The sequence below is a fragment of the Marinomonas piezotolerans genome, from assembly GCF_003362755.1.
In the GTDB taxonomy this organism is placed as follows: domain Bacteria; phylum Pseudomonadota; class Gammaproteobacteria; order Pseudomonadales; family Marinomonadaceae; genus Marinomonas; species Marinomonas piezotolerans.
In genome coordinates this window covers 1-57,671 of record NZ_QKRA01000007.1, presented here as the reverse complement: position 1 = coordinate 57,671, position 57,671 = coordinate 1, and the positions used below count along the sequence as shown (strand labels likewise).

58 protein-coding genes, 4 tRNA genes and 1 rRNA gene (1 of these 63 running past the window's edge) are annotated in these 57,671 nt (G+C 44.7%); 16 read left to right on the top strand and 47 right to left on the bottom strand.

The window, feature by feature from the left end:
- Both DN730_RS13990 and DN730_RS13985 read right to left on the bottom strand, forming a co-directional pair.
- Positions 1–651, bottom strand: partial view of a GAK system ATP-grasp enzyme gene (locus DN730_RS13990; protein WP_115468772.1) — the 5' portion only. 249 nt of this gene lie to the left of the window's left edge; only the first 651 of its 900 coding nucleotides appear in the window; it begins with the start codon at positions 649–651; its stop codon lies beyond the left edge, outside the window.
- Positions 644–2,284, bottom strand: a complete 1,641-nt coding sequence (locus DN730_RS13985) for a phosphotransferase family protein (protein ID WP_245957972.1) — start codon at positions 2,282–2,284, stop codon at positions 644–646. The genes DN730_RS13990 and DN730_RS13985 overlap by 8 nt, the downstream gene beginning before the upstream one ends.
- Positions 2,285–2,534: 250 nt before the next feature.
- Here DN730_RS13985 and aroQ point away from each other — a divergent pair, with 250 nt between their 5' ends.
- On the top strand, positions 2,535–2,984 hold the full coding sequence (aroQ, locus tag DN730_RS13980; RefSeq protein ID WP_115468770.1) for a type II 3-dehydroquinate dehydratase: 450 nt from the start codon (positions 2,535–2,537) through the stop codon (positions 2,982–2,984).
- Between the two features lie 2 nt (positions 2,985–2,986).
- Here the strand turns inward: aroQ and pcaQ are convergent, their stop codons facing one another.
- The 4 genes from pcaQ to uvrB form a co-directional block, all read right to left on the bottom strand.
- Complete coding sequence (gene pcaQ, locus DN730_RS13975) at positions 2,987–3,928, bottom strand: pca operon transcription factor PcaQ (RefSeq protein ID WP_115468769.1); 942 nt, start codon at positions 3,926–3,928, stop codon at positions 2,987–2,989.
- A 397-nt stretch (positions 3,929–4,325) separates the two neighbouring features.
- Positions 4,326–4,402: transfer RNA gene (locus DN730_RS13970), tRNA-Val, on the bottom strand.
- 85 nt (positions 4,403–4,487) lie between these two features.
- On the bottom strand, positions 4,488–4,676 hold the full coding sequence (locus DN730_RS13965) for a hypothetical protein (RefSeq protein ID WP_115468768.1): 189 nt from the start codon (positions 4,674–4,676) through the stop codon (positions 4,488–4,490).
- A 9-nt stretch (positions 4,677–4,685) separates the two neighbouring features.
- Complete coding sequence (uvrB, locus tag DN730_RS13960) at positions 4,686–6,722, bottom strand: excinuclease ABC subunit UvrB (protein WP_115468767.1); 2,037 nt, start codon at positions 6,720–6,722, stop codon at positions 4,686–4,688.
- Between the two features lie 186 nt (positions 6,723–6,908).
- Between uvrB and DN730_RS13955 the strand changes: the two genes are divergently transcribed.
- A complete protein-coding gene (locus DN730_RS13955) occupies positions 6,909–7,781 on the top strand; it encodes an MBL fold metallo-hydrolase (protein ID WP_115468766.1) in 873 nt (290 codons plus the stop codon).
- An 8-nt stretch (positions 7,782–7,789) separates the two neighbouring features.
- Entirely contained in the window at positions 7,790–9,517 is a 1,728-nt protein-coding gene (locus DN730_RS13950) for a SulP family inorganic anion transporter (RefSeq protein WP_115468765.1), read from the top strand.
- Positions 9,518–9,542: 25 nt separating this feature from the next.
- Here DN730_RS13950 and DN730_RS13945 read toward each other — a convergent pair whose 3' ends face one another.
- From DN730_RS13945 to ihfB, 5 genes are all read right to left on the bottom strand, one after another.
- Positions 9,543–9,821, bottom strand: coding sequence for a ComEA family DNA-binding protein (locus DN730_RS13945; protein ID WP_115468764.1), 279 nt, complete (start codon positions 9,819–9,821; stop codon positions 9,543–9,545).
- 112 nt (positions 9,822–9,933) lie between these two features.
- Positions 9,934–10,641 carry an orotidine-5'-phosphate decarboxylase gene (pyrF, locus tag DN730_RS13940; RefSeq protein ID WP_115468763.1) on the bottom strand — a complete coding sequence of 236 codons (708 nt, stop codon included), beginning with the start codon at positions 10,639–10,641 and terminating at the stop codon, positions 9,934–9,936.
- A gap of 24 nt (positions 10,642–10,665) precedes the next feature.
- On the bottom strand, positions 10,666–11,838 hold the full coding sequence (gene lapB, locus DN730_RS13935; RefSeq protein ID WP_115468762.1) for a lipopolysaccharide assembly protein LapB: 1,173 nt from the start codon (positions 11,836–11,838) through the stop codon (positions 10,666–10,668).
- A 4-nt stretch (positions 11,839–11,842) separates the two neighbouring features.
- A complete protein-coding gene (locus DN730_RS13930; protein WP_115468761.1) occupies positions 11,843–12,163 on the bottom strand; it encodes a LapA family protein in 321 nt (106 codons plus the stop codon).
- A 65-nt stretch (positions 12,164–12,228) separates the two neighbouring features.
- A complete protein-coding gene (gene ihfB, locus DN730_RS13925; RefSeq protein WP_484177318.1) occupies positions 12,229–12,534 on the bottom strand; it encodes an integration host factor subunit beta in 306 nt (101 codons plus the stop codon).
- Between the two features lie 205 nt (positions 12,535–12,739).
- On the opposite strand from ihfB, the gene ppa reads away from it, so the two are divergent.
- Positions 12,740–13,270, top strand: coding sequence for an inorganic diphosphatase (gene ppa, locus DN730_RS13920; protein ID WP_115468759.1), 531 nt, complete (start codon positions 12,740–12,742; stop codon positions 13,268–13,270).
- 71 nt (positions 13,271–13,341) lie between these two features.
- On the opposite strand, the gene trxB is transcribed toward ppa, so the two are convergent.
- Positions 13,342–14,295, bottom strand: a complete 954-nt coding sequence (gene trxB / locus DN730_RS13915) for a thioredoxin-disulfide reductase (RefSeq protein WP_115468758.1) — start codon at positions 14,293–14,295, stop codon at positions 13,342–13,344.
- 122 nt (positions 14,296–14,417) lie between these two features.
- The gene (locus DN730_RS13910) at positions 14,418–15,170 is read right to left on the bottom strand and encodes a HesA/MoeB/ThiF family protein (RefSeq protein ID WP_115468757.1); all 753 of its coding nucleotides are present in this window, start codon (positions 15,168–15,170) and stop codon (positions 14,418–14,420) included.
- A gap of 70 nt (positions 15,171–15,240) precedes the next feature.
- On the opposite strand from DN730_RS13910, the gene DN730_RS13905 reads away from it, so the two are divergent.
- Positions 15,241–16,539 carry an inosine/guanosine kinase gene (locus DN730_RS13905; RefSeq protein ID WP_115468756.1) on the top strand — a complete coding sequence of 433 codons (1,299 nt, stop codon included), beginning with the start codon at positions 15,241–15,243 and terminating at the stop codon, positions 16,537–16,539.
- A gap of 83 nt (positions 16,540–16,622) precedes the next feature.
- On the opposite strand, the gene DN730_RS13900 is transcribed toward DN730_RS13905, so the two are convergent.
- The 6 genes from DN730_RS13900 to DN730_RS13875 form a co-directional block, all read right to left on the bottom strand.
- Positions 16,623–17,132, bottom strand: coding sequence for a chemotaxis protein CheW (locus tag DN730_RS13900; protein WP_115468755.1), 510 nt, complete (start codon positions 17,130–17,132; stop codon positions 16,623–16,625).
- Positions 17,133–17,237: 105 nt separating this feature from the next.
- Positions 17,238–18,095, bottom strand: a complete 858-nt coding sequence (locus DN730_RS13895; protein WP_115468754.1) for a Tim44 domain-containing protein — start codon at positions 18,093–18,095, stop codon at positions 17,238–17,240.
- A 13-nt stretch (positions 18,096–18,108) separates the two neighbouring features.
- Entirely contained in the window at positions 18,109–19,119 is a 1,011-nt protein-coding gene (locus DN730_RS13890) for a tryptophan--tRNA ligase (RefSeq protein WP_115468753.1), read from the bottom strand.
- A gap of 108 nt (positions 19,120–19,227) precedes the next feature.
- Complete coding sequence (locus DN730_RS13885; RefSeq protein WP_115468752.1) at positions 19,228–19,839, bottom strand: alpha-ketoglutarate-dependent dioxygenase AlkB family protein; 612 nt, start codon at positions 19,837–19,839, stop codon at positions 19,228–19,230.
- Positions 19,840–20,007: 168 nt separating this feature from the next.
- Positions 20,008–20,083 (bottom strand) — tRNA-Ala (locus DN730_RS13880).
- Between the two features lie 42 nt (positions 20,084–20,125).
- Positions 20,126–20,201 (bottom strand) — tRNA-Ala (locus tag DN730_RS13875).
- A 192-nt stretch (positions 20,202–20,393) separates the two neighbouring features.
- On the opposite strand from DN730_RS13875, the gene DN730_RS13870 reads away from it, so the two are divergent.
- Together DN730_RS13870 and DN730_RS13865 are read left to right on the top strand one after the other, a co-directional pair.
- Positions 20,394–21,620 carry an EAL and HDOD domain-containing protein gene (locus DN730_RS13870; RefSeq protein ID WP_115468751.1) on the top strand — a complete coding sequence of 409 codons (1,227 nt, stop codon included), beginning with the start codon at positions 20,394–20,396 and terminating at the stop codon, positions 21,618–21,620.
- Positions 21,621–21,681: 61 nt separating this feature from the next.
- Positions 21,682–21,767 (top strand) — tRNA-Leu (locus tag DN730_RS13865).
- A 42-nt stretch (positions 21,768–21,809) separates the two neighbouring features.
- Here DN730_RS13865 and DN730_RS13860 read toward each other — a convergent pair.
- Positions 21,810–22,235 (bottom strand): acyl-CoA thioesterase, encoded by a 426-nt coding sequence (locus DN730_RS13860; protein ID WP_115468750.1) that lies wholly within the window; start codon positions 22,233–22,235, stop codon positions 21,810–21,812.
- A gap of 190 nt (positions 22,236–22,425) precedes the next feature.
- Between DN730_RS13860 and DN730_RS13855 the strand changes: the two genes are divergently transcribed.
- Positions 22,426–23,568, top strand: coding sequence for a methionine aminotransferase (locus DN730_RS13855; protein WP_115468749.1), 1,143 nt, complete (start codon positions 22,426–22,428; stop codon positions 23,566–23,568).
- A gap of 17 nt (positions 23,569–23,585) precedes the next feature.
- Here the strand turns inward: DN730_RS13855 and DN730_RS13850 are convergent, their stop codons facing one another.
- The 3 genes from DN730_RS13850 to DN730_RS13840 form a co-directional block, all read right to left on the bottom strand.
- Entirely contained in the window at positions 23,586–24,368 is a 783-nt protein-coding gene (locus tag DN730_RS13850) for a precorrin-6A/cobalt-precorrin-6A reductase (protein ID WP_115468748.1), read from the bottom strand.
- Positions 24,369–24,440: 72 nt separating this feature from the next.
- Positions 24,441–25,766 carry a cobyrinic acid a,c-diamide synthase CobB gene (locus DN730_RS13845; protein WP_115468747.1) on the bottom strand — a complete coding sequence of 442 codons (1,326 nt, stop codon included), beginning with the start codon at positions 25,764–25,766 and terminating at the stop codon, positions 24,441–24,443.
- 79 nt (positions 25,767–25,845) lie between these two features.
- Positions 25,846–26,781, bottom strand: coding sequence for a magnesium chelatase ATPase subunit I (locus tag DN730_RS13840; protein WP_115468746.1), 936 nt, complete (start codon positions 26,779–26,781; stop codon positions 25,846–25,848).
- 227 nt (positions 26,782–27,008) lie between these two features.
- On the opposite strand from DN730_RS13840, the gene DN730_RS13835 reads away from it, so the two are divergent.
- Complete coding sequence (locus DN730_RS13835) at positions 27,009–28,802, top strand: ABC transporter ATP-binding protein (RefSeq protein WP_115468893.1); 1,794 nt, start codon at positions 27,009–27,011, stop codon at positions 28,800–28,802.
- Positions 28,803–28,892: 90 nt separating this feature from the next.
- Here DN730_RS13835 and efpL read toward each other — a convergent pair whose 3' ends face one another.
- Positions 28,893–29,465 (bottom strand): elongation factor P-like protein EfpL, encoded by a 573-nt coding sequence (gene efpL, locus DN730_RS13830; protein WP_115468745.1) that lies wholly within the window; start codon positions 29,463–29,465, stop codon positions 28,893–28,895.
- Positions 29,466–29,663: 198 nt separating this feature from the next.
- Here efpL and DN730_RS13825 point away from each other — a divergent pair, with 198 nt between their 5' ends.
- The 4 genes from DN730_RS13825 to DN730_RS13810 all read left to right on the top strand — a co-directional run bounded on the left by DN730_RS13825 (position 29,664) and on the right by DN730_RS13810 (position 32,132).
- Positions 29,664–30,206, top strand: a complete 543-nt coding sequence (locus DN730_RS13825; RefSeq protein WP_115468744.1) for a sigma-70 family RNA polymerase sigma factor — start codon at positions 29,664–29,666, stop codon at positions 30,204–30,206.
- Positions 30,203–30,880 (top strand): anti-sigma factor, encoded by a 678-nt coding sequence (locus DN730_RS13820; RefSeq protein WP_115468743.1) that lies wholly within the window; start codon positions 30,203–30,205, stop codon positions 30,878–30,880. Before DN730_RS13825 ends, DN730_RS13820 begins: the two co-directional genes overlap by 4 nt.
- Positions 30,881–30,971: 91 nt before the next feature.
- Positions 30,972–31,451, top strand: a complete 480-nt coding sequence (msrB, locus tag DN730_RS13815; protein WP_115468742.1) for a peptide-methionine (R)-S-oxide reductase MsrB — start codon at positions 30,972–30,974, stop codon at positions 31,449–31,451.
- Between the two features lie 93 nt (positions 31,452–31,544).
- On the top strand, positions 31,545–32,132 hold the full coding sequence (locus tag DN730_RS13810) for a fasciclin domain-containing protein (RefSeq protein WP_211313886.1): 588 nt from the start codon (positions 31,545–31,547) through the stop codon (positions 32,130–32,132).
- 180 nt (positions 32,133–32,312) lie between these two features.
- On the opposite strand, the gene DN730_RS13805 is transcribed toward DN730_RS13810, so the two are convergent.
- The 3 genes from DN730_RS13805 to tmpT form a co-directional block, all read right to left on the bottom strand.
- Entirely contained in the window at positions 32,313–32,912 is a 600-nt protein-coding gene (locus DN730_RS13805) for a DUF6198 family protein (RefSeq protein WP_115468740.1), read from the bottom strand.
- Between the two features lie 261 nt (positions 32,913–33,173).
- Positions 33,174–35,444 carry a YgiQ family radical SAM protein gene (locus DN730_RS13800; RefSeq protein ID WP_115468739.1) on the bottom strand — a complete coding sequence of 757 codons (2,271 nt, stop codon included), beginning with the start codon at positions 35,442–35,444 and terminating at the stop codon, positions 33,174–33,176.
- A gap of 103 nt (positions 35,445–35,547) precedes the next feature.
- On the bottom strand, positions 35,548–36,186 hold the full coding sequence (gene tmpT, locus DN730_RS13795; protein ID WP_115468738.1) for a thiopurine S-methyltransferase: 639 nt from the start codon (positions 36,184–36,186) through the stop codon (positions 35,548–35,550).
- Between the two features lie 104 nt (positions 36,187–36,290).
- On the opposite strand from tmpT, the gene DN730_RS13790 reads away from it, so the two are divergent.
- On the top strand, positions 36,291–36,473 hold the full coding sequence (locus tag DN730_RS13790; RefSeq protein WP_115468737.1) for a DUF2496 domain-containing protein: 183 nt from the start codon (positions 36,291–36,293) through the stop codon (positions 36,471–36,473).
- On the opposite strand, the gene DN730_RS13785 is transcribed toward DN730_RS13790, so the two are convergent.
- From DN730_RS13785 to iscR, 18 genes are all read right to left on the bottom strand, one after another.
- Positions 36,427–37,551, bottom strand: a complete 1,125-nt coding sequence (locus DN730_RS13785) for an enoyl-CoA hydratase/isomerase family protein (protein WP_115468736.1) — start codon at positions 37,549–37,551, stop codon at positions 36,427–36,429. The genes DN730_RS13790 and DN730_RS13785 overlap by 47 nt on opposite strands.
- Before the next feature lie 167 nt (positions 37,552–37,718).
- Positions 37,719–39,059, bottom strand: a complete 1,341-nt coding sequence (der, locus tag DN730_RS13780) for a ribosome biogenesis GTPase Der (protein ID WP_115468735.1) — start codon at positions 39,057–39,059, stop codon at positions 37,719–37,721.
- 100 nt (positions 39,060–39,159) lie between these two features.
- Entirely contained in the window at positions 39,160–40,290 is a 1,131-nt protein-coding gene (gene bamB / locus DN730_RS13775) for an outer membrane protein assembly factor BamB (protein WP_115468734.1), read from the bottom strand.
- A 1-nt stretch (position 40,291) separates the two neighbouring features.
- Positions 40,292–40,933, bottom strand: a complete 642-nt coding sequence (locus DN730_RS13770; protein WP_115468892.1) for a YfgM family protein — start codon at positions 40,931–40,933, stop codon at positions 40,292–40,294.
- A 21-nt stretch (positions 40,934–40,954) separates the two neighbouring features.
- Positions 40,955–42,253, bottom strand: a complete 1,299-nt coding sequence (hisS, locus tag DN730_RS13765) for a histidine--tRNA ligase (RefSeq protein ID WP_115468733.1) — start codon at positions 42,251–42,253, stop codon at positions 40,955–40,957.
- 10 nt (positions 42,254–42,263) lie between these two features.
- Positions 42,264–43,376: a flavodoxin-dependent (E)-4-hydroxy-3-methylbut-2-enyl-diphosphate synthase gene (gene ispG, locus DN730_RS13760; protein WP_115468732.1), complete on the bottom strand. Its 1,113-nt coding sequence runs from the start codon at positions 43,374–43,376 to the stop codon at positions 42,264–42,266.
- Between the two features lie 9 nt (positions 43,377–43,385).
- On the bottom strand, positions 43,386–44,372 hold the full coding sequence (locus tag DN730_RS13755; RefSeq protein ID WP_115468731.1) for a RodZ domain-containing protein: 987 nt from the start codon (positions 44,370–44,372) through the stop codon (positions 43,386–43,388).
- 313 nt (positions 44,373–44,685) lie between these two features.
- Positions 44,686–45,801: a dual-specificity RNA methyltransferase RlmN gene (gene rlmN, locus DN730_RS13750; protein ID WP_115468730.1), complete on the bottom strand. Its 1,116-nt coding sequence runs from the start codon at positions 45,799–45,801 to the stop codon at positions 44,686–44,688.
- A 152-nt stretch (positions 45,802–45,953) separates the two neighbouring features.
- Complete coding sequence (ndk, locus tag DN730_RS13745; RefSeq protein WP_115468729.1) at positions 45,954–46,361, bottom strand: nucleoside-diphosphate kinase; 408 nt, start codon at positions 46,359–46,361, stop codon at positions 45,954–45,956.
- Positions 46,362–46,515: 154 nt separating this feature from the next.
- Positions 46,516–47,667, bottom strand: a complete 1,152-nt coding sequence (locus tag DN730_RS13740; RefSeq protein ID WP_115468728.1) for an IscS subfamily cysteine desulfurase — start codon at positions 47,665–47,667, stop codon at positions 46,516–46,518.
- Positions 47,668–47,683: 16 nt separating this feature from the next.
- On the bottom strand, positions 47,684–48,109 hold the full coding sequence (locus DN730_RS13735; protein ID WP_115468727.1) for a SufE family protein: 426 nt from the start codon (positions 48,107–48,109) through the stop codon (positions 47,684–47,686).
- Positions 48,110–48,207: 98 nt separating this feature from the next.
- On the bottom strand, positions 48,208–48,738 hold the full coding sequence (gene sufT, locus DN730_RS13730; protein ID WP_115468726.1) for a putative Fe-S cluster assembly protein SufT: 531 nt from the start codon (positions 48,736–48,738) through the stop codon (positions 48,208–48,210).
- Between the two features lie 3 nt (positions 48,739–48,741).
- Entirely contained in the window at positions 48,742–49,092 is a 351-nt protein-coding gene (locus DN730_RS13725; protein ID WP_115468725.1) for a HesB/IscA family protein, read from the bottom strand.
- Positions 49,093–49,100: 8 nt separating this feature from the next.
- Positions 49,101–50,318, bottom strand: a complete 1,218-nt coding sequence (locus DN730_RS13720) for an aminotransferase class V-fold PLP-dependent enzyme (protein ID WP_115468724.1) — start codon at positions 50,316–50,318, stop codon at positions 49,101–49,103.
- A gap of 11 nt (positions 50,319–50,329) precedes the next feature.
- Entirely contained in the window at positions 50,330–51,553 is a 1,224-nt protein-coding gene (gene sufD / locus DN730_RS13715) for a Fe-S cluster assembly protein SufD (protein ID WP_115468723.1), read from the bottom strand.
- A gap of 2 nt (positions 51,554–51,555) precedes the next feature.
- Complete coding sequence (sufC, locus tag DN730_RS13710) at positions 51,556–52,341, bottom strand: Fe-S cluster assembly ATPase SufC (RefSeq protein WP_115468722.1); 786 nt, start codon at positions 52,339–52,341, stop codon at positions 51,556–51,558.
- 19 nt (positions 52,342–52,360) lie between these two features.
- Entirely contained in the window at positions 52,361–53,797 is a 1,437-nt protein-coding gene (sufB, locus tag DN730_RS13705) for a Fe-S cluster assembly protein SufB (protein WP_115468721.1), read from the bottom strand.
- A 54-nt stretch (positions 53,798–53,851) separates the two neighbouring features.
- Complete coding sequence (iscR, locus tag DN730_RS13700) at positions 53,852–54,343, bottom strand: Fe-S cluster assembly transcriptional regulator IscR (RefSeq protein ID WP_115468720.1); 492 nt, start codon at positions 54,341–54,343, stop codon at positions 53,852–53,854.
- A gap of 238 nt (positions 54,344–54,581) precedes the next feature.
- On the opposite strand from iscR, the gene DN730_RS13695 reads away from it, so the two are divergent.
- Positions 54,582–55,139 (top strand): APC family permease, encoded by a 558-nt coding sequence (locus DN730_RS13695; RefSeq protein ID WP_115468719.1) that lies wholly within the window; start codon positions 54,582–54,584, stop codon positions 55,137–55,139.
- 50 nt (positions 55,140–55,189) lie between these two features.
- Here the strand turns inward: DN730_RS13695 and DN730_RS13690 are convergent, their stop codons facing one another.
- The gene (locus tag DN730_RS13690; RefSeq protein ID WP_115468718.1) at positions 55,190–56,077 is read right to left on the bottom strand and encodes a DMT family transporter; all 888 of its coding nucleotides are present in this window, start codon (positions 56,075–56,077) and stop codon (positions 55,190–55,192) included.
- A 109-nt stretch (positions 56,078–56,186) separates the two neighbouring features.
- On the opposite strand from DN730_RS13690, the gene DN730_RS13685 reads away from it, so the two are divergent.
- A complete protein-coding gene (locus DN730_RS13685; RefSeq protein WP_115468717.1) occupies positions 56,187–57,122 on the top strand; it encodes a LysR substrate-binding domain-containing protein in 936 nt (311 codons plus the stop codon).
- Positions 57,123–57,516: 394 nt separating this feature from the next.
- Here the strand turns inward: DN730_RS13685 and rrf are convergent.
- A 5S ribosomal RNA gene (gene rrf, locus DN730_RS13680) occupies positions 57,517–57,631 on the bottom strand.
- Positions 57,632–57,671: the final 40 nt, after the last annotated feature.

Genomic DNA, 57,671 nt, shown 5'->3' with positions numbered 1-57,671 from the left:
CGTAGTATTCCATGAACCATCCCCCGCGACACGCGCGTAGGTGCAGATATACTTACCGCCTAAGAACACCATACCTAGGTCTCGACCATCTAACTCGACAGTTTTTTGCAGGTAAAACAGCCCGTGTTCTTGTTTAAACGCAGCCAGCACTTCCCTTAACTCTGAATCTGGCTGCTGTGCGTTCAATATCTGCATGCCACGCGCCTTGGTCGAGTAAAGCGGCTTTAAAATAACTTCCTTCAGAGCCTTAATCACTGACACAGCGACATCAATGCTTTCCGTGACGCGTGTCTCGGGCATGGGAACGCCTCCACGCTGTAAGGCCAGCGTCCCGCTTAGACGGTTAATCATTTGTCGGATGGTTGTGGAAGGGCTGAAAACGGGCACTCCCATCGCTTCAATATGACTGAGCATGAGTGCGCGATCTTCGGCACTAGGAGCGTATACTTCGCTAATTTTTTTAACGATGACACCGTCAAGTCGACCAAGGTCTAAGCCTTTATGAAGCAATTGCTTGGTGTCCAAGCAAAGCTCAACATCGGCCATATCGATTACTGCTCGAAAGCCTGTCAATGCTTCCAAGCGATCCGCTAACACTTCAGTTGACCATTTCCCGGGGATTCCAATCACCCCGATTTTCAAATTACTCACCAAACAACTCCTCCAATGACAACTGATAGTGCGCCTCTTGTTCCGGCGCCATATTTGCCAACGTTTCCAGCAGATAACGCGACCTAAAGTACATTTTAGACGCTAACTTTGCGTCATATATAAACCGTGTTGAGGTGGCAAAAGACCGCGCTAACCCTGCAGCCAGCCTCAGCTCAAACAACTCATCATTATGTTTTTGCGCAAACTTTCGCGCATAACGCGCTATTTTTTCGATACAGACCATCATCAGTTTACGTGTTTTCTTATCTGGCGCTTGAAGACGGTAAAGCGAGATCATCAACACTGAAATATCCTGAACATAATCGAAGTAGCTAGAACGGTGTAAATCGATGAAATAGAGGCGTTTCTCCGCTTCATTAAAGATCAAGTTATCGACATTGAAGTCACCGTGGACGAGCACTGAAAAAGGCGCCGTCCAACGGGATTCCTTTGCTTGCACTCGCTCAATCAACTCATTAAAGCCGAGCGTTACGACATCACATATCGTTTGCGTTGGTGCAAAAAGCTTGGGATGTACGGAACGACTATCTCCAATACGCTTTTGTAGCTGCGCCATAAAATGCGCATTACAACTTTCTGCCGTTAACGTATCGCTCCATATTCTGTTCAACGTTTTGAATAGTGCTTTTAGGATCTTTTCAGTACCTGATTGATCACCAGCCAGTGCCAACTTTTCAAAGGTTTTACCCGGTAAGTGCTCAATAAGCAGCGACGAAGTCTCTCCTTGACGGCTAGAATGAGCTAACACTTCAGGTGCGACATCGGGCGCGACCTTTTGCCATTGAGCCACACCTTCGACCTCTTCTTTGATCTTTGTGTAGTCCCCTTCTTTATAGACCGCTAAAACATCAACTGAGTTATCATTTCCTTCGTAGGCAATGGATGCAATGGCGCTACCTGAACGAGTGAGTGCCAACCGCTTAACAGTAACGTCGTCTAAATTATAATTAAGAGAAGCAGCGGCATCTTTTAAATGACGATAATTTTTAAGCGTTGCGACTTGGCCGACATCTGCTTTGATAAGCGCCTCACCTAGCACCGAAAGCTGTGTAACCAGACGCTTCAATCCGAAGTTACAGTGCAATACTGTTCGCAACTCACGGTCATCCAGTCGATCCCTTTGACTTAGCGTTTCCTGCTGGATTTGCTCATACAATGCTAATAATTTTTCTGTACGCCGAGCAAGCTTCAGCCCCGCGCGACGCGGCGCGCCGTCAACCCCAATGGTTACGAGATTGATCGACTGACCAAAACGCCTCACTAACTTGATACAAAGCTTTTGCGCTGGATGAATAAACGGTTGATCAGCTTCTATCTCATCAAAACAAGCCATAGACATGCTGGAAAGATCGGACAACGCAATAATCAAAGTTTTATGAGCGACGACTTGATTATAAAAAGAAGTACCTGGCTTTCGGCGCTGCAAGACACGAGCGCATTCTAGTTCCACTTTTTCGCGAAGGATTTTGACATAGCCTTGACGCGATCTGAGGAGAGCTAATTCATCGTTCGAATGTGTTTTAAAAAACAGGCCCATGAAATAACAATGCTTTCCTAACTCATCAAGTAAGAAATGCATGCTCTCTTGAACGACCTTTGACGGAGCGGGCACAGCAGAATCCCCAGTATTGATTCAAAAGTAAGAACTATAGCAATCCAATATGTCATAAATATGACTGACCAGCCATCGCCTACCCTAAAACGGCTCATCACCTTAGAGAAAACGAAAGCAAACTTCTTCTAACAGCTTAATAAAAAGGAATTTATCATTGGCGGAGTTTTACCTTAGTATGGCTACACAATGACATCAACTCATTCTCCACCCTCAACTACTATATACCTCTACAAGCAAGGAGACACACATGAGCACGATTATGGTGCTAAATGGCCCTAACCTAAACCTACTGGGACAACGTGAACCAGAAACCTATGGCAGCGAAACGCTTGCAGACGTCGAGCAAGCCTGTAACGAAGAAGCCGCGAAGCACGGGTTATCAATCGACTTTCGCCAATCCAATCACGAAGGGGAGCTAATCGATGCCATTCATGAAGCGGGGCAGTTGATAAAAGAAGGAAAAATGCTAGGTGTAGTGTTCAACCCAGGCGCTTACACACACACATCCGTAGCATTGCATGATGCAATTGTTGGAGCTCAAGTGCCCGTCATTGAGGTTCATATTAGTAATGTCCATGCTCGCGAATCCTTTCGTCATCATTCCTACATTTCACCCTGTGCAGCGGGCATTGTCGTGGGCATGGGGACGTTTGGGTACCTGTTAGGCCTCCAAGGCCTAATCCACAAAACGGCATAGCATTAATCGTGGCGCGGATTATAGTAGCTTTCAAGGTTTTCAGCGGTCTCTCTGACCGCTTTCACAAACTGCTGTAGTGCGCGAGACGGTGTCGAGTCTGAACGCATTGTTAGCCCTACCGCGCTCAGGGTTTCTTTCGTATTAACAGGCAGCTCAGCAAATTCACCATCCGCTATTTCACGCGCGACGACACCTCGGGAAATAATCCAAATTGCATCATTATTTCGAATGAACTCTTTACCAAACGAATCCGACACCGTATCAATACGATCTTTAATAACACCCACTCCTTCTGCTAGAAAAAAATCGTCCACAGATGGTGCCGTAATAGACTCTTTCGGCGGATATAAAACCGTATACTTGGCAATATCGCTCAACTGAAAGTTTGCAGCCTTCAGCAGAGGATGGTTAGGCTGAACTACAAAGGCAACTTGCTCAGAATATAGATGTTGAAACGACAATCCAGACATAGTCTCTGGCAAACCTAAGCGCCCAACAACGAGATCAAGTTCCCCAACACGCAATTGACTCATTAATAAAGAATTAGGGCCCGACAATAGGTGCAAACGGACATCAGCGTAATCGATACGAAAGCGCTTAACAGCTTCGGGGAGAATACTTGTCGCCACTGTAGGTAACACACCAACACTCAACTGCTGAAACCCCTTCAGTTTTGCTTGAGCAACACGCTCCGCACCTTCTCTCAGCGAAGCCACACTCGCACTGGCATGCTCCAAAAAGAGATTTCCAAAACTCGTTAATTCCACACCTTTTTTGCTGCGTTCCAGTAAGCGGACACCTAATATTTCTTCCAACTCCTTCAACCGCTTCGACACAGCGGGTTGAGTCAAATGCAATGCATCCGCAGCCCGAACAACACTCCCCTGCCGAGTCACCTCTAAAAAACACTCTAAGTGACGATACTTGATTTGATTTTCCATCATAGTAACTACAGCCTTGGTTGTTTGAATAGTTGCGATACGGGTGACTATTACAGCGCTCTTAACAAAATTTGTATAGTAGCCGTTTAGATTTTTCGGTGTGGGTTACAGAGGCTACATCATCTAATAAGTCGGCAACCGATCTATAGCGGCTAGTCAAATAGATATCGGACACAGAAAAATAGGTGGAACGACTACTCAAAGTAGCATTAGGTGTATCTAGTATCGGACAACAGCTTAACCAAGTCTGGAGTAATACCAAGCGTTAAACAATGAGGAACAACAAACCTAAATGCTTATCAAAATATCAGTGTCAGAAAGTGGTTCTGAAAAGTATAAAACGAAAAAGCCGAACACTGGGTTCGGCTTTCGTAACTTACTGAACAGTAAGTATAAATTTTGGTAGGACTAAGCAGATTCGAACTGCTGACCTCTACCATGTCAAGGTAGCGCTCTAACCAACTGAGCTATAGTCCTAAAAAGTGATGGCTATTATACGCAGTGAAGTGATCAGATCAAGCATTAATATCACTTTTTTAACCGACTGTTTTCTATCACTATTTTACTCATTTACAGGGACGAGTAGCTCATGCCCTATGACTTCGTCAATCAGACCGTATGGGACTTTGTATTGTTTATCGCGAAACTTGACGACCACATGGTTTAAGCACATTTTCAATATAACGCAGTTAACAATCACACCATTGTCGATAACACGGATAATATTTCTTGTATGTAATGTTAAAGCCATATTGACCTCCTATACCGACTCACCGACATCTTTCAATTTACGCTGCAAAATACGAATCTGATCGCGATATCCAGCTGCCAGTTCAAACTGCAAGTTTTCCGATGCAATCATCATTTCTTTTTGCATCTCCACGATGGTTTTACGGACTTCGGCCACATCGTCCATATTTTCGATTTCGTAGTTCTGAACTTTTTCAGCCACTTTCTTGTTCTGCTTAGATTTGTTTCGTCCACCAGCCCCAGGATTATAAGCTCCTTCCATGATGTCCTCGACGGATTTAGTGATACCACGAGGTGTAATACCATGAGCTTCGTTATGTGCTTCTTGTTTTTCACGACGACGAAGCGTTTCATCCATCGCTCTCTGCATAGAGCCAGTGATACGATCCGCGTAGAGAATCGCTTTACCACTAACGTTTCGAGCGGCACGCCCAATTGTTTGAATCAATGAGCGATCAGAGCGCAAGAAGCCTTCTTTGTCTGCATCCAAAATTGCCACTAAGCTAACTTCAGGAATATCCAACCCCTCTCTCAAGAGGTTAATCCCTACCAACACATCAAATTCACCTAAGCGTAGGTCTCGAATAATCTCCACACGCTCCACTGTATCGATATCCGAATGTAAGTAACGCACCCGAATGCCATGTTCATGAAGGTAATCCGTTAGATCCTCTGCCATGCGTTTCGTCAGGGTCGTAACTAATACGCGCTCACCTTTTGGTAGGCGCAGATTAATTTCAGACAACAGATCATCGACTTGTGTTCCTACTGGACGGACTTCGAGCTCAGGGTCAATTAAGCCAGTTGGTCGTACGATCTGCTCAACCACCCAATCTTGGTGTTGCTCTTCGTATTTACCGGGGGTCGCTGACACAAATATGGTCTGCGGCTTTATTTGTTCCCATTCTTCAAATCGCATTGGGCGATTATCCAACGCGGAAGGTAAACGGAAACCGTATTCAACAAGGTTTTCTTTGCGAGATCGGTCACCTTTATACATTGCACCGATCTGCGGCACGGTGACGTGTGACTCGTCAATCACTAGCAATGCATTGTCTGGCAGGTAATCAAAGAGTGTCGGCGGTGGCGAACCTTCCGGACGCCCTGATAAATATCGTGAGTAGTTTTCTATACCTGAGCAGTAGCCAAGCTCCTGCATCATTTCAAGATCGTAATTAGTGCGTTGTTCCAATCGCTGCAGTTCTACCAATTTGTCCATCGACCTGAGCTGCTGCAATCGCTGATCCAACTCTTTTTTAATACGTTCAATCGCGTCGACAATAGTTTCACGTGGTGTCACGTAATGCGTTTTTGGATAAATTGTGATTCGGGGAACTTTACGAACAGTTCGATTGGTCAATGGATCGATAACAGATAAATTATCGACTTCGTCATCGAAGAGTTCGATTCGAATGGCTTCGTCTTCCGAATCAGCAGGAAAAACATCAATGATGTCGCCACGGACTCGGTAATTACCGCGCTCAAGCACCATATCATTACGGGTATATTGCAGTTCAGCCAGACGGCGTAGCACGGCTCTCTGATCAATGCGCTCTCCGCGGTCCAGATGTAACATCATTTTTAGATAGGATTGAGGATCCCCCAACCCATAGATCGCCGATACCGTTGCAACAATAATGACATCGTCACGCTCTAACAGTGCCTTTGTCGCGGACAATCGCATTTGCTCTATGTGATCATTTACCGATGCGTCTTTCTCGATATAAGTATCTGAGGCTGCGACATACGCTTCTGGCTGATAGTAATCGTAATACGATACAAAGTACTCGACCGCATTATTAGGGAAGAATTCTTTGAATTCGCCATAGAGTTGTGCCGCGAGCGTTTTGTTATGAGCCATGATAATGGTCGGTCTTTTAACACCTGCAATCACATTCGCTACGGTAAAGGTTTTACCTGACCCTGTCACACCCAGCAGGGTTTGATGGGCCAACCCTGCGTCCACACCTTGGATAAGCTTTTCAATTGCCTTTGGCTGATCACCCGCCGGCTCGTATTGAGAAACAACTTCAAACTCTTGCGACACGATATTGACCTACTCTTAATGTATAAGACAGTAATACAGATTAACAAATTTCATCCTGTGCGTGTTAAGTCTATGTGGACAATATGAGAAAACCTGAATTCAGTCGCCGCAACATTAGATGTTGCTAATTTAAAAAAACGGATATACCATATAGATATAAACTTATAACCAAAAGAGGTTTTCAGAATGACTGCTCCTCAAGCCACCATTAAAGCCTTCTTCGACGAAGCAACATTTACCGTTTCGTATGTTGTCATTGATCCATCAAGCCAACATTGCGCAATCATTGATTCGGTATTGGACTACGATCATGCTTCTGGTCAGACCAGTACGCAATCTGCTGATAAGATTATCGATTACATTAAATCTCAATCACTTGTTACTAAATGGATATTGGAAACACATGTTCATGCGGACCATTTATCCGCTGCCCCCTATTTACGTAGTGCCTTAGGCGGCCAGATCGTTATCGGGCATCACATCAAAACGGTACAAACGACATTTGGAAAGCTACTCAATGCGGAACCAGAGTTCGCACGTGATGGCTCCCAATTCGACCTGTTGATCCAAGAAGGCGAAACTTTAACGCTTGGCGAACAAACCATCGAAGTTCTCCATACGCCGGGACATACTCCAGCTTGTCTAACCTATGTTATTGGCGATGCAGCGTTTGTTGGAGATACCTTATTTATGCCCGATTTTGGTACCGCTCGTTGTGATTTTCCGGGAGGCGATGCAGCAACACTTTATCAATCAATTCAAAAAATCTTTGCGTTACCAGACGATACTCGCCTGTATATGTGCCACGACTACAAAGCTCCAGGCAGAGAAGAATACCAATGGATCACCACTGTTGCCGAACAGAAAAATTCCAATGTTCATATCCATAAGGGTGTTACACAATCCGAGTTTTGCTCGATGCGTAATGCAAAAGATGCAACCCTTGCGATGCCTCGGCTAATCTGGCCGTCGGTGCAAATTAATATGCGAGCTGGACACCTTCCTCCCGAGGAAAGTAATGGCGTTCGTTATATCAAAACACCGATCAATTTAGGTTAGAGGTTGTCATGGAACAGTTAGGTCGCTATATCCCAGCAATGAGTTGGCTTAGAGGCTACTCAAGAGCTGATGCCCAAACGGACATGATGGCCAGCGTTATAGTGACCATTATGTTGATACCGCAAAGTCTTGCCTATGCAATGCTTGCGGGGCTGCCTCCTGAGGTGGGTTTATATGCAAGCATATTACCCTTGGTTGCCTATGCCATTTTTGGCTCTAGCCGAACGCTCGCGGTTGGTCCGGTAGCGGTCGTATCGATGATGACAGGTACCATTGCTCTCGAGTTTGCCCAGCCTGGCACAGGTGAATACACCACTATTGTCATTATGCTGGCAACACTTTCTGGGTTGTTTCTGCTTATGTTAGGTATCTTAAAACTTGGGTTCTTAGCAAATCTTCTAAGCCATCCAGTCATTTCAGGATTCATTAGTGCGTCTGCCATATTGATTGCATTAAGCCAAATTAAACATATTCTAGGTGTAAACGCATCAGGGCATAACCTAATCGAAATGCTGACGGGACTGTACGCAGAGTTGGGAACAATTAATGTCACCACTGTGCTTATAGGGTTGAGCGCCATCATCGGACTTTACCTACTACGAGCTCACTTAAAACGCTTGTTAACCTTGGCAGGCATGTCTGATACAAAGGCACAACTTGCCGCGAAAGCAGGCCCTGTACTTGTGGTCATCATTACGACATCAGTCGTAGCAATATTCGGATTGGATGGCTTAGGAGTTAATGTCGTTGGCAATGTACCGAGCGGGTTACCCCCTCTTGCTCTTCCCTCATGGGATATGCAACTCGCTACTGAGTTATTACCTGCTGCAGCTTTGATCAGTATCGTTGGCTTTGTGGAGTCGGTGTCTGTGGCTCAATCGTTTGCTGCCAAAAGACGTCAGAGCATTGACCCAAACCAAGAACTTGTAGGGTTAGGCGCTGCCAATATTAGCTCAGCGATAAGTGGTGGCTTTCCCGTTACCGGTGGCTTCTCTCGATCAGTGGTTAGCTTCGATGCGGGTGCTAAAACACCCATGACTGGCGTATTCACGGCTCTTCTGATTTTGATTACCCTTACGTTTTTAACAGATGCTTTTTTCTTTTTACCTAAAGCCGTGTTAGCTGCCACCATCATGGTAGCCGTCATTCAGCTCATCGATATTAAGGGGTTCAAACAGATTTGGCGTTATTCAAAGCAAGACGCTTCTGCACTCATTGCGACCTTTTTCATAGTGTTATTTGCGGGTGTCGAAGCTGGGATCATTGCGGGGGTAAGTGTTTCACTACTATTATTTTTATGGCACACGAGTCACCCTCATATTGCCGTGGTTGGCCGTCTACCTGGCACCGAGCATTTTCGTAATGTAAAACGTTTTGAAGTGGAAGTTGACCCATCTTTAGTAACAGTTCGCATTGACGAAAACCTCTTCTTCGCCAATGCTCGCATGCTCGAAGATCAGATAACGAAAATCGTCGCAAACCAACCGAACATAAAAGACATGGTACTAATGTGCACAGCAGTCAACATGGTTGACGCGAGCGCATTGGAAAGTTTAGAAAGAATCTGTGAGCGCCTACAATCCGCAGGGATTACAATGCACCTGTCTGAAGTGAAAGGCCCTGTTATGGATCGATTAAATGGCTCCGACCTAATTCAACACTTAAGTGGCAATATCTATCTAACGCAAAACCAAGCATTTGAAGACTTATGTCAATCAAGCACGTCAGGGCAATAAGCCCTAACGTGCTCTAACGCCATAATTACTCTTGATCCAAGCGCACCTGAATCAGAGAACGATTACGCTCTAACAATGCGTCCCCAATCCCTTTCACTTGCACCAGATCATCTATCGTCTTGAATAAACCATGCTCTTTACGGAAGGAAACGATTGCTTTCGCTTTAGATTCACCGACTCCAGACATTACGACGGCTAGCTGCTCCGCCGTTGCCAAATTAATATCTAGCGGCTCTGCACTGTATACAGAAAATGAGAAAACACATAAAAAAGACATAGCGATACGCTTTATCCATGCGATCATAATCAACACTCCTTGTTTAACTAAACGGTTTATGGCGTCGTGCCAACATAAGAAAAGCGAGCACTCATAGCTCGCTTTTCTAAGATACCATAATCAACCCAGAGCTCAATGATTAGATTACAACACCTAACTCGTTATTAGCAGACATAAGTGCCTGAATAGGGTCTTGCGCCCGAGTGATGGGGCGGCCCATTACTAAATAATGACTACCAGCTGACATCGCTTCTGTCGGTGTCATTATGCGTTTCTGATCTCCCTGTTCCGCCCCAACAGGACGAATACCTGGTGTCACCAAAACAAAATCAGACCCAAGCTTTTGCGCCAACATTGAAGACTCTTGCGCAGAGCACACAACACCATCCATACCAGACTGTTTCGCTAACGCTGCTAAACGCATTACATGCTCTTGAGGCGTCAGATCGATTCCAACCTCTAATAAGTCACTTTGGTCCATACTCGTCAAAACCGTCACTGCAATCAACAGGGTTTTGTTATCTTGAATGGCACTTAAGGCATTAGCAGAAGCTTCCATCATTCTTCGGCCTCCACTGGCGTGAACGTTCACCATCCAAACTCCTTCTTTTGCCGCCACAGATACCGCAGCTGCGACAGTGTTTGGAATATCATGAAATTTCAAATCCAAGAATACATCAAAACCCAAAGTGTGAAGCTGATCCAAGATCGCGGGCCCCACTTTTGTGAATAATTCTTTACCGACTTTCACTCGACATAAAGCTGGGTCTAAGCGTTTTGCCATCGCTGTAGCTTGCTCAATTGTTGGATAATCCAATGCCACGACGATTGGAGATTGGCAGGTCATTTATAATCCTCTGGTATAGTCATATCACTCACCTTCTAAACCATGTATTGGTTTAACACTGCCCCAACTTTTACAACTGGGGCACTGCCAATGCAGCTGATGCCCTGCAAAACCACACTGACGACAGCGATACTTGGGCTTAGAATTAGTGAGTTGTTCAATAAGTTCGTATAAAACGCTCAGATTCTCTTGGTCAGGCCCACTTGAATCCGCTCGTTGAATGTCTATCAGTTCCTGAAAACCTTTAATCGTAGGGTGTGCTCTGAGTTGGCTAATTATAAACTGTTCAGCAAACTCTTTGTCATTTTCGGCGTAATGTTCAGTCAACGCTCGAATTAAACTTGCTGACGGATATTTTTTTAATTGTTCCTGTAGAAATTTTATGTAGCCAGCACCACCCCATACCTTGAGGTAACATTGTTTGAGCATAGGAACAATAACAGGAACAAATTCATGATCTTGATCCGCTACGGCTTTTAGCTCTTTAATCGCATCACGAAATCGACGCTGATACATATAAACATCAGCCAAACCAATGCTAGCACGAACACAGTCAAGATCAGCATCGATGGCGGCCTTATACTCTTTAAAGGCGACGTTCCACTGTTCGTTTTTGACAGCTGATTCTGCCATCTCACAGTGAAAATGTGCTAAACGCTGCGCTTGCTTTTTAGCAGGGTACTCCGCTTGAAGTTGCTCTGAAATTTTTATCGCCTTGTCCCAACTCTGCTCAAACTCATATAGATCTACTAGCAAAGCGAGTATTTCTCTCTGAAATTCTGTCTTCCGGGATGCAATATTAAGCAAAAGTCTTTCAGCACGATCCAGTAATCCGGCAGACATAAAGTCACTAGCCAGCTCTAACTGAACAAGACGAGTATCGCGGGAGCTCAAATCGGGGCGAGCAAGAAGACTCTGATGGATATTGATCGCCTTTTGAATCTCACCCTTTTTGCGGAAAAGATTTCCTAGTGTCAAATGAATATCAAAAGTTTCAGAGTTAACTTCTAAAGAATCCACAAAGGCATCGATCGCTTCAGATTGTTGCCCTTTAAGAAGGTGGTTTAAGCCGCGAAAGTAATCATTGGGAACTTGCTTTAATTCTTCTTTGTTAGACTTTGTTAGACGCCTGCTACCAAGAAGCCAGCCGGTAAAAAGCGCTAAAAAAAGTACGACAAATAATGCCCATTCGGTCACGGGACTACTCCCGCTCCGTCAGTTCTGTAGACAGAGAAGCTTTACGTAAAGAATCAAGTTCGGCCTGTTGTTTTGCCATTTTCTTACGAAGACGACGAGCTTGCTGCTCCAATCGAAACAACAAAACACTCGATAACCCAACGGCTATCAGAATCCCTAATGCTAGAGAAATGATCATATACAGCGCGACACTTAGCTCTGGCCCCTGCCACAATACAAGGTCGATCGACACTGGCTGTCCATTACGGATAGCGAAAAAGATCGCGATAAACAAGAACAGAGCTAAAACAAAAATCAGTAAAGCTCGCTTTAGCCATTTAAGCATAAGACACCCACCAGCAAGTCGTTATAGGCATTATGCCCACGACTCACCATAATTTCGATAAAAAATTAATTTAACTCTCGCTCCACTGAATCAGTATTTACCAATTCACGCAGCTCTTTACCAGGCTTGAAATGCGGTACGTACTTTGAGCCAAGCTCAACAGACTCACCAGTTTTTGGATTACGACCAACACGCGGGGCACGATAATGGAGAGAGAAACTACCAAAGCCACGTATTTCAATACGCTCACCATTGGCTAGCGCTTCTGACATATGCTCAAGCATTGCTTTGACTGCAAGCTCAACATCTTTCACTGGCAGATGTGACTGCTGGTCAATCAGCGTTTCAATCAGCTCAGATTTCGTCATCACTGTCCTCTCGACTATATTTTGATCACATATTAAGACTAGCTAAATTTAGAAAGAAAGCAACAACTTAACGAACAATTGCAGTAAAAACTATAGCTTTTTTTGCATAATATAGCGATTATTTTCCGTAAGACTTTAGGATGACTAGCATCCATTTTATTGAGCTTCTATAATTGGCGCCATTACTTAACACAAGTGGAATTAAATAATGAGCTTCAAACAAATCCCAGCGGGCCGTGATGTCCCTAATGATATAAACGTAATCATCGAGATCCCAGCGCAAGCTAACCCAGTTAAGTACGAAGTAGACAAGGATCTGGATGCGCTGATTGTTGACCGTTTCATGACAGCACCAATGTTTTACCCCGCTAACTACGGCTATGTAAACAATACCCTAGCAGACGACGGTGACCCAGTAGATGTGTTAGTAATCACACCTTACCCTGTGGTAGCTGGCTCTGTCATTCGTTGCCGCCCTGTTGGCGTTTTAAATATGTCCGACGAAGCAGGAATGGATGCGAAACTTGTTGCTGTACCTCACGAGAAACTAAGCAAAGAATACGCTCACATCCAAGACGTGAACGATATCCCACAATTACTCCGCGACCAAATCGAGCACTTCTTTGAAAACTACAAGAAGCTTGAAAAAGGTAAGTGGGTGAAAGTAGAAGGTTGGGCAAGTGCTGATGAAGCACGCAAAGCACTTGTCGAAGGCGTAGAAGCTTACAACGCTCAGTAAATAATACTGCGATATAAACTAAAAAGCCGATTCAAAAGAATCGGCTTTTTTTGCTAATCAAGATGAAAAATTTACTCAAGACCGTCTAAGTAACGTTCTGCGTCAAGCGCCGCCATACAGCCTGTACCGGCTGATGTTATTGCTTGACGATAAATGTGATCACTGACATCACCCGCTGCAAACACGCCTTTTACACTTGTTTGTGTGGCATTACCTTGAGTGCCAGACTCAACTGTTAAATAGCCATCTTTCATATCCAGTTGACCGGTAAAAATATCAGTATTTGGCTTATGACCTATCGCGATAAATAAACCTGCGATATCGAGCTCTTTCGTATCGCCAGAGTCACGATTTTTAATACGGACCCCTGTCACACCTGAGCCATCACCAAGCACTTCATCTAGCTCACTGTTCCACTCAATGCTGACATTGCCGTTTTCCGCTTTATCCATCAATTTGTCGGCAAGAATTTTCTCAGAACGAAATTTGTCGCGACGGTGAATTACTGTCACGGACTTGGCGATATTAGAAAGATATAAAGCTTCCTCAACCGCGGTATTGCCACCACCAATGACTGCCACATCTTTGCCGCGATAGAAGAACCCATCACATGTCGCACAGGCAGACACACCTTGCCCCATAAACTTCTGCTCGCTTTCCAAGCCAAGATACTGAGCACTTGCACCCGTTGCAATGATCAGCGCGTCACAAGTATAAACTCCACTGTCACCTTCCAATCGGAATGGGCGATTCTCCAAGTCCACTTTATTCACATGGTCGAACACAATCTCTGTGTCAAAACGCTCTGCATGCGCACGCATACGCTCCATTAAATCCGGACCTTGCAGACCTTCAACATCACCCGGCCAGTTATCTACTTCTGTCGTAGTGGTGAGCTGCCCACCCATTTGCATGCCAGTAATCATCACTGGATTCAAGTTAGCACGCGCCGCGTACACAGCCGCTGTGTATCCCGCAGGGCCTGAACCCAAGATCATTAATTTAGCGTGTTTTACATCGCTCATATGGAATGCTCCTTAAAGTAAGTGTCTGCCGAAAAAACTCTCGGCTATGTAATTGGCATAAGAATAAAGAAATCATTCGTAAATAGACATCGAATTAATTTAATAAACAAGATAGGGGTAAACTATTGGTTTTCAACCTGACAGATAGGACATTCGAGGTCAGTGGAAAGGCGCATCGTACGCCAATCCCCAGTTAGACCATCAAATAAACGAAGGATGCCGTGCGCAGCCTCACCTTTACCTGCCAGAATCTTTATGGCTTCCAAGGCTTGCTGTACACCGATGACGCCTACTACAGGTCCCATCACACCACTAACATTACAACTCATTTGTTGATCTGATAAGTCGGGATACAAACACTCGTAACACGGAGTCACATTTTGATCATATCTAAAATTTATTTGCTGCCCTTCCCAACGAATTGCCGCACCGCTTACTAGTGCAACTTGATTAGACTGCGCCCAACGGTGGACACGCTGTCGCGTCGCAAAATTATCACAGCAGTCAATGATTACATCGGCTCCCCTCAATAGGTCGCTCATATTATCATTATTTATACGCTCTGATACCGCAGAAATAAGTGTCTCTTGGTTACGGCATTGCAAAGCAGATTTAAGTGCCATTACTTTAGATTCGCCTATGTCCGCTTCTGTGTACATCACTTGCCGCGGTAGGTTCGATAATTCCAAATCGTCATCATCAATGATCGTTAAATGGCCAACCCCCGCGCCACTCAGATAAGCGGCACAAATATTTCCCAACCCCCCTGCACCAATCATCACTACAGATTTTTTGGCTAAATTCAACTGTCCATCAACGTCATAATTGGGGAGCAGCATTTGTCGACTATAGCGCTGTAATGCATCATCATTCATGATGTATATTTCCTGCCCGTTTGGTCAGCCTTTTGCTAAAATACGCAAAAGCATAGTTGGAAGATGAATCATGAAATTCCCCGGTCGCCGTAAACTCAGACACTATTTCCCTGTCGCAGTTGATAAAACCTCTTTGCCTAGGTTAGAGGTACAACCCAAAGCTGATACATACATTGCTGGGCTCGACGAAACAATTGTCGATGTCATTGCGGAGGTCGACGGAAATTTTCTTGAACGATATGGTATCCGAAAAGGCCTTTCAAACCTAGTCAATAGCGAAGTAGCAACTGCGATCTACGAAGAGCTCGTAAACCATAATCGTATCTCAGATCATTTTGCTGGCGGAACAATCGGTAATACATTACATAACTATTCAGTTCTTGCCGATGATAAATCCGTATTACTGGGGGTCATGTCACAGTCGATCCAATTAGGATCACCTGAATACCATTACATTTGTCACACTAGTAGCAAGGTGGATATGAACCACCTTCAAGCCGTACCAGGTGATATTGGTCGTGGGATAACCTTAATAACAGAAGACGGCGAACGAACATTTGCAATTGCTCCTGGGGAAATGGATGAATTAACCCCAGAATCAATAAGTGAAGAAATCATTGCTAATTCCGCGGCATTTGTAACCTGTGCATATCCTCTGCGTCACGCGGACAAGCCAATCAAAAGTTCACTATTAAAATGCTTAGATTACGCAAGCAAACACAACGTTCCCGTAATTCTCACGCTCGGCACTCGACACTTAGTTGAAGAGTATCGCGAAGAAATCACAGATATCATCAAACGCCATGTATCTGTATTAGCGATGAATGAAGAGGAGGCAAGTGCTTTGACGGGCCACGATAATCCGTTATTGGCAGCAGAAAAAGCCTTAGATTGGGTGGATATGGTGTTGTTGACGGCCGGACCAGAAGGGCTATATTTATGTGGCTATACCGAAAGTCTCTCGAGGCGAGAGACCACTCACCCGATAAAATCTGGAGCAATCGCAGACTTTAATCAATGGGAATTCTCACGCCCTAAACGTAAAAAAGACTGCCAGACACCCGTCAAAGTTTTCTCACACATTGATCCGTACATGGGCGGGCCTGAAAAAATCCGCAATACTAATGGCGCCGGAGATGGCGCATTATCTGCATTACTACACGATATTGCTGCAAATCATTTCCATAGAATAGAAGTACCAAATAGCAGTAAACATCACGAGCGCTATTTAGCGTATTCTTCATTCGCTCAAATATGTAAATATGCGAACCGTGTAAGCTACGAAATACTCAGCCAAAACTCACCAAGACTATCCAAAGGATTGCCAGAGCGTGAAGACAGTCTTGAAGAATCATATTGGGACCGCTAGCTAGGCAAGAGCAACGTCAGACTTTGTAATTAAAAAAAGCAGCTTAAAGCTGCTTTTTTTAATTACTATGAGCGGTAATGTGTCTACATCATGCCAATTGAGAGTTGCGCATTATCCACGTCAAACATACGATTTAGATCTAACAAAATCACAAGCTCTTCTTCTTTTTGGTAGACGCCTTGAATAAACATCAACGCCTCATCATTACCGACACTTGGAGACTGCTCTATCTCACCCTGATATAGGTAAAATACTTCTTTAACCGCATCAACAAGCATACCAATCTGCTCACCGTCGTGCTCGATGATTATAATTCGCGTATCGTCACTAATCGTGCACTCTGGCAAACTGAAACGCACACGCGTATCGATAACCGTCACCACGTTACCACGTAGATTCACGATACCAAGTACATAAGACTGAGCCCCAGGTACTGGTGCGATCTCACTGTAACGCAACACTTCCTTAATCTGCATTACATTAATACCATACGTCTCGTCTAGGAGCTTAAACGTAAGGTATTGCAGTAACTCACCTTTTTTACTCTCTACAGGTAACTTTCCTGCTTCTTTGATCGTCGCTAATTCAGACATGGCCTTGACACCTTTAATCAATCCGGTGATGCGCGCAAATACGCCGCGATAAGGTTTTTATAATAGCCCAATCACGGCGTAATGGCGTGAAAAATTACGTAACAATTAGTTGTCTTGCTGTATACCAACTACAGTCCAATTCCCACGAGCATCAGATACATCTTTCTCTAAGTGCCACACTTCATTGGTTTCTGTTGTTTCAGAGCCTTCTTTAATCCAGCCGCTAAATCGCAGTGAAATAGATGCAACAGACCCTATGTATTCACCCCTCACCAAGTCAACCATTAAAGAAACAACTTCGGTACGAGGCTTATCTGCTCCATATTTCGCGCGTTCTGTCTGCAACATAGCACAAAGATCTGAGCTAAAGTAGTCACTAATTTCGTCAAAGTTATTGTCGTCCCAAGCTTTTTGCAAAGTAACATAATGGTTTTTCGCTTCGGCAATAAAAGCTTGCTCGTTAAACCCAGGTGGTAACTGAATCTCTGGCTGACTTGCAAACCCTGACACACCAGACATGGGTGAAGGCTGAACGCTGTCACGAGTAGAGCTTGGCATTTCACGGAACATACCGTTGTCGCCTGCTGGACTCGCCGCACGGCGTCGATTCGCAAAGAACAGTTTGTAGATTAGGAAACCAATGACTGCAAATAGCAGTATGTCTCCAAATGAAATACCGTCAAATGCTCCGCTGCCTAATAACGCAGCGAACAATCCGCCAGCCAATAAACCTCCTAGCAAACCACCACCTAAACCTCCCAATAAGCCACCAGACTTTTTCGTCGTAGAGCTGTTTGCCGCTGTACCAGAGGTCGCAGATTTCGTTGGTGATTTGTTTATAGAAAAGCTTTTACCAAAGCTCTTACTTCCACCAAGACGCTTAGCTTCTGCATTTGTGGCAAAGCCACCCATACCAATCGCTAATACAAACGCCATAATTAAGGCATATACAGATGTTTTCAATTCATTTCTCCAATTAAACGAAATCGACCAAGCCAACTGCGTTACGCAGTTCGGAAATCATAGTGCGAGCTCGAGCACGTGCCTTTTCGGCACCAGCCTGAAGTACTGCTTCAATTTCAGCAGGGTTCGACATGAGTTCAAGATACTTTTCTCGAGGCTCACTTAGTTGACCATTGACCAACTCAAAAAGTTCCTTCTTGGCTTCTCCCCATGCAATGCCATCCGCAAATTTTTGGCGCATCTCTTTCGTTTGCTCATCAGACGCAAAAGCTTTGTACAAATCAAAAACCGTTGAGTCATCTGGATCTTTTGGCTCCCCTGGCTCTAGCAGGTTTGTAACGATTTTATTGATGCCTTTTTTAAGTTTTTTCTCGGTATCAAACAGTGGAATAGTATTATTGTATGACTTACTCATCTTGCGACCATCCAACCCTTTAAGAATGGCACTGTCATCTTCCGCCACCACTGCTTGCGGCAAAGTGAAGTGATGACCAAATAGATGATTAAAGCGAGCGGCGATATCACGAGCCATTTCAATATGTTGAATCTGGTCTCTACCCACAGGTACTTTATGCGCATTAAATGCAAGGATATCAGCAGCCATCAGTACGGGGTAACAAAACAGCCCCATGGTCACGCCAAAGTCAGGATCCTGATCTTTCGCTACGTTTTCATCAACACTGGCTTTGTAAGCATGGGCTCGATTCATCAAGCCCTTCGCTGTCACACATGTCAGCAGCCAATTTAATTCTGCTATTTCTGGAATATCCGATTGACGGTAAAAAGTCGCTTTATCAGTATCCAATCCACAAGCTAGCCAAGTCGCTGCGATCTCCAAGCGAGATTGCTTAACTCGCTCAGGCTCCTGGCACTTAATGAGTGCATGGTAATCCGCTAGAAAAAAGAATGAATCGGTGTCAGAGCGGTTGCTTGCCTCGATAGCTGGACGAATAGCGCCAACGTAGTTACCAAGATGAGGAGTGCCTGTTGTAGTAATACCTGTTAAAACAATTTCTTTACCCATTTTCCCTTACTCAATCATATAAAAAGGTGCTCGTACCCTATCACAAAAATAATCGCTAGTCGTAGCCTAAAACACTCTGTCGTGAGCAAATTTAAATGGATCGCCGAATCATGTTCGCATGGACCTAAATGTAAGATTAATACGAGGAGCAGACACTTTTTTGGTGGGCGGTAAACGATGTAACCAGTAACTCTGAGTTGCCCCTCTCATGATCAAAATACTTCCCGAGGCCAAGTTTAGCGAGAACGTTTCTTTTGTGGTTTTATGTTTAAACGAAAATTTGCGCTCAGCACCAAAGCTCAGAGAAGCAATGGCAGCTCTCGGGACCAACTCCCGTTCACCGTCGCTGTGCCATGCCATACCCTCACTGCCATCGTGGTAGAGATTCAACAAGCACGCGTTAAAATGCTCTCCGGTCGAGGCCTCAACAATTTGTTTTAGCTCTTTTAGCAATGGCGTCCAAGGCAAAGCGGTTTTCGTGGTCTTTGAATACGTATAAGAAAAAGGCTGGTCGGCATACCACGCAACCTTTCTTTTGGTTACGATACGTTTGCCAAACATGATTGCCTCATCATGTTGCCACGCAATAGTATGGAATAAACTATCCACATATCGCTCCGCCATTAAGGGCTCTATCCCAATAGGTAAATAACGTACATCGCCGTCATAGGGTAGAAGGTTCTCAGAAATATTTTCATCTGTTTGAAACAAGTCATACATGTCTTCCCCCTTTGACCTATTACAGTTTCTACGCGCGGCAATAACCGATATTGCGCGTCACCAGCACCTTGATAAGAATCCAGCTACAAACTCAAATAAGTGTTGTGCATAAAGACGCGCCTAATTCTAGCGCAAATTGAACAGTGTTATCTCAGGAACTGAATGATATGGTGGAGCCTAGCGGGATCGAACCGCTGACCTGTTCGCTGCCAGCGAACCGCTCTCCCAGCTGAGCTAAGGCCCCATATAGGATATGCCAATTATATGGTTTGAACTAAGAAGTATTTGGTGGAGCCTAGCGGGATCGAACCGCTGACCTGTTCGCTGCCAGCGAACCGCTCTCCCAGCTGAGCTAAGGCCCCAAAACGAGCCGAATTTTATGGCCGCAATAAATGCCTGTCAATAGGTTTTACTTCACACGTAAATGCTTATGTCATAGGTTATTAACAATTCAATAACCTGAATGACACATTCAATACAAAAAAAAGCTATACGGTGCTGTAAACTGTATGCATTATAGAATGTATAACTTATTAAAATCGGAGCCAACCGATATGCCAGAACATCAGCACGCGCTTGATCAACTCATGATGGCGCAGCAACCCATTCTGAATCGAAACAAAGTTCTGTTTGGCTATGAACTATTATTTCGGGGACAGGTTGAAGATCACGCTGAGTTTGATAATGCAGAAGTGGCAACCAGCCAAGTAATAACCAACCTTTGCATTGGCATCACCAAGCTGGAAGCTCAGCTACGCCAGCCATTTTTTATCAATATGACCACAAACTTGGTCTTATCAGATGCCTTCTTTCCCATTTCTGCCAATACGGTTTATATCGAAATCTTAGAAAACCAGCGCATCACCAAAGATTTTGTAGCGGCTGTCATTCGGTGGCATGATTCTGGCTTTCGCTTTGTGCTGGACGACTATCACTTTGATCCGACCTACGATGATTTATTACCTTACATATCGATGATAAAAATCGATGTCCTTTCGACGCCACCCGACACAATTTTGGACAAAATAGAGTATTTAAAATCACTTGATCTGACATTGATTGCTGAAAAAGTAGAAGATCGAGAAATGTTCGAACGTTGTAAGGAGTTAGGATTTACCTATTTTCAAGGCTACTTTCTACAGAGACCCGAAGTCGTAAAAGGCCGTCGCGTAGACGCGAATACACAAAGCGCAATTAGACTCGTGAATACCTTGCAAAAAGAACATGTAAGTATTGAGGAGGTTGCGGACCTAGTCACTCAAAACCCCACACTTTCTTACCAAATGTTACGCCTCATCAATAGCCCTGTTGTTGGCGTTTTAAAGGAGGTGTCTTCTATCAAAGAAGCTGTTGTGTATCTAGGTTTGGTTCAACTAAAACGTTGGGCAATGCTCATTACCCTTAGCTCACAAAACCATGACAATGCCGACAAAATGAGAGTATTGCTTGTTCGAGCGCGGTGCTGTGAAATTTTAGCGAGAAAAAGCAATGCAATTTCTCCTGATTCGGCATTTACTATGGGACTGATGTCAGGCATCCATGTACTTTTACAAATGGATCAAAAAGAAGTACTCGGTCAAATCACGCTCGACAAAGAAATTAAAGAAGCCATCCTACATTTTAACGGCCCACTTGGTCGTATTCTCTTCAGCGCTACCAGTATTGAAGGGGAACGTTGGGAAAGCATTGGTAAGTTGCCCGCTAATGTTCGCCGGTCACTCAATCATGCGTTTTTCGATTCGTTGCAGTGGGCTCACAAGGTCATGAGCACTTTAAAATAAATTGCAACTAAACCATTGACAGCGAAGCTAAAAACACTAGAATGTGCGTCACGTTTTCCAAGCCAGTGTGGTGGAATTGGTAGACACGATGGATTCAAAATCCATTGCCTATAAAGCGTGCCGGTTCGAGTCCGGCCACTGGTACCAAATTAAAAAAGCCGATTTCTAAGAAATCGGCTTTTTTAATGGCTAAAATTCGTTCATAGCTTCATGCACGTAATCAGGCAAATCCTCCTCAGCCGGAATCGGAGTCGAATTACCTTCATCGTTGATTGCAACAAATTTAAACAGCCCTTCCGTGACCTTTTCACGCTTACCAATCCGACCGCGGCGCACCCATGCTTCAACGTGGATGTTCATTGATGTGCGCCCAACAGATTCGATACAGGTGTATACACCCAAAATATCGCCGACTTTAACAGGTCGAATGAAGCTCATACTGTCTAGCGCAACTGTGACTACACGGCTTTGCGCACGCTGGCCCGCACATATACCCGCTGCAATATCCATCTGAGAAACCACCCATCCACCAAATATATCGCCTGCTGGATTCGTATCTCCCGGCATCGCAACCGTTCGAGTTGTTAAACGACCCTTTTCTTTTTCTACCGACATTTCCAACCCTCTACATTAGCTCGGCTAAATAACAGTCCTAGTATGACACTCAGTAAGAATTCTGGCACCTACTTTGGCTATCTAACCAATTCAGCTGAACTTCCAGCACTGTGACCTTCCTCTATTTACCCTTCTGCATTAGCATACAGAGTCTATCGCAATCGCCGCTACTCTGCTTTGAAGGTTAATTATGCAACACGCTCTGAGCAAACTACCAAATACTGGGACTACCATCTTTTCACAAATGTCCGAACTCGCAACTCATCACAATGCTATCAACCTATCTCAAGGGTTCCCTGATTTCGATGGTCCGAGTTGCTTACTAAAGCGCGTAGACCACTATATAAAGCAAGGTAACAATCAGTATGCGCCGATGATTGGCATCGCTTCACTCAGACAAGGCATAAACGCCAAACTACAACGTTGCTATGATTTCCAAGCAGACCCAGACTCCCAAATCACCATTACGTCGGGTGCTACCGAAGCGCTATTTGTCACCATCTCGGCGCTTGTCCACGTAGGCGACGAAGTCATCGTATTTGATCCTGCTTACGACTCATACGACCCTGCAATTCGCTTAAGCGGAGGATGCCCTATCCACGTTCCTTTGCTGCCTCCTAATTTCGAAATGGACTGGGATCGTATACGTAATGCTGTCACGAGCAAGACACGCATGATCATTATCAACTCCCCTCACAACCCCACATGCCAAACGCTTACCTCAAGAGACCTTAATGAATTATATGAGTTGGCCGAGAAACACGATTTGCTCGTACTATCTGATGAAGTGTATGAGCATATTGTTTTTGACGGACAGGCGCATCAAAGTGTACTCAGGCATAAAGCACTGGCAGAACGGAGCGTGGTCGTTTCTTCCTTTGGTAAAACGTATCATACGACGGGCTGGAAAATTGGCTACTGCATTGCGCCAAGCCACCTAATGGCAGAGATTCGTAAGGTACATCAGTATGTGACATTTAGCGTTTCAACTCCGATGCAGTATGCAATCGCTGATTTCTTACAGGAAACTCCTGAGCATGACCAGCAACTCCCAGCTTTTTACCAGCGCAAACGCGATCATTTCAATCGCGCGATGAGCAGCAGTCGATTTGAATTTACCGCGACCTCAGGCACTTATTTTCAGCTTATGAACTATCGTGCTATCCAAGATACTACTGATACCGAATTCGCGTTGTGGCTAATTGAGCATGCAGGAGTGGCCGCCATTCCGATCAGCGTGTTTTACCAGACACCACCAACCGATATGCGTTTAATACGCTTCTGTTTTGCTAAACAAGATGCACGCTCGACAGCGCAGCCGCGAAACTGGTAGCGCTTTAAATCATTCACTTACTGCTGAGCTTTCTGCTGTAACGCCGAAGACATGGGATACTGTCGTCGTAATGCAGAAATCAGTTCGCTAACACTTTTGAACGTACAGGTAGCTTGCGACAGTTTAGGCCGTTGATGCAGCAGCACAGGAATCGATAATTCCCTTGCTGCTTCAAGCTTTGCAGACGTTGTCGTGCCACCAGTATTTTTACTCACGATAACGTCTACCTGAAAACGCTTTAATAATGCTAATTCTTCTTCGCGATCAAAAGGCCCGACCGCTTTTTCCCAGATGACGTGTGCGGGCAAATCAAAGTTAGGCATCGCTGCAGTTCGCCAAAGCACTTGCTTAATAGAGCCTTTATTTGCAACGTTATGAATAAAGCTTTGCGTCATCTTTCCTGCACTGAGTAAAGGGCGCCGATAGCTATTCAACATCGTTAAGAGCTCCTCTTCATTACGGTAGGTGTACCAAAGATCTTGCTCCGTAGGTTGCCACGCGGGGCGTAATAAATGCCAAATTTGAACTTTCGTCTCTATACTTGCGGCAACCGCCTTACAGCTCATTTGCGCAGCATATGGATGCGTCGCGTTAACCACCAGACCAATTGAATGTTCATTTAGGTATTGAGTTAAGCCACCAAATTGAGTGAAACCACCTGAGACAATATCGCAATCTAATTTAGGGGCTCTAAGCAAAGCTGCAACAGAATAAATGACTTTATAACCATCGAGGATCAAAGTATCAGCAATACGCCGCGCATCTGCCGTACCGCCTAACACAAGTATTGCTTTACGCATCTTATGACTCCTCGCTTTTAAGCCACGCGCTTATATTTATCATTAAGTCAGAACACTCACAGACTAGATGCATTACTCGTTTGCGCCACCGAATAATGTAGCTGTCGCCACCAAATTCGATGAAAAAAATAAATGAAGATAACTGGCGGTTAACCCTTTATTGCGAAAAATTGCTTCACCAGGAGCCGGATGTCGTTGACGCTTGCCATACGCAATCGGCTCAGAAGTGTTTTCACTCAGCGAACGGTGGTGCGCGTGTCCTCTTATATCGCCTTCTGGAAACGGTGCCGTTTGCATCCCCTGACACCCGCCTTTACTTCGCATCACACCATTACCTCGCAACATCCCAATCATAGGATAAGTTTGCTGCGATAAATCCGTCAGCGTCTCAAAACTGTAGAGCATCCCTCCACACTCAGCGAGTATTGGTTTACCCAAATCGTAAAAATGATAAATGGCCTGCTTCATCTTAGTGTTCTCTGATAAAGCGTGAGCATGTAGTTCAGGGTAGCCTCCTGGTAGCCACAAGGCATCGGCCGCTGGCAACTTGGCATCGTGTAACGGAGAAAAAAAGCGTACTTCCGCCCCCAAACTTTTCAAGGCCTGTAAATTTGCATCGTAGATAAAACTGAATGCTTCATCTTTTGCTATCGCGATCACTTTGTTCTTGAGTAATGGTGCACAAACTGACGCCTCTCCATTCGGCGCTTGAAACTCAATAGCTCTCGGCAAGGACAAAAGCTGGTTATCTGGCGCTTGTGCAAGCCAATCCACTGCTGCCTGAAAACGAACTTCTAGCTCTTCTTTTACTTCGATTGCCTGTACTAATCCTAAATGTCTCTCTGGTAAGGTGACCTCTTCATTGCGTTTAAGAGACAACAACAAAGGAATATCGGGTGGTAACGCCTCACGAATTAACTGCGCATGTCGCTCGCTGCCACATCGATTCGCAATGATCCCAGCGACGTTAACATCCGGCCTAAATCTCGCTAGGCCTAATGCCAAGGCTGCCGCCGTTTGTGCCATACCTTGAACGTCCATAACTATAGCCATCGGTATCCCAAATGCCGCCGCTAAATCTGCACTGGACGGCTCACCATCAAACATTCCCATCGCGCCTTCGACCAAAATAAGGTCGGCAGTTTGGGCCGCCTTGAATAACATCTCGCGACAGTATTCCTCTCCTGCCATCCAGATATCTAGTTGCTCAACAGGTTGACCAGACGCTTGTGCCAATATTTGCGGATCTAAATAGTCGGGTCCAGTTTTAAACACCTTCACGACTTTACCTTGATTGGCAAAATGACGCGCTAACGCTGCGGTAATCGTTGTTTTTCCCTGATTGGATGCGGGTGCGGTTAAGAATAAGGCTGAGCAGGAAGCTGTATTTAAAGTCATATCGTCATACTTAACATATAAGGGGAAACGGACTGGTATTTCCAGGTTCAAGAACAAATATTGCTTGGAAATTGATCGACTAAGATGGCGTCCGCTTGTTAGCAAACGATGATATCGAAGACAAACTATCGTCGTTCGCTCGCCCACGCTTACGACGGTGGGCGAGCACAAACTCTTGGACCGCAATAACATCATCAATCGATACGGTTTGCGCGCCACGCCACGCGGCATGAGCAATAGCGGCTCTGACCCAAACGATATCAGCTCGCAACCCTTCTACTTGAGCATCTTGGCAACGACTCGCAATGTCCATTCTCAGCGCATCCACGCATTTGACCATCGACACTCGTTCGCGAGCTAGGCTGATGCTTTGGCGCAAATTACGCTGTTTGTATTTGAACGCTTCACAAAAGCCTTGATTGTCTTGATCATATTCATCTCTTAACCGAACGATCTGAACGCGCTCTTCTAAAGAATAATCGTGAGACAACTCAACCATTAAACCAAAGCGGTCTTTCAGTTGAGGACGAAGCACTCCTTCTTCTCGATTCATTGTACCGATGAGGGTAAATTGTGAAACGTACTCATAACTATGACCGGCATGCTCCACACAGTAGAGTCCACTGAGATTACCATCTAATAATCGATCAATGAGCGAGTCAGGCAGTAAGTTTACGTTATCAACGTACAGAATCCCTTCGTGAGCTTTGGCAAGTAACCCTGGTTGAAATGTACTCGCGTTGGCAGAACGGTCTGAATCAGTAGTAAAGGAGCCAAGTACCTGCTGTTCACTTGCTCCAAGAGGTAGCGTCACAAATGGACTCGACAATTCACCATCTCTAGGGACAACGTCCTCTAGCCCTCTCGCTAGAGTCGATTTCGCCGAGCCTCGTGAGCCTGAAATAATAACGCCACCGATCAATGGGTTGATTGTCGTCAAAATCAGCGCTAGTTTAAGTGCATCTTGCCCCACCACAGCCGTAAAAGGGAAACTTGATGGCTTACATTCTGTCATGAGGTACCTACCAAGGTTTAGTAGCGAATTAATTACAGGCAGATTATTAAATCATTCTGAACCTTATCCGTGGGCACTTTTTAAGTCAAATTGAAATCTTAGCCCCCGACCTAATCAAACTCATATGCCGCCTAAAAAAGCTGTAGACTGTAGCGCAATGTTTTGTCCAAGGAATTAGCGCCGTGAAATCTCGAAGTACTTCTTCACACAATGCTATCGATAAAAATATGTTAGGTGTGTTTCGCTACAGCCAAAGAGCCATGGCTCTCGTCTGGCAAACCTCACCGAAGCTCACAATAGGGCTTGCTGTATTGACTCTCATAGCAGGAGTATTACCCGCGGCCATGGCATATGTTGGCCAACTCATTGTCGACGCGGTTGTGGCAGCGATCGATCAGTATAAACAACACGGCAATATCGAATACTTCCCCGTTTTGTTCTACGTATTAATCGAAGCAGGACTTGTCCTCATTGTCAGTGCTAGTCAACGTGGTTTAGTAGCATTGCAAGCTATTTTGAGAGCCTTGCTTGGGCAGCGCGTCAACATGATGATTATGGAAAAAGCGCAAACGCTCACTCTAGCGAATTTTGAAGACTCAGAATTTTACGACAAGCTTGTGCGTGCCCGACGCGAAGCATCGAGTCGTCCTTTGGCCTTAGTCAATAAAACGTTTTCATTACTGCAAAATGGCATTTCATTGATCAGTTTCGCAGTATTGCTTTGGCAATTTTCTCCTTGGGCCCTGACGCTGCTTATTCTTGGCGCTTTACCTGCTTTTGTAGCCGAGGCTAAATTCTCTGGAGACGCTTTTATGCTCGCTCGCTGGCGCTCACCGGAAGTACGTCAGCAAAACTATTTGGAAACGCTGCTTGCTCGCGAAGATCACATCAAAGAAGTACGACTGTATCAGCTTGGAGCTCGTTTTTTACGTCACTACCAGAGCATATTCGTTAGACTTTTCAGCGAGAATAAACGTCTCATTATTCGTCGTGAAGTGTGGGGGTTCACGCTTGGCATAATAAGCACCGCTGTGTTTTACGGAGCCTACGGCTGGATTGTTACGTCGACCGTCATCGGTGCTATTACATTAGGACAGATGACGATGTACTTACTACTATTCAAACAAGGGCAAGGTGCCGTCGCTTCATCTCTTACTAGCATTAGCGGCATGTACGAGGACAATCTGTATTTATCAAACCTATACGAATACCTTGAACAACCCACCCTTACGATTAAGGCGGGAGCCGTTTCAGGCCCTAAACAGGGCGACGGTATCCGTTTTGAGAATGTGTCTTTCACTTATCCAGGCAGTAATCAGGCGGCGCTAAAGCATATTTCATTGCATATAAAACCTGGCTGCAGTCTCGCCATTGTTGGGCAAAACGGATCAGGAAAAACCACTCTAATTAAACTGCTGACGCGCCTCTATAGTCCGACAGAAGGTCGGATCTTATTAGATGGCCTTGATCTTAGAGAATGGGATGAGCAAGCTCTTCTGACTCGCATCGGTGTTATTTTTCAGGACTTCGTACGCTATCAGTTTATTGTCGGTGAGAACATCGGTGCAGGTGACGACGAACGCTTTGATGACGAACAAGGCTGGCGTAATGCTGCAGAGCTTGGTAAAGCGACAGATTTCATTGATGATTTGAGCGACGGCTATCAAACACAGCTTGGGCGGTGGTTCAAAGACGGGCAAGAACTGTCAGGAGGACAATGGCAAAAAATAGCATTAGCTCGGGCGTTTATGCGAGAAAAAGCGGATATTTTAGTACTTGATGAACCTACTGCTGCCATGGATGCTGCTGCAGAAGCTGACATATTCGAGCACTTCCAAGAACATACGCGCCATAAAATGGCTATCTTAATATCGCATCGATTTTCAACAGTACGTTTGGCAAATGAAATCATTGTTATGGAGCATGGCAGTATTCAAGAGCGCGGCACACACCACTCTCTACTAAGCCTAAAAGGGCACTATGCGAAATTGTTTGAGCTACAAGCAAAAGGCTATCAATAAATCACCCGGTGTGTTCTACCCGCGCACTTATCAAACCAAAAAGCTCATCATTTATCTGATGAGCTTTCGACAATTGCCAAACACTATCCGTTATTTGTCAGCGCGCCCTGAGAATTTACGCTCTTCTATGTTCACACGAATGCGATCACCAGTGGAAATATGCTCTGGTACCTGAATCGTCGCGCCCGTCGATAACAACGCGGGCTTAGTACGAGAGGTAGCCGATGCCCCTTTAATGGATGGGTCAGTTTCTTGAACCACCAATTCTACCGTCTGAGGCATGTCTAGCCCGACAGGGGCGTCATTAACGAGAACCACTTGAATACCCGCAGTCTCCTCGTTTAGAAATAAGATCTCTTCTGCAATCGCGTCTTTGTTTAAGTTATAAGGTGTATAGTCTTCTTGGTCCATAAAGACATAATCATCACCATCGACATAAGAAAACATAGCTGGGCGACGAATTAGATCAGCAAAGTTCAACATGTCGGAATCTTTAAATGTCTCATCTATCTTACGGCCAGTTACCACATCATACATGCGCATGCGATAGAGACTCCCACCTGCCCTACCCTGTGGTACGGAGCGTTCAATATCACGCACGATATAAGTTTTACCATCATAATCAATGGCGTTATTACGTTTGATTTCACTGGCCTTAGGCATCTTCTTCAGTCCTGAACGATATAGATAAAAATGATTGGCGCAGCGCACAGCGCTGAGATACAGATGCTAATTCAGTTTTATATCGGGTGCTAGCGTTAAATCTCGCTAAAACTAATCTAATCATGCATTCTTGTACGTACCACTGCTTGGTGCAGTAAGCGCTGCTTTTGCTTCGCAAACAACTAAAAGGAACGTCAAATGAGCGAGCTTTCTGAAATAGAAAATCTCATTTCTCAGATTGCGACTGGAAATCAACCTGCGTTTTCTAAATTATATGATCGAACCAGTGCGAAACTTTATGGCATTTGCCTACGTGTGTTAGAGGACGAGGCCCTAGCGCAAGATGTACTGCAAGAAGCGTATATCAAAATTTGGCACAACTGCGGTAAATACGAAGTCAACGGATTAAGCCCCATGACTTGGCTAATTACCATTGCTCGAAACAGTGCAATTGACCGTAAGCGTTCAAATGCGAGCAAACAAGCTGAATCAATTGATGATTATGACCTAGAATCAAATGATGCCACGCCAGAGCAGTGTACCGTTGATGATCAAACGCAACGACACATTGAAGAGTGCCTCGATACCCTTGAGCCTGAGCGAGCTGAAGCGGTAAAAGGAGCCTACTTGGAAGGACAAAGTTATGCAGATCTCGCCAATCAATTCGCCGTACCTTTGAATACAATGCGAACTTGGTTACGTCGAAGTCTCACGAAATTAAAAGGTTGTATGGGCCAATGAATCAATCATCAGAGCATTTCACCATTGCAGCAGAATATGCTTTGGGATTGCTATCGCCAGAGCACGCAAAAGCGTTCGAAGCTCGCATGAAAGAGGACCCAATGCTTCAACAAGAGTACGTCTATTGGGCAGAACATTTTTCGAGCATGTCTGAGCAATGGCAAGAGCACGTACCACCAGCCCACGTAAAACAACAATTAGAGCAACAACTGTTCTCTACAAAAGCAGACAACGTCACTCAATTGAGAGCCAAATCCTCGAGGCGGTCACCTATTTGGGCCATCGCGGCGGCCGTAATTTTGGCAATTGGTATCTGGACTTTTGTTCCACCGTCGTTTGAAGCAACGTATCAAACTCACCTCGTTGCGTCTGAATCTGATGTGATAATAGATGTACTGGTTGATGCCGATAACAAGCAACTACGTATTATTCCGAAGCAAGGTAAGCCTGCCATAAATGGCGATTATGAACTTTGGGTGGCCATCGGTGATGGAGCACCAATGTCCCTAGGCGTTTTAGACCTGTCTGAAATGCGAGAAGTGTCCCTCGACGTTCCTTGGCTATCTAGTTTAACTAATGCCCACATGGCAATAAGCCACGAACCCAAAGGAGGCTCCCCTACAGGCGCCCCTACAGGCCCTGTTATTGCTGTTGCCGATACAGTAACACTGTAATAAATCAGCGTTGCGATACGTCTAAAGCCAAGAAACTGAAACTTTCTTGGCTTTTTTTCGTGGCTACTAAAACAAATTGAGGAGATTAAACATGAACCGAAGAACTTTTTTGCAAGGTACCATGGCAGCTCTGTTGATGACCCGAGGAATGACATCCATCGCCGCGTCTATCAGTGAAGCAAACTTTGAAATTACACGCACAGAAGCTGAGTGGCGTGAGCGCCTTAGCGACTTTGAGTACGCGGTGATGCGCGAAGAGGCCACCGAGCGTGCCTATTCAAGCCCACTCAACGATGAAAAGCGAGCAGGTATCTTTCACTGTAAAGGCTGTGATCTTGCCTTGTATGACTCACAAACTAAGTTTGACAGTGGCACTGGCTGGCCTAGCTTTTACGACAGCTTACCTAATGCTGTCGGTACGAAAGAAGATCGTAGCTGGTTTGTCACACGCACAGAAGTTCATTGTCGTCGATGCGGCAGTCATTTAGGGCATATTTTCGAGGATGGTCCGAAACCAACTGGCCTTCGCCATTGTATAAATGGCGTATCATTAACCTTCAATGCCAATTAATTTTAACTTTTTTTATATTTTTTGAAACTTTCTGAAATGGCGCACGTGGTTAGTTATACAGAGGTTATAAATCAATAAAACAGGAGAACGATTATGAAACTTCTAGCTACCGTTGTTGCCATGACTACCGCACTTGCTATCACAGGCTGCTCTAGCTCAGGCGCAAAAGAATCCGATATGATGGCATCAAACGATACCAACCCTATGGTTGGCGGTGCCCCAATGTATGCAGATAAAAACATCATTGAAAATGCCGTGAACTCCAAAGATCACACAACGCTCGTTGCAGCAGTCAAAGCTGCTGGCTTAGTCGACACGCTTCAGGGTGAAGGGCCTTTCACTGTCTTTGCGCCAACTAATGCAGCGTTTGACAAGCTACCAGACGGTGCAGTTGCCAATCTTTTGAAGCCTGAAAACAAAGCAGCACTTCAAAAAGTCCTAACATGCCATGTGGTAGGAACGAATGCCCTGTCTGGTGCAATTATGACGATGGTCGACGATGATATGGGCGCACATCCAGTACCAACACTTGGTGGCTGTACGTTAATGGCGACCTATAAAGGCGACAAGATCATGCTGGAAGATGAGAATGGTCGTATCTCTACGGTAACGATCGCTGATGTGAAGCAATCTAATGGTGTCATTCACGTAGTTGATACCGTGCTGTTACCTAAGCAATAAGAACCTCATAGCAGCGTTTCGATAAAGAGTAAGCTTAGGTTACCCCGCCTAAGCTTACTCTTTGCTATCCTCTAGGACAGATCTCTACAGCTTTCACATTCTCTATATTCAATCACTGTCTTAAGTGAATTCTTGGCTTTCAATACTATTAATGCAGCCATTCTGCTTCATAGATTCTGTCTAGGCGTGCTGTGAGTCATGATGCTGAGCCCACACAGGGGGACGATGATAACGCCCCACCACTGAACTCAATAATAAAAACGCCAAAAATGAATAGACTAAGCTTAAGCTATCTAATATCAGTATTGCTGTGATCAACACACCTATATCTGCGGCTAACGTGGTTCGGCTAGCATGTATATTGAAACGCCTCTCTAGATAAACAGCGAGAATGTTAAGCCCTCCCAATGACGCATTGTGGCGAAATAAAATGATGAGGCCAAATCCTACCAACAGCCCTCCCAATATTGATGACACAATTGGGTGTATTTCAATATGAATAGAGTGCTGAAACAATTCAGAGAGAATCGACAGAACGCTGATTGCAGCAAATGTACGCATTGCAAAATGCTTACCAAGAGCTAGCCACGCTAATAGGTAAAATGGCATATTCAAGAAGAAAAATAATTGACCGAACGAGAGGTCAGTTACTTGCAGCAAAATCATTCCAACACCAGCAGTGCCACTGATTAGTAATCCGGTTGAATTTAGAATATGCAAGCCTAATGCTGCGAGTACGCAGCCTTCCAAAATGGAAAGCCATTGATGGGTTAATTTCATAGGTCGATCCCTAAAATCGTACACATTTATGATGTGCACGGGTTATATACAATGCCCCTTGTGAGGACATAGACGTTAGGTTGTCTAAGTAGCGAATTGGGTGATCGCATAACTTACATTCATTAGTCGCTGGGAATTATGTGTTATTTTATGGCCGAACGCATCTTTTTCAGCGCATTCCCTATTTAGCGCATAAGTAAGCATAAAAAAAGCCACACAGGTTTCACTGTGCGGCTTTAAGTTACGCAAAATTAAATTCTTTTATCGCGTTCGTCCGACCGATTTAGGTTTGGAGCGACGGCCTGCACCTGCTGGCTTACTTCGCTTATTCTTTGATACTGGACGGGCGGCTCCTTGGTCTTGCTTACGGCGATTACGCTCATTCTCGGCATTTTTTTCATTCGTTGGCCGATTGCTTGTATGCGAAGCGCCTGTTCTTTGCCCTGGTTTCGCTTTAACAGGACGTTTTGAAGTGCGCTTCTCCGTCTCTTCATCGGGCACTAATTGAGCTTTACCGTTACCAATTAGGTCACCACGCCCCATCGACTTCAACGTATCTCGAAGTGCCGCCCAGTTACTTGGATCATGGTACCGTAGGAAACCTTTTTGAACGGTACGTTGCTTATAGTCTTTTGGTGTATAAACATCCTCACTCTTATATGTAACGCCGTGCAATGGGTTTTTCCCTGAGTGGTACATAGCCGTCGCAAGAGACATAGGGGAAGGATAAAACGTCTGTACTTGGTCTGGCTTAAAATCGTTTTTCTTCAACCATACCGCCAAATTCACCATATCTTCATCACTGCTACCAGGATGTGCAGCGATAAAATAGGGGATCAGGTATTGTTTCTTTCCTGCCTCTTTCGAATACTTTTCAAACATACGTTTGAAGCGTTCATATGTTCCCATACCTGGCTTCATCATCTTTGATAATGTGCCGGTTTCTGAATGCTCTGGTGCAATTTTAAGCAAACCACCAACATGATGAGTTACCAACTCGCGAACGTACTCAGGATCTTCTACCGCTAGGTCATAGCGTAAACCGGATGCAATCGAAACAGTATGAATACCCTCAACTGCACGCGCTTTACGATACAGCTCGGTTGTCGCGCTGTGATCCGTTTTTAGGTTTGGACATATCTCTGGGTAAACACATGACAGCTTACGACACGATGCTTGAATTTCGTCATCCTTACAATTCAATGTGTACATATTTGACGTCGGCCCACCCAAATCGGAAATGTGTCCAGTGAATCCAGGAACTTTAGCCTTAATATCCTCAATCTCATTCATAATAGATTCGTGAGATCGGGACTGAATCACACGCCCCTCATGTTCGGTGATTGAACAGAAGGTGCAACCTCCGAAACACCCTCGCATGATATTGATCGACGTTTTGATCATATCGTACGCGGGGATACGAGCTTTTTTATATTTGGGGTGCGGTACGCGAGCATACGGTAGATCAAACACACCATCCATTTCCGGTGTTTCCAATGGAATCGGCGGTGGATTCACCCAGATTTCTTTTTTGCCATGCTTTTGAATCAGAGCGCGTGCGTTGTGGGGATTTGATTCTAAATGCAATATGCGCGATGTATGCGCATACAACACAGGATCTTTCGATACTTTCTCGTACGAAGGTAAACGGATATAGGTCTTTTCTGGTATCAGCTTCTCGCCCCGTCGCAATGGCGCAGGAATAACTCGAATAGGCATGACATCTGTATCTGCCTCTTCGCCCGTTTGGCACTTGCCTTCAGGGATGTATTCATAAGGACTGTAAATTTTGTCAACTTGACCAGGCCAATCCACCCGAGTCGAATCTATTTCGGTAAAACCGCCTGGCGGGGTATCTCGAACAACGGTCGTGCCACGAATACCGACTAACTCTCCAAGTTTCTTGCCGGCCGCCACCGCATGGGTAACTTCAACGATTGCGCGTTCGGCATTACCGTAGAGAAGTATGTCCGCCGTCGAATCGATTAACACTGAGCGACGAACCTCATCACTCCAATAGTCGTATTGTGCAATACGACGTAAGCTCGCTTCGATACCGCCGATCATAACAGGGACGTCTTGAAATGCCTGTTTACAACGTTGCGAATAAACGATGACCGCTCGATCAGGTCGCTTCCCACCGACACCATAAGGCGTATAGGCATCATCGTTACGCACTTTCAGATCAGCCGTATAGCGATTTATTAAGGAATCCATATTGCCAGCCGTAACACCGAAATACAGATTAGGTCGCCCTAAACGCATAAAATCATCTGTGTTGCGCCAATCGGGCTGATCAATAATACCGACACGGTAGCCTTGAGCTTCTAACAACCGCCCCATAACAGCCATTCCGAAGCTAGGGTGATCAATGTAGGCATCACCTGTAACGATAATCACATCGCAACTGTCCCAACCTAAGGCATCCATCTCTTCACGAGTTGTAGGTAAAAATGGTGCTACACCGTAACACTCGGCCCAATAAGTTGGATAAGAAAATAGATCTAATGCGGTTTTATGTCGTTTGGTCATATAAGCTCTATCCTAAGCGAGAACCGCTCAGGAATTTGATGAAATGGAATCTTGAATGGCGTTATTATCCCAGAATTTATGGCTGGGACATAGGGATAATGCTTTAAGGATTTATACGCCAAACAATTTCTTCATAAAACGTCCTAGAATCGCTCTGATAACGCTCATCTAATTGAAGCAAATCTTCACTTGCTACTTTATGAATCGTATTCCCCCAGAGCGATACAACTTCTTCGTCTGGGACCGAAAATGGGGGACCCGAGCTTTCACCATCATAACTCAGGGTTACTAATAACAAATGGGCACTAGGAATAAGTCGTTGCATCAAGTGCTCTACGTACTCCTGTCTAAGATAATCTGGAATTGCTATCAATGCGGCTCGGTCATAACACGCGTCAAAACCACCCTCATGGAACTGAAAGAAGTCCCCTTCTACGATTTTTAAAGGCAGACCATCCGCTGAATGAATCTTAAGATCTCCATCCTGCTGGGTACTATAGGTTAAATCGTTGTCACCAAAAAACTGCACGACAGCCAGCGATGACAACTCCACTCCAGTTACTTCGTAACCTTGATTCGCTAACCAGAGTAAATCACTCGACTTGCCGCATAGTGGAACCAAAACCTTTGCACCTCGTGCAAGACTTGGCCAATATTGAACCAACCATGGATTCACCTCATCTCGATGAAACCCAATTCGCCCTGTTCGCCAGCGCTCCAACCAAAATTCATTCGTAACCACAGGCACCTCTTTAATGTGATAATATTCGGATTGTTATACTTTGACATACACGACATAACAAAAGAATAACGCCAACACATGACAGCCATTATGCAAGGGTAAATATGTCTTTAGAATCTGCTCCCGATCATGTCAAGCTAGCCGTCGATCTCATCGCTTTATTAGAAGAAAACAACATTAATAACAATACAGCGATAGCTGCTTTAAAAATCGTGCTCCAAGACTGCGAGCGAAAACAATCTATTGCAAATTCTCCGCGTAACGGTCCATCTGATCAACATTCGTAGCCGGATGAAAAAAACTCGCCACTATTGATGGGGGAACATCCAAAACATTCCTATATTTCCAGTAAGGGCGCTGATCTTTATCGACTAGCAATGCGCGCACACCTTCTAGAAAATCCCCTCTAACGCTGCAATTAACCGATAATACTGTCTCCCTATCAAAGACAGCCTGTAACGGCTGACCTTTCCCCCATTCTAATTGCTGAATAATCAAGTGGGCAGATAGAGGACTCCCTGACAAAAAGTTTTTTCTCGCTTTAGCCATGGCGTTCGATGTCGGGTTATACGACTTCATCGCTTGATGTATATTAGCAATGTTGCCACTCATGAGCCGTTCAATCGCCTTACCATTCGTTAGCAGCTCGGGCTTCAGTAATGGTAAATCATCAGACATAGTGCAGCGATATAACGCATTAGATATGACCGTTTTTGCGCGGTCTAAGTTCCACTCATCCATGGTGCTTGTCGCTATGGCTTTTAAAATAGTTCTTTTTGACTCATCGCACACATAATGAGTTGCTAATCCAAGCTCACAGGCATCCGTGGCATTGACCTGATAAGCCGTCAATGCCAAAAAACGAGCATAATGTTCAGGAAGTTGATTTAAAAAATGGGAGGCCCCGACATCAGGGTAAAGACCTATCTTGATTTCTGGCATCGCAAATCGACTGGTAGGTGTAGCAATACGATAGTCAGACGCCATAAACAGCCCCATTCCACCTCCCATAACGAATCCATTTCCCCAACAAACAACGGGTTTTGAATAGGTCGATAATAGGTAATCGAGCTGATACTCAGAACGGAAATATCGATAACTAAAGGCGCCTCCATCATCACTTTCCGCAAGAGAGCGGTATACATCAACGACATTACCGCCGGCACAAAAGCCCTTAGTGCCATCACCTTCTAACCAAATTGCAGCAACATGAGGGTCTTCTTGCCATAACTCCAATTGCAATTTTATTAATGCAATCATATCCATACTGAGGGCGTTTAACGTCCTTGGCGCTGCCAATCGAACGATCCCGATCTTAAATTTACCGCCGAACGGCAGCGACTCAAACTCAACAGGGTGCGACATAAAGGGGCCTCCGTATTCTTATTATTGTGCCAAATTGTGAATCGCGTCCTATTTAGAAATTATCGGATCCAAGCGCTTTGAACAATATTTTTATCAATATTTACGACCCATAAACAAAAAACCCAGCTTAGTATACTAAGCTGGGTTTCAATATTTCTCTTTATTGCCTACTTCTTCGTCGGCGCAAAAGGGTTGTCAGATGACTTGAATTCAAACGAAATCGGCGTACCTGTTATGTTGAGTATCGTACGGAACTTATTCTCTAAATAACGCTTATAGCTGCCCGGAAGCGAGTTCGTCTGGTTACCGTGAACAACAATACGAGGTGGATTGGATCCACCTTGATGGGCATAACGTAACTTAATACGTCGCCCTTTGACCATCGGTGGTTGGTGTTCAGACACTGCATCTTCAAGTATACGAGTTAAACGGTTAGTCGACCACTTGGCATAGCAAGACTCATACGTCTGCTCGATCGTTTCATAGAGATCTCCTACACCCGTGCCATGCAAAGCGGAGATGTAATGAACTTTAGCGTAAGGAACAAACCCTAAACGACGCTCAACCTCTTTCTTAATATGTTCGCGCTCATCTTTCGTAAGCCCATCCCATTTATTAATCGCTATGACAAGCCCTCGACCTGCATCCAATACATAGCCGATCATATGAAGATCTTGTTCTACTAAGTCCTCATGAGAGTCAATCACACAGATTACAACGTTGGCATCTTGAATCGCTTGAAGCGTCTTAACTATCGAAAATTTTTCAACGGCTTCCTTAACATGTTTGCGACGACGCACCCCTGCGGTATCAATCAGAGTGTAATCTTTATCATGCCGCTTATAAGGTATGTATACGCTGTCTCGGGTTGTGCCTGGTAAGTCATACACCACAACACGCTCCTCACCTAACATTCGGTTCACCAACGTAGACTTGCCGACATTAGGGCGCCCCACAACACCAATACGTATTCCTTTCGAGCCCAATTCAACTTGACTACGGGCTTCTGCTACTTGATCAGCGAATCCCTCCATAACCGTATCGATCAAAATACGAACACCTTTCCCATGTGCAGCAGCGATCGAATACAGTTGTCCCATCCCTAGGGCATAGAAATCTGCTAAGGCAATATCTTCATTGATGCCATCTGTCTTATTTACTACTAAAAATTTTGGTTTATTCGAACGCCGTAAATGGTTAGCAATCATTTCATCAGCGGGGTTCAGACCATGTCGCCCATCCACCAAAAATAATACCGCATCAGCTTCTTCTATCGCCTGTAGCGACTGACGTGCCATATGTTCATCAATGCCTTGCTCATCACCACTAATACCGCCAGTATCAATGACAATAAATTCGTGCTCGCCTGCTTTACCATCACCGTACTTGCGATCACGAGTCAACCCAGGGTAATCAGCGACCAATGCGTCACGGGTACGGGTTAAACAATTAAATAAGGTGGATTTGCCAACATTGGGTCGACCGACCAATGCAATAACTGGGATCATTTTTTCAACCTATAAAAATACAAAGCGGCTGCGACCTCTTTGAGGAAGCAGCCTCTTCAAAAAATTGCGTCGAGCTAAACGCTCTATACATTCAGCTAACTTAGTAACTCAATGCAGTAACTTTCGCTGTTGGCGTAAGTATAAACAATTGTTTGTCATTCGACACCATACGACTACCTGCGGGATTCTGAGTATCGGCAAGTGTCCACGCGCCGATTTTCCCTGTTGTCTGATCTAAAAGGTGAACCCAACCACCTCGATCTAACACGGCAATATAATCACGGAAGAATACAGGAGTAGCCAAATCACGTCCCGCTAACCGATCATTACTCCAAAGCGTCGAACCATTCAGTGAATTTAGAGCATACACATTGCTGTCTTGATCCACAGCAATAAGCTTGTCACCTCTTATAGCGACACCTACCGCACTAGATATGTTTCGCTGCCATACAGGACGACCAGTCTGTACAGATATTGCCGTTAGCGTACCATTATAAGCCACTGCGTACACAAAACCGTTCTTGACGGTTAAACGACCACTTACATCAGTGAGTCGCTCAATTTCATATCGCCCTTCCGGCTTCCCAACTGCGTATTCCCATAGCAATTCGCCATTACTTAAGTTAAAAGCTTTGACTTTACCACTAGCAAAACCAGCAATCACTTTATCGTCCAGGATCACTGGAGCGGTTGTTCCACGTACAGTTAAAGCGGGGATATCTTCTTTATCGCGCCATAAAGTTCCCCCGTTGTTCGCATCAACAACGGTTAACCAACCATCACCCGTTTGAACTGCTACAAATCCTTTACCTACTGCAGGCTCCGAAAGGACTTCCGAAGTCAGTGCTTTTTTCCAAAGCACACTCTTATCAGTCATCGATAAGGCGACAATTTCGGCATCGTAGGTACCAAAAAAAACGTTGTCTCCTTCACGGGCAATGCCTGAACTCGGCTCAATACCAGTCTTAAAATAAGTCTTACGAGTACCTTTCTCTTGATCCAATTCGTAGGCCGCGCCACGGTTCGTCACAAAGTACAAAGACTCGTCTTCGGCGACGATGTTATACGTTTCAGTCTGCTCTCCTGCACCACCATCGACACCTCTACGCCAAGACGTATCAAAGTACACTTCATTCTGCATTCGCTCTGGCGCAGGTAACGGGCTACGAGTTGAGCAGCCTTGTAACAATACAGCACTCATTATGGCTGCAGCGATCAATGGCTTCCACATATTAGCCTTTCACCAAATCCTTAAGTTTAATATCAAGCAACGGATGTTTTGTATTCGCCCCCATCGCCGAAACTGCTGCTTCATAGGCTTCACGCGCTTCGTCTCTCTTACCTTGAGCTAATAAAATGTCACCTCTAAGCTCACTTACCTGGCCTGCAAAATCGTCTTGGGTCACACTGTCCAACGATGCCATCGCTTTACTGTATTGTTTTTGCTCCGCTTGTAACCGTGCGATTCGAATCTTTGCAATCGCATCAAACGAAAGATCATCTGATTTTTCTAAGACATTTTGTAACGCTGTGATAGCAGCAGAGTAATCACCCGCTTCTGCATCAACACGTGCCACAAACAACTGACCAAACAGGGCATAGCCTGTGTCGTCATATTCATCTGCTAGTTGTTGAGCTACGAATCGCACAGTTTTTTGATTCTCTTCTTTGCTAAGGTCTAGCGCAGCTTCCGTTAGGTTTTGATACATTGAAGAGGCTTCAGCTAAATGGTTTGCTTGACTTGTTTGCCATGCTTGCCAACCAAAATAACCGCCAACACCGACTGCCACAGCCAAGATTAGTGCCGTACCGTTTTTCTTCCACCAAGCTTTAAACGCTTCAATTTGTTCTTCTTCAGTTTTTAATTCGGACACGTTGTCTTCCTCTTTGCCCACTTATAAGTTTAGGCCTAAGTTCTCATCAAATTTTGCTTGTAGATAGCTTGCAATTTCTTGTAGACCGCAGCTTTCCTGCTCACCTGTTTGCATATCTTTTACTTGGCAAACGCCGGTTGCAACTTCGTCTTCACCAATAATTAATGTGAAACGTGCACCGGAGTTATCCGCTTTCTTCATTTGCTTTTTAAAGCTGCCACCGCCGCATTGACGTAGAACGCTCCAACCAATATTCATGTCACGTAACTGTTCGGCAACCACAAATGATTTCAGTTCCGCCGCATCCCCTAAACTAACAACAAATACATCGGTTGCGTCTTTTGCAGATTCAGGAACAAGATCGAGTGTTTCAAGCAACAACACTAATCGCTCTATCCCCATAGCAAAACCAACTGCTGGGGTTGTTCGCCCCCCCAATTGCTCCACCAGCCCGTCATAACGACCACCTGCACAAACGGTCGCCTGAGCGCCTAAGTGTGTTGTCACCCATTCAAACACCGTCTTGCCATAATAATCCAATCCCCTAACAAGGTTACGGTTAATAACATACGGCACGTCATTAGCATCTAGGATCGCTTTTAAGCGTTCAAAATGAGTTTGAGACTCTTCATCAATAAAGTCTTCTAAACTTGGGGCATTTGCCAGTACGGATTGTGTACTTTGGTCTTTCGAATCAAGTATACGCAGCGGATTCGTTACAAGACGACGCCGGCTATCTTCATCTAACTGATCTTTAAAGTCTGACAAATACTCAACGAGGGCCGCTTTAAATGCTTCTCGAGCAGACGCCACACCAATCGTATTCAACTGGAGCTCTACATGCTGTAACAAGCCCAGTTTCTTCCACAAACGTGCTGATAATATAATCAGTTCAGCGTCTATGTCTGGCGTGGCCATTCCAAAAGACTCCACACCAATTTGATGAAACTGACGATAGCGGCCTTTTTGAGGGCGTTCATATCGGAACATAGGGCCGACATACCACAAACGCTGTGTTTGGTTAAAAAGTAATCCTGCTTGATCCGCTGCGCGAACACAGCTAGCGGTTCCCTCTGGACGCAATGTTAACGACTCACCATTACGATCATCAAAGGTATACATTTCTTTTTCGACAATGTCCGTCGTCTCACCAACACCGCGTTTAAATAACTCCGTGTGTTCCACAATCGGAAAACGGATTTGCTGATAACCGTAGCTATTTACCACTTCTGCTACGGTTTTTTCTAAATACTGCCAAACTGATGATTGGCCTGGCAGAATGTCATTCATTCCACGAATAGCTTGTAATTTGCGACCCACTCTTATGCCCTTATGACTTAGCGATCAAATTTGCTTCTTCTTTCTCTTTAGCCTCAGCCTTATCCCGAATCATACGTTCTAGATCTTCAACTAAGGTCTCATTCTTAACTTTGGTATTTGGTTTGCCGTCTAAATAAATTAGGTTATTAGGAGTTCCGCCAGCCAGTCCTAGGTCCGCCTCTTTCGCTTCCCCTGGTCCATTCACCACACACCCTATGACCGCAACATCCATTGATACTTTAATGTCATCCAGCCGCTCTTCGAGCTCGTTCATAGTTTTTATGACATCAAAGTTCTGTCGCGAACAACTTGGGCAAGCAATAAAGTTAATACCTCGGTTACGAAGCTTCAAACTGCGTAACATGTCCCAGCCAACCTTCACTTCTTGTACAGGGTCAGCCGCTAGTGATACTCGTAATGTATCCCCAATGCCATCCATCAGAAGCAATCCTAAACCAATGGAAGACTTCACCGTGCCAGAGCGCAATCCACCCGCTTCAGTAATGCCAAGATGCAGGGGATTATCGATTTGACTGGCAATCTTACGATAGGCATCGACAGTCATAAAAATATCAGACGCCTTGAGACTCAATTTAAATTCTTGAAAGTCTAACTCATCAAAATATTCAATTTGCCTAAATGCCGATTCAACCAATGCATCGGGCGTTGGTTCACCGTATTTCTTCTGTAAATCTTTCTCTAAAGAGCCCGCATTGACGCCAATACGAATCGGAATATTCTTATCGCGGGCACAATCTACCACCGATCGGACACGATCTTTGTTACCGATATTGCCGGGATTAATTCGCAGACAGTCCACGCCGTATTCAGCAACTTTTAATGCTATTTTATAATCAAAGTGGATATCTGCCACCAATGGAATATCTACTCGCTCACGAATCGATCGAAATGCTTCAGCAGCGTCCATAGAAGGCACAGAAACGCGAACAATATCGGCACCTGCGTCTTGAATAGCTAAAATTTGCGAGACCGTCGCGTCTACATCACAAGTCTCAGTATTTGTCATGCTTTGTACGCTGATTGGCGCACCGCCACCAACGGGGACATTGCCAACCATTATTTGACGCGATTGGCGACGTTTGATAGGAGATTCAAAATGCATTATTTGTCTCTACTCAAGCTCGAACCGAGCTAGATCTTTTCGTACATGTGAAGAAAAGTCGAACGACTCACCTTTGTATATAAACTTTTCTACTCCTCGGGAGTAGCCAAGCACTACTTGATATGGGGCTTCCCCATTAAGTTCTAAAGTACTGCCGGAGGACTTGACACCAGAAAATAGAATCTTTCCAGTGCTATCTCGGACTTCGGTCCAACAATCTGCACTAAACTGTATTTCAATATCGTTTTTGTATAACGGAACTGTTTCGACTTCTTCGGGCTGCGGCTCTGGCTCTCGAGTAGCATTGACCACTTCCTGCGGATCGACTCCAGCATCTTCGAGCAACGCAATAGTCTCTGCAGATAAGCCTGTCACCACGACGTCATCATTGGGCGATTCAGGTAGGACAAGTTCGTCAGGCGTAATCGAATCATCAATAGCCAAAAGCTCATTATCTACAGCCCCCACATTATCTCTAGCATCCTGATCTTCAATTTGTGGCTCTTGCTCAGGACTCGATTCTTGGGAGGACAAACTAGATTGTTCTGAAACAGTGTTAGATGAAGACTGAGTATCTTGTTGCTCATACGCTGGCCACCAAAATGCAATAAAAATTACAATCGCGGCCACGACACCTGACACAATATAGACAATTGGATCTTTCGCAGACGTTTGTTTACCAACACTATCAACGGGGCGAATATTTGATTCTTTATTAGATTGTTGAACGTCAAATGCGCTCAAGATTGGACGGTGGTCTAGATCAAGAATTCTGCAATAACTTTTAATATAGCCACGCACGAAAGTAGTGGAGGTAAAGCGTTCATAGTTGTTCTCTTCTAACGCAAACACTTTTTCCAATGATATTTTTAGTTGTGTCGCAGCCTGTCTCTCATCTAAATTAAGAGATAGACGTTTGGCTTTCAGTAAGCGACCTATGTCCGTCGCTTGGTTATCCTGCTCAGGAGCGTTAGCCATCTCAAATTCAGTTGTCATGATGTTACCTTGGTGTAGCAGGCTTACAGAAGCGTCGAGCTGCTAAAATGTATGGTCAGTTTCGTGCAATGGATCGCGACGACAGACAAGTTCAACAGTCTCATGCCCTATAGAAGGACGAAAATGCGCCTGAAATGTTGATATAAACACGCGTTCTGTGAATAGTTTCTTATTAAATCAAGATTGTGCTCTACCATCAAACCTAACGCAGTAAATTGACTAAAATCTTTTCTATCAAGCACAGGTTTCTAAGACAATTTGACATTTTACTGACAAATAGAGCCAAGAGTCGGACAGTTTATGCCACTCTTTACTACTCTGCCACTTGTCGTAGCTCTATATATTTTTGTGATCGTCTGGTCTTATCCATGAAATCACCAACTAATTGACCACACGCAGCATCAATATCGTCACCTCGTGTTGTACGCACTGTCACTGTATAACCATCATCAGCCAGTATTTTCTGGAAACGTCGCGTTTGATTGTTAGATGGTTTGTCGTAACCAGAATGCGGGAATGGGTTAAATGGGATTAAATTGATCTTGCACTCTAAATTCTCTAACAGTTTCGACAATTGACGTGCGTGCTCTTCCTGATCGTTCACTCCAGCCATCACTGTATACTCGATAGTGATATGACGTTTATCTGGCAGATTGTCTAGATAATGCTGACACGCTGCCAGCAACTCTTCGATTGGATACTTCTTGTTGATCGGAACCAACTCGTTCCGTAACTCGTTGTTTGGTGCATGCAAGGAGACTGCCAAAGAAACATCTGTCCGCTTCACCAAGTCATAGATACGCGGCACAACACCTGACGTACTCAAGGTGACACGTCGCTTGGACAAACCATATGCATTGTCATGCATCATCAACGTCATGGCATCAACCACTGGCTCGAAGTTCATCAATGGCTCTCCCATTCCCATCATGACAACATTTGTCACCCGACGAGGCCCATTTGGGTCCATGGGTCCAAAGGACTTAATCGCTATCCAAACTTGGCCTATAATTTCAGCTGCGGTGAGATTACGATTGAACCCCTGTTTACCTGTCGAACAGAAACTACAATCAAGAGAACATCCTACCTGGGATGACACACAAAGCGTGGCACGATCTCCATCTGGAATAAGTACTGCTTCAACACAGTTGTTGTTACCACCTTCGGTACGAATAATCCATTTTCGAGTGCCATCTGTTGAGATGTTTTGCGTCACGATTTCTGGCGCACGAATTTCGCAGATACCCTCTAATTTTGCACGTAACTTTTTACTCACATCCGTCATTTCGTCAAAGGACTCAGCGCCCTTTTGATGAATCCACTTCATCACCTGAGTTGCACGAAATTTCTTCTCGCCAATCGACTCAAAAAAAGCGACAAGCTTTTCTGGTGAAAGACCAAGTAAGTTAGTTTTTTGGGTATCAGTCATAAGAACCATTCATTCGCATTAAAGCGTTAAGTGTAGACAAAAAAGCTTCTGAAAAGCATGAATCTTTTCAGAAGCCTCTGCAGGAAAACGGGCCCATACCCGCTTTCCTTAAACCGTATTTCTCAAGAAAGAAACAGAGGTTTAAAAATCAATTACTTACCAAAAAAGTAAGCCACTTCACGTGCAGCAGACTCAACAGAGTCCGAACCGTGAACTGCGTTCGCATCAATAGACTCAGCGTAATCAGCGCGCAACGTACCAGCAGCCGCTTCTTTAGGATTTGTCGCACCCATTAGCTCACGGTGACGTAACACTGCACCTTCACCTTCAAGAACGGAAACAACAACTGGACCTGAAGTCATGAAGGCTACTAGGTCTTTGTAGAAAGGGCGCTCTTTGTGCTCAGCGTAGAAACCACCGGCCAATTCGTCGTCAAGTTGAATCATTTTTGCTTCAACAATTTTAAGACCTGCACGCTCAAAACGAGTGTAGATTTCACCAATTACATTTTTCGCTACTGCATCTGGCTTAATGATTGATAGAGTACGTTCTAACGCCATGATTATCTCCAAATATGTGTTTCAAAGGAGTACCAGCAGGGCACTCCGATCTAAAAGTTTAGCGCGTGGATTATACGCATGAATCGGTTAAAAATGTATGTATACAGCAGTATTTTTTATGTTTTAGGTTCTTTTCACGAAAAAACCACGGCGGTTACACACTACGCAACTGAGTAATCGCATTTTTGATCGTTTCTACTGCGTATTCAATCTCATTTTCTTGGGTAAACCGACCTACTGAAAAACGCAGAGAAGCGTGAGCCAACTCATCTGACAGGCCAATCGCCCGAAGCACATAAGATGGCTCTAAGCTCGCAGAGGTACATGCTGACCCACTAGAGACTGCGATATCGGCTAATGACATAAGCAATATTTCGCCATCAACGCCATCAAACCCGACATTAAGCACACCAGCTACTCTAGATTCTGAGTCTCCATTTAGATGCACACCCGACATTTCGCTCAGTCCATTCCATAGTTTGTTACGCAACATGGTGATTCGCTCACCGTCTTCCTTTAGCTCAGCTTTAGCAATAGCAAATGCCTCGCCCATACCGACGATTTGATGAGTTGCTAAGGTACCAGAACGCATGCCCCGCTCATGCCCACCTCCATGAATCTGCGCGTTTAAAGCTACCTTTGGTGAGCGTCTGACATACAGCGCACCGACCCCTTTCGGTCCATAGGTTTTGTGAGCGGTAAGTGACATGAGATCAACATTCATGTCTTTCACATTAATATCAACCTTACCTGTTGTTTGTGCCGCATCAACATGGAGATAAACACCTTTAGCACGAGTTTCACGGCCAATAGAAGCAATATCCGTTAAAACACCTAACTCATTATTTCCGTGCATTAAAGAAACCAAAATAGTGTCTTCACGTAGCGCTTCAATGACACTTTTTACAGTAATCTCCCCATGCGCATTAGGCCTTAGATAAGTTACTTCAAACCCATCGTTTTCCAACTGACGACATGGATCAAGAACAGCCTTGTGCTCTATCATCGAAGTGATGATGTGACGACCTTTATTTTTATTTGCGTATGCGACGCCTTTGAGTGCCAAATTATTTGCTTCAGTAGCACCTGAAGTCCATACGATTTCCCTAGCATCGGCACCTATCAGATCCGCTACCTGTAGCCGAGCTTCTTCCACAGCTTCTTCTGCACGCCATCCATAGATATGCGAGCGAGAGGCAGGGTTACCGAAATTTCCATCTAACGTTAAACAAGCCATCATTTTATCTGCAACACGTGGGTCTACAGGTGTCGTTGCGGAATTATCCAAATAGATAGGGGTTTGCATACATTTCTCCGATAAATTACGCAGAGGCGTGTGCAATAGCTTGAATCCGCCCTACAATGGAGCGAAGACCATTACCACGTGTCGGACTTAAATGACTTTCTAAATCTAGTTCCGCAAAGTACGCGTCAATATCAAATGCCAGAATTTCTTGAGGTGTTTTACGATTATAAGCGGCTAACACAAGCCCAAGTAAACCTCGAACAATAACAGCGTCGCTATCCACTGCGAACACTAAAACCTCACCTTTCACGTCATCTTGCTCATTACTAGGCTGAATCCACACATTGCTTTGACAACCTTTAACTAAGCGCTCTTGAGTGTGCCACGCATCGTCAAATTCCGGTAAAGATTTACCCAAATCGATTATGTACTTATATCGCTCTTCCCAATCATCAAAAAATGAAATGTCATCGATAATATCTTCTGTTGTCGGTAACGACATAGGTCCTCACTTAGTCCGCAAAACTTTAAAAAGAAACGGCCAACGTGTACGCGTTAGCCGTTTAATATTGTATTAAATTTTAAACATAACGGTGCTTATTAAAAAAATAGGCCAGCCTCAAGTTGAGCCTCTTCACTCATCATCTCACGCGACCAAGGCGGGTCAAATACTAGCTCGACGTTAACACCTTTAACATTGGGAACCTTGGCTACACGGTATTTAACATCTCCCACCAATACAGGTCCCATACCGCAACCTGGCGCAGTTAATGTCATCTTGATATCAACGCTTTTCTTAGTCTGATCTATGGAAACACTGTAAATCAAACCAAGTGACACTAAGCTAATAGGAATTTCAGGGTCGAACACGCTATTGAGCGCCTTCCAAACTTGATCTTCCACCACCTCACCGCTGCCGTCATCCTCAAAGGTTAAGTGCTCTGGCTCTTGACCAATCGCATCGGCGTCCATTCCATCAATTCGTAGCATATTACCTTGGTAGGTAACGGTATAGTTTCCACCCAATGCCTGATTAATGGTAATAAACTGCCCCTCGGGAATAGTCGTCGCGTCACCACTTGGAACACGTCGAGCCGGACACTCACGCTGTGTGACAACCATTTTCTGCATTGTTTAATTCACACTAAAGCTTTCGCCACAGCCGCATTCAGCCACAACGTTAGGATTATTAAATTTCACGACTTGGTTTACACCCTCGCGCACTAGATCTATTTCGGTACCTTGCAGTAACCTCAATGACTCTTTATTGATAGCTATCGAGACACCATCAAAATCTAGCAAAGAGTCACCCTGCTCAGGCGCATCAACAATGTCTAGCACGTAAGCATAACCAGTACAGCCACTTTCTTTTGTGCTTAAGCGCACTACACCGCCGTCTTGTTTTGCCAACTTTGACGCAAAAAATTTTCGCGCGGTATCCGTTAAGCTAACGGATTGATTCGGATCAAATGTTTCAGTTGCCATAATGCCTCCTAAGCCAACATCATGTGAACTTTTTTCAATGCGTCAAACGCCGCATCAACTTCCTCTAGCGTATTGTAAATAGAGAACGACATACGTGCAGTACCCGGCACACCAAAGCGCGCCATTAGCGGTTGCGCACAATGATCTCCTGTACGTACCGCCACCCCCTGCTTATCCAGTAAGAAACCGATGTCAGCAGGGTGCCCTCCTTCAAAAACAAAACTGAATGCGCCTATCTTTTGGGGGGCTGTACCAATAACACGTAGACCTTCGAAACCTTCTGCCAGTTCAGTTGCCCGTGCGATCAGCGCTTCTTCATGGGCTTGAACAGCGGCTGAATCGAGCGCACTAAACCAACGAATCGCTTCACCAAGCGCAATCGCATCACCGACATTCGGGGTACCTGCTTCTAAGCGGTATGGCAACACATTCCATGTCGCATCTTGCAAACTCACGGTAGCAATCATCTCACCACCTGTTTGCCAGACTGGCCACTGAGATAAGAGAGATTCTTTACCCCAAAGTACGCCGATGCCCATTGGCCCATAGATTTTATGGCCAGAAAAGGCGTAGAAATCGCAACCAATGTCCTGTACATCAACATTGCCGTGAGCAATCCCCTGAGCACCATCGACTAATACCCAAGCATCAAACTGCTTCGCCTTCTGCGTCACCCATTTAATTGGGTTCACAGTACCTAGCGAGTTTGATACATGCGGCAAAGCAACCATTTTTGTTCGCTCGCTCAACAAGCTGACGTAGACATCCAAGTCTAACTCACCTGAATCTGTCACAGGCACGATATAAAGAGTCGCTCCAGAGGCTTTACAAGCCTGCTGCCACGTCACAATATTGGCATGATGCTCCATACCAGTAACGATTACCTCGTCATTGTTCGACAGCAACGAAGTAAGCCCATGAGCAACGATATTAATGGCTTCGGTCGTTCCTGATGTCCAGATCACTTCCTCACGCTTGGGAGCGTTGATAAAGTGTTGAATAATGTCACGCGCACCTTCGAATTTACGCGTCGCCTCATCTGCTAATCGGTGAGCTCCGCGATGAACATTTGAATTGTAGTGCGAGTAATATTCAACCAAGGCGTCGATAACACATTGCGGCTTTTGAGTCGTCGCAGCATTATCTAAATATATTAGGGGCTTGCCATCAATCTCTCGTTTCAATATTGGAAACTGATCTCGGATTGCTGCTACATCAAGGCTCATGCTCATCTCGCTTACTTAACTTCCATTTGGGCAAATCTGTCACGGATAATTGGGCGCACCCATTCCGCCAGTTCAGCGTTTGGCATTTGATCAATTAATTCGTTTATAAACCCAAAACTCAACATAAGCTGTGCTTGTGATTTACTTACGCCACGAGTTTGAAGGTAATACAGTGCCTTTTTGTCGATCTCTGCAATCGTTGCTCCGTGCGCACAGCGCACGTCATCTGCATAGATTTCGAGTTCAGGCTTAGTATTAATTTCCGCTTTATCAGAAAGTAGCAAGTTGCGGTTATTCAACTCTGCTAATGTCTTCTGCGCATCACGGTGTATGTGAATACGACCATTAAAGACCGCTCGACTACGATCCGCTGCAATACCTCGGATGTTCTCTTCTGTCGTGCAATTCGGTACTTCGTGCTCTACGGTGGCATGCAAATCGAACAACTCTTGACCATCAAGCAAGTAAATAGCGTTGAGCTTAGCGTCAGCTTTTTCACCTGCATGAATAATATCTGTATCGATACGCTGCAATTGACTTCCAAAACCTATGATCGAACTGTTTAATACTGCTTTTTCCAGCAACTTAAAGTGACTACCACCAACGGCTACGTTGTCATCGGTCTGCAGCGCAAATCGGTAATGCTCAAGCTTCGCTTCCGCGCCAACCAAATATTCAGTGAACGCTGTGGCTAAAGTATTGCCATGCGCTTCACTCGTTTCAACGACCGCTAGTGAAGACTTAGGCTTCAACTCAACAACGGTTCGAATGTGCGCTTGTGCCCCACTACTCAATAAATTATTAATCCGTATCGGCTGTTCAACCTGAACACCTTCCGCCACAGTGACAATAACGATATCAGATGCCAACACATCATTTACCAAACCAAACAAGTGACGCTCTGGTTTGATTGTCGCAAATATGCTCGATTCCTGCATCGTGATGGTTAAACCATCTGGCAACTCATCTGGCAGTGCCACTAGCTGCCCATCAACAAACGTGAGTTCTAGAAAATCCGCTCCTAATACACTCTGAGGCATCAGCTCAGGGGAGTCTTCTTTTATCACAGCAGAGCTACGCTCTACTGCACGAAGTGGAGTGTATTTCCAAGCTTCTGTTTTACGATTAGGCCATTTTGTGTCTTTTAACAGTGCTAAAGACGCAGATCGCTGTTCTGCAAAACCATCTTGGATGCTATCTGCATGAGCGATGGCTTGCTGTAACCATTCACTCATGATTAATCCTCTAGTTCGTCTTCTTTGGGTTCAGTTTGAAGCCAAGCGTAACCTTGCTCTTCTAGCTCTTTTGCCAGAGACGCATCACCACTTTTAACGATTTTACCGTCGGCTAATACATGCACGAAGTCAGGCTTAATGTAGTCCAATAGACGCTGATAGTGAGTTACGACAATAAAGCTACGCTCTGAAGAACGCTGGCTATTTACGCCATTTGCAACAACCTGCATCGCGTCAATGTCCAACCCTGAATCGGTTTCATCAAGTATGCACAGCTTTGGCTTAAGCAAAATCATCTGCATGATTTCATTACGCTTTTTCTCGCCACCAGAGAAACCTTCGTTAACTCCACGTTTCAAGAAAGAAACTGGCAAATTAACCTGTTTACATGCTTCCTTGGCAACCTTCAAAAATTCTGCAGACGTCAATGACTCTTCGCCTCTCGCTTCACGCTGCGCATCAACCGATACCTTTAGGAACTCTAGGTTACTAACGCCCGGAATCTCAACAGGATATTGGAATGCCAAAAAGAGACCAGCGCGTGCACGGTCTTCAACATCCATATCCAACAAATCTTCACCCGCTAAAGAAGCAGACCCACTGTCTACGGTATAACCGTCACGCCCAGATAGGACATACCCCATTGTCGATTTACCTGCCCCATTAGGCCCCATGATGGCATGAACTTCACCAGGCTTAATATCTAGATTGAGACCTTTGATAATGTTTTTTTCTTCCACACTTGCGTGCAAATCTTTAATCGATAACAAAACGTTTTCGTTTGACATGTTCAATTCGTTCCTCAACCTAACCTACTGAGCCTTCAAGGCTAATTTCAAGAAGTTTGCCCGCTTCAACAGCAAACTCCATAGGGAGTTCTTTAAATACTTCTTTACAAAAGCCGTTCACAATCATTGACACGGCTTTCTCAGGATCAATGCCGCGCTGCTGACATAAAAACATCTGATCATCACTGACTTTTGATGTCGTGGCTTCATGTTCAACAATCGCTGAAGGATTGCGACTTTCTACGTATGGGAATGTATGAGCACCACACTGATCACCGATCAGTAACGAGTCACATTGGGTAAAGTTGCGAGCTCCTTGCGCACCAGGATTCATTCGTACTAAACCGCGATAGGAGTTGTTACTTTTACCCGCGGAAATACCTTTTGAAATGATCGTTGACTTGGTGTTTTTACCGATATGAATCATCTTGGTACCGGTATCGGCTTGCTGACGGCCACGCGTCAATGCAACAGAATAGAACTCACCGATACTATTATCACCTTTCAAAACACAACTAGGATATTTCCAAGTTACAGAAGACCCTGTCTCAACTTGAGTCCAAGAGATCTTGGCATTGGTGTGACAGATACCCCGCTTAGTTACAAAGTTATAAATACCGCCTTTCCCTTCTTCATCACCTGGGTACCAGTTCTGAACAGTGGAGTATTTAATCTCGGCATCGTCTAATGCAACCAGCTCAACAACCGCCGCATGCAACTGATTTTCATCACGTTGCGGTGCAGTACAACCTTCCAAATAACTAACGTGAGAGCCTTCGTCCGCGATAATCAGTGTGCGCTCAAATTGCCCAGTGTTCTGTTCATTAATACGAAAATAGGTAGAAAGCTCCATCGGGCAGCGAACACCTTTTGGAATATAAACAAACGAGCCGTCCGTAAACACCGCACAGTTAAGGGCTGCGAAGAAATTGTCTTTAGTAGGTACCACGCTCCCCAAATACTTCTTCAACAACTCAGGGTATTTGTGAACCGCCTCCGAAATTGGGCAAAATATGACACCCGCTTCTTCCAACTTCTCGCGGAATGTTGTCACCACGGAAACCGAGTCAAAGACAGCATCTACCGCAACGCCAGCTAGCATTTGTTGTTCGACCAGCGGAATACCTAGTTTTTCGTAAGTTCTCAATAACTCTGGATCTACTTCATCTAACGACTTAGGCTTATCTTTCATACTCTTTGGAGCTGAATAATATGAAATTGCCTGAAAATCGACTTTTTCATAATCAACATGAGCCCAATTCGGCTCTTCCATTTCTTGCCAAACACGAAACGCTTTAAGACGCCACTCAAGCATCCACTCAGGTTCACCTTTGACTTCAGAGATTCGGCGAATAACGTCTTCATTTAGACCAGGCTCAAAGGTTTCTGACTCCACTGCAGAAACAAAACCCGCTTCATATTCGCGAGCTAACGCCTTATCAATCTGCTCAGTCATATTAGAAACTCACTCGTTGTTCTAGGAATATTAAGTATTCACTAGTAGGGTTTGTTAACCGATGAGGGCTGCGGTAATTTTCTCTTGGGAAGCGCAGCTCGCCATCTTACTATCATTGTCTTGTCGTTCAGCGACTTCGCGAACATCTTGGCGCTGAACAAGTTTCTCAAGGCTGATACCGCTCAGAAAGTCATGTATCTGATCACTCAAATCACACCACAAATGGTGCGTAAGGCAAGTATTGCCCCCTTGACAATCACTGCGTCCTTTACAGCCTGTCGCATCGACTGACTCATTCACTGCATCAACAATCTGAGCAACAAATATGTCACCACGATCTCGACTTAAGCGATAACCACCACCTGGCCCTCTAACACTCAGAACAAGATTTTGTTTACGTAACTTAGCAAACAACTGTTCTAGGTAAGATAGGGAAATGCCTTGGCGATTTGAGATATCAGAAAGCGACACGGGCCCACTGTCTGAGTGTAATGCCAAATCCAGCATTGCCGTTACAGCGTAACGACCTTTTGTTGTTAAGCGCATACACGTTCCACTCAAATACTAATCGATGGGGCAAATAATACACAAAACCTACTATTTTGATCAAGTATTTACCCGAGTATATTAGTAGGTTATTAGCATACGTGGTGAAACTGCCGTATTTTAAGGGTATATTCTCCAAAACTGAATATATACGAACGGTTTTACCCTTATATCTTTGCAAAAGAAATCTCATATTAAACAAGCGCATCTTCACATCAGCTGTTAAGGAGTCAAGAACATGGCCAAGCCAACTGGAAAAGAGAATTTGAATGATGAAACTGAAGCCACTAAGAAGCCTAAGCGTAAACTTCCAATTGGCCTGATCATTGGCTTCTTAGTGTGTTTTATTACAAGCGTTGGGGTGTCATCAGGTGTTACTTATATGTTGGTATCCAGCACGGCAACACAAGAAATTAACGAAGAGCAGGAAGATGTGACTGCACAGGTCACCGCTATGCGTCAGAGCATCGAGCAACAAAACTTGATATTGGAAACGATGCGTGCAGAAAATGAGACTCTAAAAACCTATTTACGACATAGTAGCGCAACAGCCTTAAAAAACATCTTGATCAATCAAGAAGAAAATATTCAGGGCTTTCTTTCTGTGATGCGCCAAGCCATTGGAGATTTGGGTGACTTACTACCAAGGGGCAGTGAGTGGGAAACAACCTACCAATATCAAATGGACTTGGCCCTAAAATCCAGCATGGAGCGCGCGAGTATTTTACGACTTCTTAAAACTGGAGAACCGCCAGCATCCCCAGTAAACCAGCCAGCACAAACACAAGCCCAATAATTGCAACCAAATACTTTTTCTTCTAAGCCAAGCCTCTGATAAGACTTGGCTTAGAGTTCTGTAGCCAGCTCAATTCTTTGCCTACTCGCCTTAGCCATTTTTATGTCTCTGTGACCAATGTATAGCAGCGGTAAAATAATCAATGCCGCACCGAGCAACAAACTCATATCAATGGCCTCGCCAAAGAATAGCCAGCCTGCAACAATAGCAAATATCAAACCAGAGTATTCAGCAGAGCTTACTTGACTTGACGCGACGTAACGGTATGCGATCAAACAGCCCATTGCATACATAATTGAGCAGACCGACGAAGCAAATGCATAGCCTAATTGCTCTAGACTTATTGAGCTTCCTTCCCATAAGGCTAATCCACCCGACACTGGCAAAGCACACAACTGAGCTAGCAATAACCCATGAGTAGCACTTTGCCCTTTCGGTAACTTCCTAACCAATAAACTATTAATCGCGAGTACTAGAGAAAATGCTATGGCGCTCCCCATCCCCCATCCAATATAACTAGGCTTCAAGATTACTAACACACCCAGAAAGCCAGATACTGCGGCTAAAGCGACCACTGGGGTAACGCGCTCTTTATAAAAAACAACAGACAAAAGAATTATGAAAATAGGAGCGGTATAGAACACCGCATTCGCAGTCGCGAGTGGTAGTTGAGACAAAGATATCACCAGCAATACGGAAGTGAGCACCCACAAATTCCCCCGTACAATATGTAGCTTCAGGCCAGCTAAAGGATGACGTTCACGTTTACGCAGCACAAATGGCAACAATAAGACGCACATAAAGAGAACTCGATAAAACGTAAACTGAAACACTGCTACATTTGCGTCCGCCAACTTAACAAAGACATCGCAAAGCGTTGCCATGAGATTACCCATTATCAACACGACAATTGCACTGCTTACTGTACGTCCCGACATGACACCAAACTCCAACTAACTAAATGAATGGCAGCGAGTATAGAGCCTGATTGAAATCCAATAAAATGATATAATTTACTCACCCATTAGTTATTTAGATACTAAAGTCATGAAACTTCCACCTCTAAAATCATTACCTGTATTCGAGGCTGCAGCACGACTAAACAGCTTTTCTAAAGCTTCAAATGAGTTAAATATTACTCAGAGCGCTGTATCACATCACATCAAAACGCTTGAGGATCATCTAGGTGAGCAGCTCTTTGTCCGATCAGGGCGTAATCTCCAACTCACAAGTGAAGGGCAAAGTTATTTAGACAGCATCACTAGTTCGTTAAATCAAATCGCAAGAGCAACAGAACAAATCAAGGGGGTAACTGAAGCCAAACTACGTTTAGCAGTCTATAGTTCTTTTGCGGTCTACTGGCTCATCCCACGCTTACCGAATTTAAAACGACAATTTCCAAATTTAGAGTTAACACTAGAGATGACTTTCTCAGAACCCCAATTATCTGACAGGACTGCAGATTGCTTTATTACCATAGACAACCACAAGCGAGGGTTTGAATTCGAGCATTTCTATACAGAGAGACTATTCCCCGTTTGTAGCCATGGCTTGTATCAGCAAATTAAGTCTGAGCTTGGGGTCGAAACCGATGATGAGCTAAAGGCACTTCTAACAAATCAGCCGGAGGAACTTTCTAGATTCCCTCTCATTACATCGTATAGCATGTATGATCGTTACGCTGAAGACTGGCGACGCTGGTTTGAGAACCAAAAAATTGACATGCCTGATCAAATTACCTTTCACCGATTCAGTCATTTAATGCTTGCACAAGAGGCTGCAATTCACTCCCTCGGAATTGCACTAGTTAATGACTATATGTTCAATGAAAACGCCCCACAAGACGGATTAGTGCAACTGCCTTGCTTTAGCCTAAATGCAAAAGACAAGTTTTATCTGGCTTACAAACAAAGTAGAAAGAAAGAGCCAGCGCTAATGCAATTACGTAGCTGGCTTGCTAAAGAGTTTGGTGAGTTAAACTAAAAACCATTATCTTACCTAAGGAAGATATTTCTATAATTAAAGCACCTACAAATAATAGCTTTTAAGGAGTCAATGCCTTAAGACAAGATTTGGCTTCCCTATGTAAGCAAGAATCGTCGCCCACCCCTTATTCTAAGCCTGAGCGGATACCCACAATCCATTCTCATCAGACACAAAAAAGCCCTGACCGATGTTCTGAGATGTTATGAGACGACGACCACAATGATCTGAAGCTTCGCTTCATCCCCTCTGGGCATCCTTCGGATGTCTGCCACTGGCTCCTTCGGAACATCGTGTCATCACATGGGTCCATTGTAGTGGACAGATAGGTGACGTGATTCTAAACGAAAAAACCCCGCCCTGCTTCGCAGGACGGGGTTCTTTTCATTTAAAAGCTTGACGACGACCTACTCTCACATGGGATCTCCCACACTACCATCGGCGATGGCGCTTTTCACTTCTGAGTTCGGGATGGGATCAGGTGGTTCAACGCCTCTATGATCGTCAAGCAAACGGGTGTGCGTTTCGTTATGAGTGATCGTATGTGGA

Bases quoted from the DNA above. Each gene is read 5' to 3' on its own strand.
- aroQ (WP_115468770.1), top strand. From the start codon at position 2,535: ATGAGCACGATTATGGTGCTAAATGGCCCTAACCTAAACCTACTGGGA.
- pcaQ (WP_115468769.1), bottom strand. From the start codon at position 3,928: ATGATGGAAAATCAAATCAAGTATCGTCACTTAGAGTGTTTTTTAGAG.
- DN730_RS13965 (WP_115468768.1), bottom strand. From the start codon at position 4,676: ATGGCTTTAACATTACATACAAGAAATATTATCCGTGTTATCGACAAT.
- DN730_RS13955 (WP_115468766.1), top strand. From the start codon at position 6,909: ATGACTGCTCCTCAAGCCACCATTAAAGCCTTCTTCGACGAAGCAACA.
- DN730_RS13950 (WP_115468765.1), top strand. From the start codon at position 7,790: ATGGAACAGTTAGGTCGCTATATCCCAGCAATGAGTTGGCTTAGAGGC.
- DN730_RS13945 (WP_115468764.1), bottom strand. From the start codon at position 9,821: ATGATCGCATGGATAAAGCGTATCGCTATGTCTTTTTTATGTGTTTTC.
- pyrF (WP_115468763.1), bottom strand. From the start codon at position 10,641: ATGACCTGCCAATCTCCAATCGTCGTGGCATTGGATTATCCAACAATT.
- DN730_RS13930 (WP_115468761.1), bottom strand. From the start codon at position 12,163: ATGCTTAAATGGCTAAAGCGAGCTTTACTGATTTTTGTTTTAGCTCTG.
- ppa (WP_115468759.1), top strand. From the start codon at position 12,740: ATGAGCTTCAAACAAATCCCAGCGGGCCGTGATGTCCCTAATGATATA.
- trxB (WP_115468758.1), bottom strand. From the start codon at position 14,295: ATGAGCGATGTAAAACACGCTAAATTAATGATCTTGGGTTCAGGCCCT.
- DN730_RS13910 (WP_115468757.1), bottom strand. From the start codon at position 15,170: ATGAATGATGATGCATTACAGCGCTATAGTCGACAAATGCTGCTCCCC.
- DN730_RS13905 (WP_115468756.1), top strand. From the start codon at position 15,241: ATGAAATTCCCCGGTCGCCGTAAACTCAGACACTATTTCCCTGTCGCA.
- DN730_RS13900 (WP_115468755.1), bottom strand. From the start codon at position 17,132: ATGTCTGAATTAGCGACGATCAAAGAAGCAGGAAAGTTACCTGTAGAG.
- DN730_RS13890 (WP_115468753.1), bottom strand. From the start codon at position 19,119: ATGGGTAAAGAAATTGTTTTAACAGGTATTACTACAACAGGCACTCCT.
- DN730_RS13885 (WP_115468752.1), bottom strand. From the start codon at position 19,839: ATGTATGACTTGTTTCAAACAGATGAAAATATTTCTGAGAACCTTCTA.
- DN730_RS13870 (WP_115468751.1), top strand. From the start codon at position 20,394: ATGCCAGAACATCAGCACGCGCTTGATCAACTCATGATGGCGCAGCAA.
- DN730_RS13860 (WP_115468750.1), bottom strand. From the start codon at position 22,235: ATGTCGGTAGAAAAAGAAAAGGGTCGTTTAACAACTCGAACGGTTGCG.
- DN730_RS13855 (WP_115468749.1), top strand. From the start codon at position 22,426: ATGCAACACGCTCTGAGCAAACTACCAAATACTGGGACTACCATCTTT.
- DN730_RS13850 (WP_115468748.1), bottom strand. From the start codon at position 24,368: ATGCGTAAAGCAATACTTGTGTTAGGCGGTACGGCAGATGCGCGGCGT.
- DN730_RS13845 (WP_115468747.1), bottom strand. From the start codon at position 25,766: ATGACTTTAAATACAGCTTCCTGCTCAGCCTTATTCTTAACCGCACCC.
- DN730_RS13840 (WP_115468746.1), bottom strand. From the start codon at position 26,781: ATGACAGAATGTAAGCCATCAAGTTTCCCTTTTACGGCTGTGGTGGGG.
- DN730_RS13835 (WP_115468893.1), top strand. From the start codon at position 27,009: ATGTTAGGTGTGTTTCGCTACAGCCAAAGAGCCATGGCTCTCGTCTGG.
- efpL (WP_115468745.1), bottom strand. From the start codon at position 29,465: ATGCCTAAGGCCAGTGAAATCAAACGTAATAACGCCATTGATTATGAT.
- DN730_RS13825 (WP_115468744.1), top strand. From the start codon at position 29,664: ATGAGCGAGCTTTCTGAAATAGAAAATCTCATTTCTCAGATTGCGACT.
- DN730_RS13820 (WP_115468743.1), top strand. From the start codon at position 30,203: ATGAATCAATCATCAGAGCATTTCACCATTGCAGCAGAATATGCTTTG.
- msrB (WP_115468742.1), top strand. From the start codon at position 30,972: ATGAACCGAAGAACTTTTTTGCAAGGTACCATGGCAGCTCTGTTGATG.
- DN730_RS13810 (WP_211313886.1), top strand. From the start codon at position 31,545: ATGAAACTTCTAGCTACCGTTGTTGCCATGACTACCGCACTTGCTATC.
- DN730_RS13805 (WP_115468740.1), bottom strand. From the start codon at position 32,912: ATGAAATTAACCCATCAATGGCTTTCCATTTTGGAAGGCTGCGTACTC.
- DN730_RS13800 (WP_115468739.1), bottom strand. From the start codon at position 35,444: ATGACCAAACGACATAAAACCGCATTAGATCTATTTTCTTATCCAACT.
- DN730_RS13790 (WP_115468737.1), top strand. From the start codon at position 36,291: ATGTCTTTAGAATCTGCTCCCGATCATGTCAAGCTAGCCGTCGATCTC.
- DN730_RS13785 (WP_115468736.1), bottom strand. From the start codon at position 37,551: ATGTCGCACCCTGTTGAGTTTGAGTCGCTGCCGTTCGGCGGTAAATTT.
- der (WP_115468735.1), bottom strand. From the start codon at position 39,059: ATGATCCCAGTTATTGCATTGGTCGGTCGACCCAATGTTGGCAAATCC.
- bamB (WP_115468734.1), bottom strand. From the start codon at position 40,290: ATGTGGAAGCCATTGATCGCTGCAGCCATAATGAGTGCTGTATTGTTA.
- ispG (WP_115468732.1), bottom strand. From the start codon at position 43,376: ATGCATTTTGAATCTCCTATCAAACGTCGCCAATCGCGTCAAATAATG.
- DN730_RS13755 (WP_115468731.1), bottom strand. From the start codon at position 44,372: ATGACAACTGAATTTGAGATGGCTAACGCTCCTGAGCAGGATAACCAA.
- rlmN (WP_115468730.1), bottom strand. From the start codon at position 45,801: ATGACTGATACCCAAAAAACTAACTTACTTGGTCTTTCACCAGAAAAG.
- ndk (WP_115468729.1), bottom strand. From the start codon at position 46,361: ATGGCGTTAGAACGTACTCTATCAATCATTAAGCCAGATGCAGTAGCG.
- DN730_RS13740 (WP_115468728.1), bottom strand. From the start codon at position 47,667: ATGCAAACCCCTATCTATTTGGATAATTCCGCAACGACACCTGTAGAC.
- DN730_RS13735 (WP_115468727.1), bottom strand. From the start codon at position 48,109: ATGTCGTTACCGACAACAGAAGATATTATCGATGACATTTCATTTTTT.
- sufT (WP_115468726.1), bottom strand. From the start codon at position 48,738: ATGCAGAAAATGGTTGTCACACAGCGTGAGTGTCCGGCTCGACGTGTT.
- DN730_RS13725 (WP_115468725.1), bottom strand. From the start codon at position 49,092: ATGGCAACTGAAACATTTGATCCGAATCAATCCGTTAGCTTAACGGAT.
- DN730_RS13720 (WP_115468724.1), bottom strand. From the start codon at position 50,318: ATGAGCCTTGATGTAGCAGCAATCCGAGATCAGTTTCCAATATTGAAA.
- sufD (WP_115468723.1), bottom strand. From the start codon at position 51,553: ATGAGTGAATGGTTACAGCAAGCCATCGCTCATGCAGATAGCATCCAA.
- sufC (WP_115468722.1), bottom strand. From the start codon at position 52,341: ATGTCAAACGAAAACGTTTTGTTATCGATTAAAGATTTGCACGCAAGT.
- sufB (WP_115468721.1), bottom strand. From the start codon at position 53,797: ATGACTGAGCAGATTGATAAGGCGTTAGCTCGCGAATATGAAGCGGGT.
- iscR (WP_115468720.1), bottom strand. From the start codon at position 54,343: ATGCGCTTAACAACAAAAGGTCGTTACGCTGTAACGGCAATGCTGGAT.
- DN730_RS13695 (WP_115468719.1), top strand. From the start codon at position 54,582: ATGGCCAAGCCAACTGGAAAAGAGAATTTGAATGATGAAACTGAAGCC.
- DN730_RS13690 (WP_115468718.1), bottom strand. From the start codon at position 56,077: ATGTCGGGACGTACAGTAAGCAGTGCAATTGTCGTGTTGATAATGGGT.
- DN730_RS13685 (WP_115468717.1), top strand. From the start codon at position 56,187: ATGAAACTTCCACCTCTAAAATCATTACCTGTATTCGAGGCTGCAGCA.